This is a genomic window from Trinickia sp. EG282A (assembly GCF_040965455.1).
GTDB lineage: Bacteria > Pseudomonadota > Gammaproteobacteria > Burkholderiales > Burkholderiaceae > Trinickia > Trinickia symbiotica.
In genome coordinates this window covers 517,280-573,742 of the sequence record NZ_JBFRCC010000004.1, presented here as the reverse complement: position 1 = coordinate 573,742, position 56,463 = coordinate 517,280, and the positions used below count along the sequence as shown (strand labels likewise).

The following is a 56,463-nucleotide window of genomic DNA, read 5'->3' as shown; positions in this document are numbered from 1 at the left end:
CGCCGCCAGGTCACGGCACTCCGTTGGAGTCAGGTGCCGCCCCGTATATGGCATGCCGCCGGCGGCACACCCAGCGAGCAAAATCGCCAAAGCGGCAAGTATCGGCTGTATTCCAGACGGCCTTCTCATAATACGTGTGTCCTTCGCTTCTATCGCGCCAGCCACGGCCACTGGCGTCTCACCGCGACAGGCATCTCCGCGTCAAGCTCTGCGTCCCTTTTTGCCGAGCGTGTGCTTACGCCTCAGCACCGCTCGTCGCTTTGATCTGCCTTAGGAACAGCAAGCGTTGTTCCGGCCTCCCTGTCGCAACGGTAGGCGTCACGCTGGTTTCGGCAAGTCACCAGAGCACACAATCGGCTAGATTTCGCATCGCGCGGCATCTAACCTTTACCAAATGAAAGATGGACTCCGGCGGACTCGCTATAACGACTTAATTACTAATCCTCGAGTCAGCTAAGCGATCAAGGCGTCTTACTGTCGACGATCGCCCGGCGGATCGACCCTTGCGATCGACTGTAGATAGTACTGGTAGGGGAATGAACCATGGAGAGCTCGACCAAGGTGAATTGGCGCATGGCCGGTGAAGAAGTGGCGAGCTGCAACTGCGCATGGGGCTGTCCATGTCAGTTCAACGCGCTGCCTACCACGGGTCATTGCGAGGCGGTCATCGGTTACGAAATCCGTGCGGGCGAGTACGGCGCCACTCGCCTCGACGGCCTGCGCTTCGCTCAGATCGTGCGTTGGCCCGGCGCTATCCATGAAGGTAACGGCACCCGTCAATGGATCATTGACGAGCAGGCCTCTCCTGAGCAGCGGCAAGCGCTGGCGGCGATCCAGAGTGGTGAAGAAGGCGGAACATACTTTGAAATTATGGCGAGCGTCTGCCCACACACGCTCGAGCCGGCATTCGCCACGATCGAGCTGCAGGTCGATCGCGAACGCCGCACCGGCGCACTCCGCATTTCCGGGCTCGCCGAGTGCGATATCGAGCCGATCAAGAATCCGGTCACCGGCGAGGAACATCGCGCACGTATCGAACTGCCGAACGGCTTCGAGTACAAGAAGGCGGAAATGGCCAGCGTGGCACGCCTGGCGGTAACGGCGCCAGAGCCGCTCGCCATGCGCCACGAGAACACCTACGCTCAGCTCAATGAGTTCGACTGGAGTAACGCCTGAGGCTCCAGGGGCGACACCCCAATCCCTGAAATCGCCTGCAGGTCTGCCGCAGGCGGCGGCATGGCACGGGAACGCGTGCTGTGCCGCGTTCGATAACCTGCGAACAAAAGGAGGCATGCTATGGCCTGGCATATTGTGGGAACTTACTATGCGCCATGCAGTTGCAAGGTGGGCTGTCCTTGCGTGCTAGGTGAGTTGGAAGGCGATCAGGTCTGGTGCTCTGGCGGCCAGTGGGTCGACATTGGCAGTGGCGATGTCGACGGCGTTGACGTAAGCGGCGCCAAATTGGCGTGGGTTGCCGATTGGCCGAAAGGCTTCCTCGGCGGTGAGGGCGTTGGACGCATCTACTTCGATTCCTCGGTTTCAGCCGAGCAGCGGGCCGCGCTCGAGCCACTGTTCAAGGGCGAGCGGGGCGGCGTCTATGAAGTAGTCGGGCAACTCGTCAAGGAATGGCTGCCGACCGTCGATGCGCCGATCGATATCCAGAGCAGCGCGGATGAAACGCGAATTACAGTGGGAAAAATCGGCGTGGCGATCGCCAAACCGTTGCGCGGTGCTACTGGCGAGATCACGCGCCTGCTGCATGGCGCGGCCGCATTCCGCGATGACATTGGGCTCGCGAACGGCAAAGGCAGTTCCTGGCGTGATCCCGATATGCGGCAATGGGAAAGCCTGGGCCACGCGGAGATTACCGAGTTCGACTGGAGCGCATAACGGCAACCGAACCGAGCGACCGCGGCGCAGCGGCGTTCCTGCCGATGCAAACTGCGGACGCGTCATCATGCACGCGTCCGCAGCGGCCCAGCGCGCCGTCAGCCGCCCTGCCCGAGTCATTGCGATGGTACCGAACGTGCTTGTCTCGAAGACCCTACGATAGAAGCAGACGGAGATAGGCCATTTTGAGCGAGCGAAACCTCAGCAACGTTTACCGCCACTACATAGATTGCCTCAACAGGCGGGATTGGTCCTCCCTCGGCCAGTTCGTCGACGACGACGTCATTCACAACGGTCGACAGATCGGGCTATCGGGCTATCGAGAAATGCTGGAACGAGACGTACGCGACATACCGGACCTGCGCTTCATCATCGAGCTGCTGGTGGTCGAGCCACCTGTCGTAGCGAGCCGTCTGGCGTTCGATTGCAGTCCCACGCACCGTTTCCTCGGACTCGACATCGGCGGCAAGCGGATCTCTTTTACGGAGAACGTGTTTTACGCGTTTCGTGACGGAAAGATCGCACGGGTATGGTCGGTCATCGACAAGGCGGGAATCGAAGCGCAATTGTGACGGTCATTATTCCATTGTGCGGCTAGCGCGGGACGCAACAACGGCACAGCCTCCTTCTCGATCTCCGACAGCTCGAGGATCGGCTCAGGGACGGGCGCCGTCAGGCAGTGGGGTTGGCAATATATTTTCTTTTTTTTATGCCCAACGATTAACTAAGCTGATTCAGCTTGATGCCGACTTGGCGGACAGCAGCCCTCCCCACAGCCTGCTCCCGGTGCCCCATGAAGAGAATTCACGCCCTATTTGTCGCGGCAGTGTTGACCGCGGCGAACGCGTCCCCCTGCTTGGCGCAAACCCAATCCCAATACACGACCGACTGGGTGGCGAATACATTCGGAACCGACGCCACCCATGTCGGCAACGCAGCGCGGTCTATGTGGGTAGCACCGGAGGGCACGATATATACGGCGTCGATCTGGGACGAGCGCGAAGGTGGCATTGCGATATATCAGGGCGGAGAAAACAAAGGCTCTATCGGGCTTCACAACGAATTTCAGGGCAGTGCCATTACAGGCAATGCCACTTTTGTCTTCGCCGCGCTGCAATTTAACAGCGCGATCGGCGGTAGCGGATTCGTGGGACGCTACAACCGCAGCACGCAAACACGCGATCTCGTCATTCCGGTGAGCGCCGATACGTCCGAACAGCGGGCGGATGTCGTCACTGGACTCGCGACTTCGGGCTCGCTTCTTTACGCGAGCGATTTCCCTGGAAACCGCGTTCGCGTCTATACGCTCGATGGAGCGTCGCAGCTGGACATTCCTGTATCGAGCCCCGGCGCCCTCGCCGTCGATGGGGCAGGCAACCTCTGGGTCGCGCAGAAGGACAGAGGCATGATCAGAAAATTCAGTCCGACCGGTGCGCTCCTCGACACAATAAGGATGGCATCCACGTCCCGACCGTCAGCCCTCTACTATGACGCACCGACTCAAGATCTGTGGGTCGGCGATGAAGGGCCCGACATGAACATCAAGTACTACCACATCACGCGCAGGCCAACCCTGGCAGGCACGTTCGGCGTTCGAGGCGGCTACCTCGATACGAAGTACGGCGTCAAAGGCCAGATTGGCGACAAGCGCTTCACGCGCGTAGCCGGCATCGGCAAAGACTCGACTGGCAATCTATACGTGCTCACTAACCCATGGGGCGGAACCTGGGACCTCGCGCGCCACGGCGGCACCGACCTTCACGCGTTCGACCCATCCGGCAACCCGATATGGAAGCTTCAATCGCTTGGATTCGAAGTGAACGGTGTGCCAGGACCGAGTCCCGACCCTGTCCCGGATGCGATCACCTACGGTCAATATTTCTACTCGAGCAGCAACATCTACACCGGTACGGCCGGAGGCACATTCGTAGCGAACACGATCGATCCGATTGCTTACCCATCGGATCCCCGCCTTACCAGCAAGACAGGCGACCGCGACGAGAACTTCGCTCAGATGGCATTTATCGGCCGGCCTGGCAAACCGCTCAATCGCATTCTCGTAGCATCCGGGCAAAGCCCAGCCCACTTCTTCTTTTATCACTTCAACAAGGCGAATGGTTATATCGCCATACCCGATGGCGCACTCCCGAATAACGGACCCTTCAACACCTTCAGGACAACTGCGCTCGTCACCGGAGGGTTCTGCCTGGACTCCAACGGGGACGTTTGGGCTGGCCTGGATGGCACGAACCAGATCTGGCACTACTCGCTGACCGGCTTCAAGGCTGACGGCACGCCGATTTGGGGAGCAGGCGTTCCGACAGCCGTGCCAACGTCCGTGCAACCGTTGACCAGAATCATCTACCTGCCCGAAAGCGATACGATGATCCTCGCGCAAGGTGTGGCCGGTAGCGCGGACTGGTCGCAGATGGGAACGAGGATCGAGGTGTATCACGGCTGGCGAGCAGGCAATACGTCCGCGCCGAATCCCGTCATCAACATCACCCGTGCAACGCCCAGGTCGATCACCGCGTCGGCCAACTATCTCTTCGTCGGGTACGTGTATTCGGGGCAATCCGTGCCGAGCCGCGACGTGCTTCAAGACATCGATGCGTTCAATCTCACGACGGGCACACTCGACGCTACGCTGAACAACTCGAATCCGAATGCCGTGAGCGTCGGCGATGATGTCGATTCGATGTACAGCCTCAGGTCCTACTTCAACGAAGGAACCGGGGAGTATGTGGTCACCAGGGATAACTTCAACGACTCGAGCATCGTCGTCTATCGTTTTCACTTGTAAGGGCACGCTAACCGCGATGTATCGACGTCCCGTCAGGCTGCCCCGCCACACTGCCAATCGACGACTGTTCACGCGCTCTCAACCGGCCTCGGAACCAGAAGGTCCACAGCATCAGGCCGCCATAGATCGAGTAGCTGATGAATGGCAAAACAACGAGACAGCGCTCGACGGGCCAGTGCCATGCTAGCCAGCAGCGCAACAGCGTCTCCGCAGTGAGCCCCGCGCCCCAGACCAGCGTCATCAGGCGGATCGACGCGCGAAGGGCAGCACGTTCGTGCCAGAGTGCCTCGAAGCGTGCTGCGCCGCTTCCGTTCTCGCGAGCGACAGTGGCGCGAGCGAGATAGAAAGTGAGAGGCCGATCGCGGAGGAGCGAGAGCAGGAAGACGACGCCGATCACGCCTGAAACGAGCGATTCACGAACGAGAAGAATGCGCGGACTCCCCCCGAGCGCCATCATCGCGATAGACAGCGCAATCCCCACCAATACCAAGACGCTAAGCGCGTCGAGGCGCCTCGATCTTGCAAATCCGGCGAGGCTCCAGACGAGCGGCGGCACCGCCGATGCGTAGAGAGCGCCGGCGCGGCCGACATAAGGCAGCGCCAGGCGGTACATTAGCCAGGGCAGCAAGAGATTGACGGCAAGTTCGAGGGCTAAGCCGGCGGCCTTGATTTTCATGACGAACGGATCGTTGCACCCTTCGCAACAGGGACGAGGTCAACCGAAGTATAGAAGATCGCGCACTCGCCGGCCTTTGGTCTCTTTTGAAACCCGTCGCCATCCGAACGGCTCGCCCCCTCTCATCCGTCCGTCGAGCGCGTGAGCGCCTCCCACTTCTCGATTTCACTAGCGAGCGCCGACATCTTTTCCCGTACGAGCGCGAGAGCGTCGCTCCCGAGAAGTAGGTGCGTCGGCGGCGACTCACTGTCGATGACAGCCAGCATCGCGCGCGCGGCTTTTACCGGGTCGCCCAACTGCCTGCCGCTCTTTTCCTCGCGGGCCTTGCGGATAGGATCGAAGATCGCGTCATAGTCGGGAATGGAGCGAGGCGTGCGCGTCATCGATCGGCCCGCCCAATCGGTGCGGAATGAACCCGGCGCAACCGCGGTAACAGCGATGCCGAACGGTTCGACCTCCTTGCCGAGCGCCTCGGAAATGCCTTCGAGCGCGAACTTGCTCCCGCAATAGTAGGCGATGCCCGGCATCGTGATGAATCCACCCATGGAAGTGATGTTGAGTATGTGTCCACGCCGGCGTGCTCGCATGTAAGGCAGCACGGCCTTCATCACGGCCACCGCTCCGAACACGTTGACGTCGAACTGCCGCCGCATTTCCGCGAGCGGGGACTCCTCCATGACTCCCTCATGGCCATATCCGGCGTTATTGACGACGACATCCAGCGGACCGACCGACGCCTCGATTTCGGCGACGACACAATCGATCGCATCGAAGTCTGTCACATCGAGCAGGCGGCCCACGGCCTTGGCCGGATCGAGCGCTTCGAAGTCCTTCTTTGCGTCTTCGCTGCGGACCGTGCCGACCACACGATGTCCATCGGCGAGCGCTTCACGGGCCAGCGCTCGGCCAAAGCCGCTGCTGACGCCGGTGATGAGCAGAATTTTGGGGGATGGCATGCGAGTCACTCCAGTCGATCGAAGAACTTTGCATAGTATTCTTTGAGCCGGAGCTTTTTTACGTCAAATATTCTGCTTGTATTGCCTATTCCTATGAGACGAGCCAACATGCGATGAAAAAGAAGACTTACGACTCGAACTCCTCCTCGAGTGACCGGCGGCGCATGGTGGACTTGCTTCGGAAACTGGCACCCGACGAGGGATACAACCTCACCGCGCTGCCCGACGTGCGCATCCTCCGCTCGGACCACGCGTTGTCGCGCACGCCGGTGCTCTACGATCCCGGCATTGTGATCGTCTGTCAGGGAAGCAAACGGGGCTATTTCGGCGACCAGCTCTATCTGTACGACGAGCAGCACTATCTGGCAGTCGCTGTACCGGTGCCCTTCACAATGGAAACCGACGCGACGCCGGACCGCCCACTCCTGGCCATCTACATGCATCTGAACTTTCAGGCGGCCGCGGAGTTGATGATCGAGCTGGATCGCCATGACATCTCCGTGCGAACGGACCAGCCGCAGAGCATGATGTCGAGTCCGATGGATTCCGCACTGCGTACTTCTGTGTTGCGCTTCCTGGAAGCGATGAATCACCCTCTCGACGCCGCGATTCTCGGGCCGGCGCTCGTGCGCGAGTTATATTTCCGCGTGTTGACGGGCGCGCAAGGCCATGCGATGCGCGCGGCCTTGGCGATGCAAGGACAGTTCGGCAAGATCGGCAAGGCGCTGCGCCGCGTTCACGCCGGTTACGCAGAGCCACTTGATCTCTCACAGTTGGCCGACGAGGCGGGCATGAGCGTGCCTACATTTCACGCCCACTTCAAGGCGATTACGCGGACATCGCCGATGCAGTATGTGAAGTCCATACGACTCCACCAAGCGCGTTTGCTGATGGTGCGTCAGGACATGACTGCGGAGGCAGCCTGCCATGCAGTAGGCTATGCGAGCGCGTCGCAATTCAATCGTGAATTCAAGCGGCTTTTTGGCCTGCCGCCGGCGGCGGAGACGAAACGGATGCAGGAGAGTTTTGCGATACCTCCAGCACATGCAAACCCGGATTACATCTCGTCGCATTGAAGGCGGCCAACCCTTCGTGCGAGAGCTGCTTCCAGGAGCGCACGACCGTACCCGATCGGATACCAAATGGCTGGCGGAATATTTTCCGAGAGAGATTCGTACCCGATCGGGTACGAGCGAACTAAAGTTGACCTCCTCTCGCGAGATTCGTACCCGAGCGGCACCTTTTTGATGAGCGTCCGGCCGTCTTTGATATTATGTACCCGCTCGGATACGAAAATGAGAACGCCATCGTGGACCAATCAGATTTCCCCATTACTGACGTTGGGGCGCTTGGGAACGTCGTGCGTGCGGCACGTATCGCACAGGGGCTCACGCGCGATGACCTTGTCAATGTAACGGGGCTGTCGCCCAAATTCATATCGCAAGTCGAGGCGGGTAAACCGACAGCCCAGATCGGTAAGGTCTTTGTCCTGCTCGCCGAACTGGGCATCATCCTGCGTGCTCAGACTTCTGTTGCGATTTCAGCGAAGGTAGCAGAGCAGGCTCGTCGCACGCGCAGGAGCCCGCATGTCAAATAAGCAACTTGTGGCCTGGGCGAATGGTGAACGCATGGGAGTCGTGGAAGACCAGGACGATATCTGGTCCTTCGCCTACGACGCACGATGGCTTATTTCCAAAAACGCGTTCCCGCTGTCGCCGGCGTTCCCGCTGCGCGAAGAGCCGTTCGTGGACGGGTCGAGCAACCGTCCCGTGCAGTGGTTCTTCGACAATCTGCTTCCCGAGGAAGGCATGCGCTCGGCGCTCGCGCGCGAAGCGAGGATCGCCCGGAGCGACGCTTGGGGTCTTCTCAGTTACTACGGGCGCGAGTCAGCCGGTGCGCTCACGCTCCTGGCGCCCGACGAAAATGAGCCGCCGGGCGGATTGCGGCGGCTCTCGTTCGTGGACCTCGAGGCTCGTATTCACGCGATGCCACAACGGCCGCTGACAGCCGATGCGCCGAAGCGCATGTCAGCAGCAGGCGCACAGCCGAAGCTCCTCGTGACGATGCTCGGTGAGCCGCCCGACTGCGAACTCTTCGAACCCGAGGGCAGTGAACCATCGATGCAACTGCTCAAACCCGACTCCCGCGCGGCGGGCTATCCCCACTCGGCGATCAACGAGTTCTTCTGCATGCGACTTGCGCGCGCCGTGGCGCTGCCCGTGCCCGAGACGTATTTCGTTCGCGTTCCGACTCCGTGCTACATAGCCAACCGCTTTGACCGGGCCACGACGACGAGGCAGCCCACACGCAGACTGCACGTCATCGACGCGGCTCAGCTGCTGAACTTCTCCAAGGATTTCAAGTACGATGGCGCCAACGCACAAAGACTGCGGGAGGCCATAGAAAGCACCAATACTCGGGCCAACGCCCGGCTGGAGATTTTCAGGTGGGCCGTCTTCAATGTGCTTGTCGGTAACGGCGACGCGCACCTAAAAAACCTTTCGTTTTTCGTGACGCCCCTTGGCTACATGCTAGCGCCGTTCTATGACATCGTGAGCACGGTCGTATATCACACTAGAACGTATCAGCCCGAGCGAGGAGATCAGTGGCCGAATTGCGAACTGACGATGCCTATCGGCGATGCCACGCACTTTGCGGATATGTCTAGGCCGAACATGTTGAAGTTCGGGGACGATCTTGGGCTGCCGGCTCGTGGCGCGGAGCGCCTGCTCGACGCGATGCTCGAGTCGTTCCGCGCGCGTGTCGACGAGACGTTCAACGCAGTCGTTGGCATTGCGACACCGGATGCGGGAGAGATGCGGATACTCAACTCGATACGCTTCATGCCGATTGGTGAGATGTTGAAAGCACTCGCACGCTGAGTTGCGCGGCATCGCAATTTCAGGTCGTTGCACCGCCGCGGACGACCGCATCGTTGAGCTCGTCGCGAAAGGCGACCTCGTAATTACCGCGGAGATACCTCTTGCCGCCGCTGCCCTGGTCGTGGATACATCAATGTACAGAAAATCTACGTCGCTGCAGACGGTCAGAATCAATTCCGGCAGCGGTGGTGCGCGACTTGCCGAGACAACCCGATCGGCTGGCCTTCCGATGGCGTCTTTCTTAGCGTGGGCACTCGCCGCATTCCTGATGACAGCATGCACATCCCCGGTATTTCGCCCACCCGCGGCTTCCATCCACACCCCTGAAAACGTCTCTAACGGCGGCGATACCTCTCTCGGCGAGCATCCGCGCGATTCCACCCGCTCTCTTGCGCAACCGGAAAATGGCCCTAGGGGCATGGGTAGCCGAATCCGGTTCAACGCTGCGCCAATGGGGTGGAGCAGTTGGAACAGGTATGGCGGGGAAGTCGATCAGAACCTCATCAAGGCGATCGCCGATGCGATGTCCTCCAACGGAATGAAAGACGCCGGCTACCAGTATGTGAATATCGACGACGGCTGGATGAAAGGCCGTGATGCGCAGGGCAACATTCAGGCTGATCCGCGGAAGTTTCCGGATGGAATGAAGGCCCTCGCCGATTACATTCACGCCAAGGGCCTGAAGCTCGGCATTTACCTTGCCAACTACACGGTCACCTGTATTGGCCGTGGTGGCGGTGGCGTGTTGTACGCGGGCAGTTTGGGACATGAGGCTCAGGACGTAAGAACCGTTACGTCGTGGGGCGTCGATCTGATCAAATTTGACGACTGTGACGGCACTGCGCGAAGTTTCGACGAAATTCGTATGGCCCTCGATTCCTTCGCGCGCGTTTCCGGCAAGACGGTTTATCTCGACGTCCCGTACGTCACCCGGCTGGATCAGTTCATCCACACACCTGATAGCTGGGCCGCAATGGACATTGGCGATTCCGCGCGCATCGCGTCAGACGTGCGGGCGAACTGGGACAGCATCCGACACAACATCGATGTCGCGAGGGTCCTGTCGTCGGCATACGTCGAGCCCGGTTTTGTCATCGATATGGATTCGCTCGAAATCGGCAACGGCTCTCTCACGCCCGCCGAGGCACGGACTCATATGTCGATCTGGGCCATGATGTCGGCGCCGCTCATCGCTGGCAATGACCTGACGCTCGATAACGGAGCGCTCGGACTACTCACCAATCGAGAGGTGATTGCAATCGATCAGGACTCTTTGCATTTCGCCGCATCCGAAATTGCGTTGAGGCCTGGACCCCAGGGCGACATACACGTACTGGCGAAACCGCTAAGCCGCGCCGGCTCTCGTGCTGTCGCGCTGCTGAACGAGGGCAACGTCGAGGCCCGAATCAAAGTGAAATTCGCCGATCTAGGCCTCGCGAAAAGTCCCGCCTCCGTCCGGGATGTCTGGGCACACAAAGACCTCGGCGTCTTCTCATCTTCCTATGAGGCGACGGTTGCGCCGCATGGAACGACTCTACTGGTGATCCAAGGAAAAGAGCCGGCGCTGTCTGGCTCGGTACCACTTGATGCGCTCCATTGGGCGTATGCCGCATTCAACCGGATCGATACGTCGCCGTACACGTCGAACATCGCGGTAGATGCTGCACCACCGCCCTCACGCGCGACCGTCTATTCGCCCCCCGTATCCACGGATGCTGTCATCGCAGCCGATCTTCTCGCGCCACCGGTATCGGGTCCACTAAAAATCGCCGGAACTACTTACGAGAAAGGCTTCGGTATTCTCGGCGCTCCCGCGCAGATTGCCTACCGCCTCGATAAGCATTGCTCGAAATTCACCGCACAAGTCGGCGTCGATGACAGCAGCGCCGTGCCTGGCGCCGTCACGTTTCAGGTATGGGGAGACAGCGAGCTACTGTTTGACAGCGGCATCATGCAGCAGGGCTTGCCAGCAAGAAGCGTTTCGGTCGATGTAGGCAATGTGGGAATGCTGCGCCTGATCGCCCTCGGCCGCACGGGCGGACAGATTCAGAACCAGACCGGTCGTTCGGGAGGGCAAAGTGCCTTTGATACGGCGGACTGGGCATCACCGCGGCTGCTCTGTCGGTGAATTCGGCCAGTGCTCTCCTGTTGGCGTGCGTGGCTTCGTGCGCTGCGCTCATGATCAATGTCGCGCTTGTTCGCAGGTCCTATTTCAAGCCTGAATATCAAAGGTCTCTGCGGCGCCGGTCGCTGATTGAGCTTGCATACCGGCATGGGCGGAAATGAACCACGTTTATGTCGGAAACGTTCACGTAAAGCCAGGTTCGCACGGGTTATAGTGCGTCCGTCCCACACTCCCCAGGATTCGTGCCTATGTTCTCCGCGGCAATCTTCGACATGGACGGGTTACTGATCGATTCAGAACGAACGATCATGAACACCTGGATAGCCGCCGGACGCGAACTCGGACTTCATATCCTCCCCGTCGACTATGTTCAGATCATTGGGAGATCGTTACCTGAGTGCCACGCGATGCTGGCCACGATGTTTGGCGCGGAGGCGGCGTTTCAGGAAGCGCTGAAGTTCGTTCGGCAGCGGTTGCAGTCTCCGACGAATCCTCCGGTGTTTCCGCTCAAGTCGGGAGCGCATGGCCTGCTGACTGCGTTGGTCAATGCCGGCGTGCCATGTGCCGTTGCTTCGTCTTCGAGCGCACAGGAGATCAAGTCTCGGCTTGGACGAGTCGGGGTGCTCGATTTGTTCGACGCGATCGCCGGGGGCGATGAAGTCGCCCGTGGGAAGCCGGATCCGGCCGTCTACGAGCTCGCGGCTTCCCGGCTAAAGAAATCGCCGAGCGAGTGCCTTGCATTCGAAGACAGCGAGAACGGCGTGCGCGCCGCGCATCGCGCCGGGATTCAGGTCGTGACCGTGCCGGATTTGAAAGCGCCGTCGGAGGACGTCATCGGCGTTAGCCTGACGGTGCTCGAGACACTCGATCGCGCATTGGAGCACGTTGCCGGGTGGTTCGGAGTCGAGACGCTTCCTGCGTGAACCGACCGGGGGACCCTTACCGGCATCGGCCGCCTCACCGCATATTCCCTGTATGCCCGAGCGAATACCGCCCGGGCTGCGGCCACACCGTGAGCCCATGCGGCTCCATGCCAACGCGAATCGACTTCATCGTGCCCGTCGCCGTATCGATCGCATAGACGACATCGTCGAAACGCCCGGACAGCCAAAGCGTCTTGCCATCGACGCTGACGTTACCCATATCCGGGCTTCCACCGCCCGGTACAGTCCAGTTTGCCACGACCTTGCGCGCCGCGAAATCGATGACGGAAACGCTACCGGGCCCGTGCCGGGGCCCATGCACGAGATTCGAGCCGCGATTGGCCACATAGAGTTTCGTGCCGTCGCGGCTCGGATAAAGACCATGCGTACCGACGCCCGTCTTGATGAAGCCGATCGCCTTGAAGCTGTCGCCGTCCACCACGTGCACGCCATCGGCCATCATGTCCGCGACATAAAACACCTTACCGTCGGGCGATACGCGCACGTCCTGCGGCATGCTCTTTTTGCCGAAGGTCAGATAGCCCACGACGCGGCGTGCCGTCATGTCGATCTTCGCCAGCCCGCCGCCAAACTCGCAGGTAAAGATCGCGTATTTGCCGTCGATCGAAAAGTCAGCGTGATTGATGCCCTTGCACTGCGGTACGTCGAGACTCGAGCGCAAAGCCATCGTATGCGGATCGCGGAAATCGAGCCGCGCATGCGCTTCGGCCACGACGATCGCCTCCTTGCCGTCGGGCGTGAAATACATGTTGTACGGATCGTCGACGAGCACCTCCTTGCCCGGCCTACCCGTCTTCGGATCGATCGGCGTGAGCGAGCCGTCGGTCCGCCCCTCGGCATTGTTCGTGACCCACAGCGTTTGCAGGTCCCATGAAGGCACGATGTGCTGCGGACTGCGGCCGACCTTGAATTTGTCGACCACCTTGAAGCTCGCCGGGTCGATCACGTAGACATCGTCGGAACGCAGGTTCGGCACATAGACGCGCGGCAACGCGCCCGCGACAGCGCGAGAGAGATGCGTGGCGCCCGCCTCGCTATAGAGGTTCGAAGAATCGATGACGGCCGGCATGCCTGCAACCGTTGCAATGCTTGACGCGGCAGCGGCGGGCGAGCAGGCAATCAACAACGCGGCAATGCCAAGGAAAACCGTGAAGACGACGCGCAGCGCATTTCGATTGATTGGACGCATAACGGAATCCGTTGTCGAATGTGGAAACGAAAGACCGCAAACGAAAGCCCGAAGCAAAAACCCGCGAGCCGGCAATGCAAGGCTAGACAGCATCGATCCGGTTCATTGTGACTTGCCGCCTGTATCCCTCCTGATCGCCTCGATCGTCCTGGCAACGATCGCATCGGTCCCGAGTCGTCCGATGTCAGCGGTGGCGCGCCGCGGATCGCCGCCATAGACGCCCTCCGCCGGACCGGGCTTCGGCGCGTCGTGCAACTGATTCAACCGCACCATCTGCGGCGCGACGGCAAGCAACAAAGCCGTATCGGCGAGCCCGGCGTGCGTTCCGATCTCGTCATCGCGGTAGCCATGCTGCCGCAGAATCTGCGCATAGCCGTCGGAGCTTGTTCCATAGTATTCGGGCGGCACCAGCGCATGCGCCTGGCCGGCCCACGTGCGGTTCAATTGCACGACCGCATGCTTGATGTCGTTCTGATAGCCGCCGTGATCGCCGAGAAACACGACGTATTTGAACCCGTGCACCTTGAAGCTGTTGGCCGCCGATTCGAGCGTTTTCTCGAAGACCTCGTCAGGAATCGTGATCGTGCCGGGAAAGCGCATATGCGAAGTCGGCGGCGCGACGCTCCCTTCGGGAACGTATGCGATCACCGGAGCAACGAGCGCATTCCCGAGCCCTTGCGCAATCCGCGCGGCGAGCACCTTCACACGTGCGTTGTGCTTCCCGAGTGCCACATAGGGGCCGCTTTGCTCCGTGCCGCCGATCGGAATGATGATCGTCGTCTTGCCCGCCTTCACGGCGTCGCGCAACTCGGTCCACGTGAAGTCTTCGAGCTGCACGCTGTCGGGTGACTGCGCCGAGACGATCCGGCATGCAAGCAGCGATACCAGCACGATGAAAGCGTTTCGTAGGGAGATGCGCATGGCGGTGACGAAGCCTCCTCGCAGAAAGACACCCGGGCACAACGGCGATTATCGCCAATTACGTAACGGTGATTTCTTCGAATAGGAGTTAACCCTTAATGCTTGCCTCGATAGACTGCTCGTATGGGTTGCAGGCCAGAAAGAAAGGCTGATGCAACCGATCCGCTGAAAAGACTTCGGAGGTAAGAAACATGAAATCGCTCGTCAAAGCCGCGGTGATCGCGTCGGTGCTCGCCGTTCCCGCCCTCTCGTTCGCGCAAGCGGATGCTCCGTTGACACGTGCGCAGGTGCAGGCAGACCTCGTGCAGTTCAAGCAGAGCGCGCCTCGCAGCGCATTCGGCCGCGATCCGTACTACCCCATTTCCACGCGAGCCGCCGAAACGCGTACCGCGGCGGCGAACGGCAGCTCGGTCGCGATCGGCGGGGAATCGAATGGCACTTCGGCATCGGGCAGTCGGTCGACGGCTTCGCCTGGCGCGAAGTCGCTTTACTTCGGCGAATAAGGCCCAAGCCATCGAGAGAGCATCGAGAGAACACCTACCGCGCTCCGACGACGCACTCATCGAATCATCGCCGAAATGTCGTCGGGGAACTGAGGGTCGGCACGCTGAACGAAGCTGGCTGGTCGTTGCCGAAAGCGGCGACCAGCCTGTGTCGCGTCGGTACCTCCGCCGCCGGAAAAAACCGGCGGTTTTCGCCTAGCCGCGAACGAACGGCTAGGCGCTTTTTCGTTGGGTACGTCAATGCCCCGGTACGGGATTGCAGCGAAGCGGCGCAACTAGCGGCATAATTCGCGGGTGCGGCCACGTTCCGCCTCGCCTTGCCAGGAAACAGCCGATGCTTCACGATCTCGTCGCGCGTTACGGTGCCGCGCTAGTATTCGCCAACGCACTCGCCGCGTCGCTGGGTTTGCCCGTGCCCGCCATGCCGACGCTCATCGTCTTCGGCGCGTTCGCCGCGCTTCATCCGCTTGCGATCGGCAGCCAGCTCGCCACGGTGCTGATCCTGACAGTCTGCGCCACGCTCATCGGCGACTCGGTATGGTTCTTTGCCGGTCGCATCTATGGCGGCGCCACGCTGAAACAGCTATGCAGGCTGTCCCTTTCTCGCGACTCGTGCGTCAAGAAGACCGAGCGGTTCTTCGGACGTTGGGGGGTGCGCGTGCTCACCGTGGCGAAACTGGTGCCCGGTCTTTCCATTGTCTCTGTGCCGATGGCGGGTGCAATGGGCACCCGCTATCGCACGTTCCTCGCACACGACGGGATCGGCGCGGCGATATGGGCGGCCCTGGGTCTCGTGATCGGCGTACTGCTCGCGCCAGAAATCGACGTTCTGCTGGAGGGAGCCAGCCGTCTCGGCCGTTTTACGGCGCTCATCGTCGCCGTGCTGGCCGTGCTTTACGCCGGATTTCGCTGGATGCGCCGCCGCGCCCTGCTGCGTCAGCTCGCGGCGGCCCGCATCGACGTGGACGAGCTCTATCGTCTAATCGACGGCGAGGAGCCCCCTGTCATTTTCGACATCCGCTCGGACGAAAAGCGCCAACTCGATCCGTACGTCATCCCGGGAGCGCGCTTTGCCGATGAGCGCGACCTCGACAGCATTCTCGCTGCGTATCGCCGCAATCAGAAGGTCGTGATTTATTGCTCCTGCCCTAACGAGGTTTCGGCGGCATGGATGGCTAAGCAATTGATGAATAGCGGCTTCAGCGACGTGGTGCCGCTGCGCGGAGGCATCGACGCGTGGCGCGACGCGGGGTATACGGTCGCTTCGCTTCCTATCGAGCCGGGCCCCGCCGCCAACGATTCGACGGTGAGCCCCGACCCGAAAATCGTCTGAGCGCCGACGCTCAACGATTGGCCGACTGCAGCAGTTGCGTGCGTCTGGCTTCGCCCTGACGCGCCAGCATCCAGCCCGGATATTCCGGCGGCAGCGCGCTGACCTTGTCGAGCGCCGCGAGCTCATCCGCCGTGAGGCGCACCGAAGTGGCCGCGAGATTGTCCTCGAGCTGTTCGACGCGCTTTGCACCGACGATGACCGTCGTCACGACCTTCTGGTGCAGCAGCCATGCGAGGGCGATCTGCGCGACCGATACGCCCTTCGCTTCGGCGATGCCGCGCATCGCGTCGATACAGTCGTAGCCGCGCTCGAGATCGACGGGCGGGAAGTCGAACGTCGTGCGCCGGCTCCCTTCTTCGGCTTTCACGTTGCGTCCGTATTTCCCCGAGAGCAGTCCACCCGCGAGCGGGCTCCAGACCATGAGCCCCACGCCTTCGCTCTGCAGCAACGGGACGATCTCACGCTCGAGATCGCGGCCTGCGATCGTGTAGTACGCCTGCAACGATTCGAAGCGCGCAAGGCCGAGCCGCTCCGAAATGCCGAGTGCCTTCATGATCTGCCATGCCGCCCAGTTCGATACGCCGATATAGCGGACATGGCCCTGCTGAACGAGCGCGTCGAGCGCGCGCAGTGTCTCTTCGATCGGCGTCGCAGGGTCGAAGCCGTGCACCTGATACAGATCGACGTAATCGAGCTGCAAACGCCGCAGGCTTGCCTTGACGGACTCCATGATGTGAAAGCGCGAGAGGCCGCGCGAGTTGACCGCTTTGGTGCCGGTTTCGCCGAAGACCTTCGTGGCGACGACCACGTTTTCCCGTGGCACCTTGAGGTTTTTCAGTGCGGTGCCGGTGATCGTTTCGGAGAGGCCTCCGGAATAGACGTTCGCCGTGTCGATGAAATTGATGCCGCCATCGATGGCGCGGCCGATCAATGTGTCGGCCTCCGTCTGCTGCAACTTGCCGATATGCTCCCAAACCGCGCCTTCTCCGCCGAACGTCATCGTGCCGAGACACAGCTCTGAGACAAAAAGCCCTGTGGAACCGAATTTTGCATAACGCATGACTCAACTCCCTCCATTGCGCATTCGTGCCAGATTTCGCCGTCGCCGCGCGCCGATCTCGCGGACGGAACCCGATGCCTGCTTGCCCGTTCGCCAATAGCGAATACCGGACGTTGGAGCAGCACTAAGCGGTCGACGCACGGTCGACCGGAGCGCAAAGTATGGACCCACCGTTGCCTCGATCCGATACCCAATCGTCTGTTATTCATGCCTGTTCCTCTGCGCCCGGTCGGAATCGGTGCGGCCCGTCCCGCGGGAATAAACCGCGGCGACAGGTGTTTATCATCGCGGAGGGCGCCGAGGGCGCCCGGCACCTGTCGAATCGCCTATTGCGCACTGGTATGACCAATGGACTCCCGCGATGAGTTGATGGACCACATTCCGCGCCTGCGCCGGTACGCGAGAGCGCTCATTCATAATCGCGAGCTCGCCGACGATCTCGTGCAAGACACGCTCGAGCGCGCGCTCGCGCGCCTCGATCGATTCGAAGCGGGTACTGACCTGCGCGCCTGGCTTTTCACGATCATGCACAACGTCTTCGTCAACCAACTACGCAGAGCGGCGGCACGCGCCCCGCATCTATCATTCGACGACGACGGCATCGCGGAAGTGGAGTTTGCCCAGCCTGCCGGGCAGATGCGCTCCCTCGAAATGCGCGACCTCGACTTCGCCTTGCAGCGGCTGCCCGCGGAACAGCGTGAAGTGGTGCTGCTCATTGGTCTCGAGGAGATGAGCTATGCGGATGTCGCGCTCGCGCTCGACATTCCGATCGGAACGGTCATGTCGCGACTCTCGCGCGGCCGCGAGCGATTGAGAAACCTGATGGCGGGCGTGCAGCCCGTCCAAAGGCTCAGGGTGGTGCGATGACGGATAAATCGATCATCAGCGAAGATGATATTCACGCCTACGTCGACGGAACGCTGCCAGCCGACGCGCGCGAGCGAGTCGAGCGCGCGATGGCGCGCGATCCGGCGCTCGCCGCAAAAATCAACGACTATTTTTCGCTCAACGCCGCTTTGCATGAGCGTTACGATCGAACGCTGGCCGAACCGATCCCGAAACGGCTTCGGCCCGATGTAATCGGCCGGCGGCGCACCGCCGTGAACCGGCCACATTGGCCGCGTTACGCCGGGCTCGCTGCCGCGCTCCTGGTCGGTATCGGCATCGGCATGGGTGCCGGCATGCAGATTGGCCGCACGCAATTCGGTCAGCCCGGGAGCGGCTCAGGTACGCGCACGGTCAGCGTCGATACGGCGGACGCCTTCGCGCGCAATGCGGCAATCGCCCACGTCGTCTACATGCCCGCGGTCGATAGGCCCACCGAACTCGGTGCGAAGCACGAGCAGGATTTCGTACAGTGGCTGTCGAACAAGCTCGGCACCGACATCCATCCGCCGGTGCTCTCGCATAGCGGCTATGAGCTGACGGGCGGACGCCTGCTCCACGACGCTCACGGAACGATGGCGCTCTTCATGTACCGCGACGCGCAAGGCAAACGGGTGACGCTATGTATTTCGCGCAGAACGCTCAGCCCGAACACGACCGCCTTCAAGCTCTATCGCGATGGCCCGGTGAACGTCTTCTATTGGGTGGACGGCGCTTTCGGCTATGCGGTATCGAGCGGTATCGATCGTGACGCCCTGCTCGCTCTCGCACACGATGTCCAGCAGCAGTTGACGGGCGCGGCGCCGGGCTGACGATAGACGCTCACGCACTCAACGCTTGCTTCAGGTCGTCCACGCTGAACGGCTTGCGAATCGCACGCCATTCGAACGGCAACGAGGCGCCATCGATCGACATCGGCTCGCCTGACGTGAACACGATGCGCATGCCATTCGCCGCGTTCGCGGCGCTTCTCGCGAGATCGATCCCCGACATATCGGGCAAACGGATGTCCGCAAGCAAAGCATCGAAATGCATCGTGGCGATCGCATCGAGCGCCTCGCGCGCGCTGGCGGCCTTATGCGGGTCATGCCCGAGCAGGCGCAAGATCTCGGCAACGGCATCGAGGGAGCCGGGCTCGTCGTCCACGACGAGCACGCGCAGCGAATCGGCCGCGGGACGGCTCAGCGATGTCGACGCCGCAGCCGAGGCGATCGGTTCCAAGGCGGCCGCAAGATCGGGGGTGCCACGCCGGCCGAGCACTTGGCGAATCTTGTGAGAAAGCTCCTCGCGGCCATACGGCTTCGACAGCAACTCGACGCCGCGATCCAGCCGCCCGCCGTGAACGACCGAGTTATGGGTGTAGCCCGACGTGAACAGCACCTTCATGGTGGGTCGCAGCAGCTCCGCCTGACGGACCATTTCGATACTCGTCATCGGGCCTGGCATCACGACGTCCGTAAACAACAAGTCGACGTATACACCGCTACGAATGATCGTCAACGCGGCCTCCGGACTATTGGCCTGGAGCACCTTGTAGCCGAGCCCGGCCAGCATTTCGATGGTGGTCGCCCGCACCTTGTCATCGTCCTCCACGACGAGCACCGTCTCATTGCCGAGCATCACCGGGACCATTTGGCTCGTCTGCTGCGTCACCTCCTCTGCGTCAGTCGAGCGCGGCAGATAGAGTTTGACGGTCGTACCATGGCCCACTTCACTATAGATCTTGATATGCCCGCCGCTTTGCTTGACGAATCCATACGCCATGCTCAGACCGAGGCCGCTGCCGCTGCCTTCAGGCTTAGTCGTGAAAAACGGATCGAACGCGCGCTCGGCGACATCGGCCGGCATGCCGGTGCCCGTATCGGTCACGGCGACCATGACATACTGCCCCGCCGGCACGTCCGAAGTCGACGCGACATATCGATCGTCGAGCACCGCGTTGAGAAGCTCGATCGTGAGGTGGCCCCCCTCCGGCATTGCATCGCGCGCATTGATGACGAGATTGAGGATCACGTTCTCGAGCTGATGTGTATCGACGAACGTATTCCACAGCCCACCGGAAACGACGGTCTCCAGTTTGACACGCTCGCCGAGCGCGTGACGCAGCATGTCGTCCATCCCGGCCATGACGCGCGACAAGTTGACTACCGTCGGCTGCAACGGTTGCCGGCGACCGAACGCGAGCAGTTGCGACGCCAGCTTCGCGCCGCGCTCGAGCGCTTCGAGCGCGTTGTCGATGCGCTGAGCAGTCGACACGTCGCGCGCAGCCTGAGCGCGCAATAGCTCGAGGTTGCCTCGAATCACCTGCAGCACGTTGTTGAAGTCATGCGCAACGCCGCCGGTCAGCTTGCCGATGGCCTCCATCTTTTGCGATTGAAACAGCTGGGCCCGAGTCTGCTCGAGCTGCTCGGCCGCTTTGCGCCGCTCCGTGATGTCGCGCGTCACCTTAGCGAACCCGAGCAGCGTCCCGTCCTCGTTTCGAATCGCGTCGATGACGACGTGCGCAAAGAAACGGCTGCCGTCGCGCCGCACGCGCCACCCTTCGGCTTCGAAACGCCCCTCACGCGCGGCGGTTGCGAGTCCTCGCTGCGGCACGCCGGCTGCCCGGTCCTCGGGTGTATAGAAGCGTGAGAAGTGCGAGCCGATGATTTCCTCGGCGGCGTAGCCTTTGATGCGGCGAGCGCCCGGGTTCCAGTTCGTGATATACCCTTCGGGCGACAGCATGAAGATCGCGTAGTCGGTCACGCCTTGCACGAGCAGGCGGAAGCGCCTTTCGCTCTCGACGACGGCTTCGTGCGCGGCGCGCTTGTCGCTCACGTCGCGTACCACCTTGGCGAAGCCGATCGTTTTGCCGTCGCGATCGTCGAGTCGCGTCATGACGACATTCGCCCAGAATGACGAACCGTCCTTGCGCAATCGCCAGCCTTCGAGCTCGTGGCGGCCCGTCGCAAGCGCCGATGCGAGCACCGCTTGCGGCACGCCGGCGGCGCGATCATCGTGCGTATAGAACACGGAAAAATGACGGCCGATGATTTCGTCCGGACGGTAGCGATGAATGTGCTCACCGCCCGCGTTCCACGTCAGCACGATGCCCGTGGGGCTCAGCAAGGCGACGCAATAGTCGATCGTGGCCTTTTCCCAAATCGAAAGCCACTCGCTTGCAGCCGGAATGCCAAGAGGCGAATGCGACACGTGACCTCCAAACTAGTCCTGTTCGGCGGCTGGCTCGCGTGTGCCCGCGCGGCCCAGCCGTTCAGCGGTCGCCCGTTCCCGACCACTCGCCACCAACGATGCGTTCGCGAATAGGTCAGGCGAAATGCGCGACCGCACGATGGGGCTGAGATCAATAGGAGTGCTAATCTTACCTCGACATCGGGGCAGGTCCCCGAATTCGACGTCCGAAAAGCAACGTTCGAGGACGCGGACGCTGTGTAAACATACAGCATCCCGGATCACCCGGGGCGTCGATATAGCTACGCCGCGTTTCCAAAGCCAGGCCGCTCTGTCCTTTCAGCGAGCCGCCTCTTGAAACGCGGCACCTGCCGATACCTTCGACACCAGGCTGACGGCCGCGGACGGACCGCCATGCAGCGAGATCCATCGGCTCGTCGAGCACGCGGCTTTCGCATACAGCCGGTTATCGTTGAGCGCGCGTCGATTCCACTCGAACACGCCGACGGGCAGCGGCTCCGCGGCCGGAACGAGGCAGCGATCGCCCGCCCCGGGCGGCGCAAGATAACGCAGGTCGTCGGACGCGTACATCGCGATGCCTTCGTTGAACCAGATCGGCACGGTACCGCGCAGCACGCCCAGCGCCCCGATGCGATGATTGAGCTCGTTCATCGAGAGCTCATGCGCGGCAATGACGGCATCGCTGCCGAGCGGCGAGAGGATCGCCACGCGATCGAATACCGACATTCCCCGGCGACGGCCGCCTCCGATACGTCGAAAGCAATTCTCGGTCGTGCAGACCAGCACTTTCGGAGCCGCGCCGAGCGTGCCCCAGAAGCTTTGTACGCGCTGCCGGCCTTCCGCCACGACGGCTGCCAGCCGCGCCCGCTCCTCGGGACTCGCTCCGCTCTCGACGAACGTGCGCTCGGCCACATATTCGAAGCCATAGCAGGAAGGACACACCGCTGCCGCGGCCGCGGGCAACGCAAATGCCAGCGCGACGCCGCAAGCCGCAGCCAAAACGATCAAGCTGGCGACGCCTATGCGGGTCACCTTCATGAACCGGGATTTCATTTCAAGGCCCTCTTCTTATTGAACGCCGTGGAACCGTGCTGCCAATGATAGGGCAGTCGCCATACTCAAGCTTTACAACTTGATTACAACGTGGCTCGATTTTCGTCGTTTATGCTGCTGCATGCAGCCGGGCGATCGCCAGGAGAAGTCGATCGACTGGCTCACGATTTTCGCAATCCCGCTCGGAAGCCGCCATGCTGTTCGTGGCGCTGACGAGGTCCGCCATTCAACGAATCCGGAAGAAAAATGAGCGATGAGGTGACGATTAGGCGTGTTCAGGCGAACGAGGCATCGGACTACGTTGAAGCGCTGGCCGATGTGCTGATCGACTGCGTCGAGGGTGGCGCCTCGGTCAGCTTCATGCTGCCTATTACACGGGAGACGGCACTGGCGTTCTGGCGCAATGTTGCCGAAGGCGTCGTGCGCGGCGAGCGCGCGTTGCTGATCGCGGAAGACGAACACAGAAATGTCGTCGGTACCGTCCAACTCGTTCTGGCTCAGCCCCAGAACCAGCCGCACCGGGCCGATGTCGCGAAAATGCTCGTGCATCGAAGGGCGCGCAGGCGGGCAATCGCGCAGCGCCTTATGCACGCGCTCGAAGACGTGGCGCGTGAGGAAGGCAAGTCGGTACTGGTGCTCGATACCGTAACCGACGGCGACGCCGAACGCCTGTATCAACGTGCCGGATGGCAGCGCGTTGGCGTCGTGCCGAAGTACGCACTGATGCCGGACGGCGCGTTCTGCGCAACAACGTTCTATTACAAGCACGTCTGATTAGCGCACCGCGGCTCCCGCGCGGTGCGATGGTGCAAAGAGCCGCAGTCCGCTGGCGATACTGGCCGCGCCCGAGAACACCGCACCGGTCGCCAGCGCGAGCGTCGGTCCATGGCGGCCCGCGATACCAAAGCAAAGCGCCACCAGCGCGGCGCCCGTGGTTTGCCCAAGCAGCCGGCCGGTGCCGATCATGCCGCTCGCGCCTCCCCTTCGCTCAGGCGGCGCGCTCGACATGATCGCTTTCAGGTTCGGCGATTGGAAAAAGCCGAATCCGGCACCGCATAGGGCCATCCGCCATGCAATCGCGTGAACGGAGGGATAGGCGGGCAGCAGCGCGAGCGACGCCATGCCGACGCCGAGAATGGCGAGCCCGATCGCACCGAGTAAGCCGGGCGGGTAGCGATCGGAAAGGCGTCCGGCGATCGGTGCGGCGAGCGCGACGACGACGGGCCAAGGCGTCATCAGGAAACCCGTCTCGACCTGGCTGCGATGGAGGATGTCCTCGAAGAAGAACGGCAGCGAGACGAACGCGAGGCCCTGCGCGGCAAACGAGCAGATCGCCGTCACGATGGAAAGCGCGAAGACGGGGCGCTTGAAGAGGTCGACCGGAAGCATCGGCGCCGGGTGACCGGCCTCCCGGCGCACGAGCAGCACACCGAAAATCACGGCGATCGCGGCGGCGATCAGCACGCGCGACGTGGGCTCACGATGCGCCGCTTCGCCGAGGGCGAATATCAACGATGAAAATGCCACGACGTTGAACACGGCGGCCACCGCATCGAACGCATGCTTGCCGCGCTTCGTCCGCGGCAACGCGGGCAGCGCCAAGGCGAGCGCGGCGATACCGAGCGGCACGTTGACCGCGAACAACCACGGCCATGAGGCCACCGATAGAATCATCGACGCGACCGTCGGGCCGACCGCGAACGACACGCCGACCGTGAACGCGTTCATGCCCATCCCTCGGCCCAGACGGCTCGGCGGGTAGAGACAGCCAATCAGCGCGGCGTTGACGCTCATGATCGCGCTGGCGCCCAGACCTTGCACGATCCGGGCGGCCGTCAGCATCGGCAGCGTGGAGACCAGGGCGCAGGCGAGCGACGCGGCGGTGAATACGACGATGCCGCTGAGGTAGACGCGGCGATGCCCGATGATTTCGCCGAGCGCGGCGAGGGGGAGCATCGTCGCGACGAGTGCGAGTTGATAGGCGTTGATGATCCACACCGAGGCTGCCGGCGTGGCATGAAGATCGGAGGCGATCGCGGGCAAGGCTGTGTTCGCGATTGCCGTGTCGATCGTTGCAAGCGCAACGGTCAACTGGATCGCTGCCATACCCCAGCGGCTTTTGTCCGATATCGGTGCATCGATTTCGGACGTGGCAGCGTCGGTGGTCGGTGTGTCGGACAAGGCTAGCTCGCGGACGGTTTGCCGCGACGAGGGCGCGTTTGACAACGAGCCTCGTCAGGGCGAAGCGACGGGTGCATTTCGGAAAGCTTTCGATGGGCAAGTGGATAGATGTCATCCCAGCGAAGCTACGAGATTGTTGCAGAACTTGCGCGTCAACGCAGCGAACCCGGCAATCCTATGGCTGGACCGATCGATGCCGGCGATAGCGGTTTCATGCAAAGCCGGCCGCCTTCTCCAACCGAAACACCCCCACTGCACGCTTGAGCAACGCAGCCTGATCGTCGAGCGACGCAGCCGCCGCAGCGGCCTCCTCGACGAGCGCCGCATTTTGCTGCGAGACCTGATCCATTTGCGACACGGCGATGCCGACCTGCTCGATGCCGTCGCTTTGCTGACCCGATGCGCTCGCAATCTCGTCCATGATCGCCGCCACCTTCGCGATCGCCTCCTTGATTTGCTGCATCGTGTGCCCGGCCGTATCGACGAGCTTGGCCCCCGCATCCACGCGCGCCACGGAATCGCCGATCAGTTCCTTGATCTCCTTCGCGGCGGCACCGGCCCGCTGAGCAAGCGAGCGAACCTCCCCGGCCACGACGGCGAAACCCCGGCCTTGCTCGCCGGCCCTCGCCGCTTCGACTGCCGCGTTCAACGCCAGAATGTTCGTCTGAAACGCGATGCCCTCGATCACGCCCGTGATGTCGGCGATCTTCTTCGATGCCGCGTCAATTCCGTTCATGGTCTCCACGACGCTTTCGACCACCGCGGCCCCGCGCACCACGACATCATTTGCGCCGCCTGACAACGTTTGCGCGGTTATCGCATTGTCGGTGTTGTGCTTGACTGTCGCCGTGAGCTCTTCCATGCTGGCCGCCGTTTGCTGCAGCGATGCCGCCTGCTCTTCGGTACGCTGAGACAGGTCGCTGTTGCCGGCGGCAATCTCCCTCGTTGCCGCGGCGATCGACTCGGCACTGCGCGTCACTTGCCGGACCGTCTCGGTCAACGATGCCTGCATCGCCATCAGGCCTTGGACAAGTTGCCCCATTTCATCATCGGATCGCACTTCCAATCGCTCGCTCAGGTCGCCTGCGGCGATTCGCTGCATGTGCGCGCGGACATTCGCGAGCGGCCGTGCGATCGAGCGGTTGAGGGCCACGGCGCAGATCGCGCAGACGATGAGGCCCGCCGCGAGGAGCACGCCGCCGATCCCCTGAACCGCCCCTGAACGCACCTTTGCCGCCGTGAATGCTTCATTGCCGTGCTGGTTTTGCCAGGCAGCGAGCGCGTCGGAGCTTTTGGTCAATGCGACCGACAGCGGCGGCACGTCCTTCATCGCGATGTCGTCCGCGCTCGCGTGGTCTCCTTTCCTCATCGCATCGATCATCGGCAGGATCGCCTTGTCGATCAGCGCCGAACGGGCGGTGCCGACCGTATCGGCCAGCGCCTGCTCGTCGGCGCTATGCGGTTGCGAAGCGTACTCGTTCCACGCGCGATTCGAGATCGAAAGATAGTTGAGAGCCTTGTCAATCAGACTGGCCGTATCGGGCGCATCGGGATGAAGCAAGACGCGATCGAGCGTGGTTCGCACGATCGTCAGGTTCAGGTTGGCCTTGCCGATCGCGATCGCCGCGCTGAGCTGATTCGAGTAAGCGTAATTGAGGTCTTGGTCGGAGCGTCTCGTGCCGTATACGCCGAGCACTCCGATCGCTATGAGCATCGCGCCGAGCAGGGCCATCGTCAGCCACAGACGCGCGGAAATGGAGAGACGTCTAAACATTTGAAAAGGTGCCGATAGGTATGTGAAAAACTCTCGCCTTGGCCAATGTCGATGGACAGAGGCCACCAATACCGTTAACGGCATCCTCCCGTTGGACTTGAGCCGTGAGAGCGAGCGCTTTTTGTTTTTCGGCGCCGATCGCGATTCAGACCGAGCGCCCCGCACCGATCACGCGCCCGTTCGCGTCCTCGTCAGCCCGCTCGATTTCCGCCATATCGAGCGTTCCCCGCTCGAGCATCGTTCGCGCCTGCTCCATATCGATGGCCTTTTCCCATCGGGCCACGACGATCGTCGCGACACCGTTGCCGATCAGGTTCGTCACGGCGCGCGCCTCGTTCAGGAAGCGATCGACACCGAGCAACAGCACCAGGCCCGACACGGGAATCTTCTGCATGGATGCGAGCGTGGCCGCCAATGCGACGAAGCCCGCGCCCGCCACGCCGGCGGACCCCTTCGAGGTGAACAGCAGCACGCCGAGCACGAGTAGTTGATCCCATACGCTCAGATGAATATTCATCGCCTGAGCGATGAAGATGGCGGCCATCGTCAGATAGATTGCGGTGCCGTCCGCGTTGAACGTGTAGCCGGTCGGCAAGACCATGCCGACAACGGGGCGCGAGCACCCCAGCTTCTCGAGCTTGATGAGCATCTGCGGCAAAACAGCCTCGGTTGAAGCCGTCCCGAACGTGACGAAGATTTCGTCCTTGATGTACCGCAGGAATTTCCACAGCGACAATCCGCTCAGACGCATGACGCCGCCCAGCACGACGACGATGAACGCGATCGTCGTCAGATAGAGGCTCAACATCAGCTCGCCGAATGAAGCCAGCGTGCCGATGCCATATTTGGCGACGGTAAATGCCATCCCCCCGAACGCGCCGATCGGCGCGACGTACATGACGATCCGCACCACGCCGAACATCGCCTGCAGAAACATGTCGAGCATGTCGACGAAAGGCGCCGTGCGTGGGCCGAGCTTCGCGAGCGCAATGGCGAACAGCACCGAGAAGAAGATCACCTGCAGCATTTCACCGTTGGCGAATGCGCCGACGACGCTGTTCGGCACGATATTCATGAAGAAATCGAGCGTCGTATGCTGGTGCGCGGAATGCGTATAGGCGCTGATCGCCGCCGTGTCGATATGGGCGGGATCGACGTTCATTCCACTGCCCGGATGCACGAGGTTGACGACGACGAGCCCAATTGCAAGCGCGATCGTCGAGGCGAACTCGAAGTAGAGAATCGCTTTGACACCCACTCGCCCGGCCGAATGGATGTCGTTCATCCGCGCGATGCCGACGACCACCGACGCGAAAATAATCGGCGCGAGCAGCATCCGGATGAGCTTGATGAAGAGATCGCCAAGCGGTTTGGCTTGGGCGCCCACATCGGGAAAGCAATGCCCGACGACGACGCCGGCGATGATGCCGATCAAGACCTGAATGTAGAGTCTCGACAGGTACTTCCTTATCGTTGAAACCCGCATGGCTGTCTCCATTCCGTGGCGTATTCGTTCTGTTCGCGCAGGCCGCGTGCGCTGCGATCGTTCTATGCCGAGAGCTTTCGCATTTCGGCGTAGAGGTCCGCCTTGCCTTCGAAGCCGATGCCGGGCAGGTCCGGCATCGTGATGTAGCCGTTGTCGACCGTCACGCCATCGGGAAAGCCGCCGTAAGGCTGGAACAAGTCGGGGTACGACTCGTTGCCGCCGAGGCCGAGACCCGCGGCAATGTTCAGCGACATTTGATGGCCGCCGTGCGGAATGCAACGGCTCGGCGACCAGCCGTGCTGGCGCAGCATCTCGAGCGTCCGCAGATATTCGACGAGGCCGTAGCTGAGCGCGCAGTCGAACTGGAGCCAATCGCGGTCCGACCGCATGCCGCCGTAGCGGATGAGATTGCGAGCGTCCTGCATCGAGAACAGGTCTTCCCCCGTCGCCATCGGATTCGCGTAGTAGTTGCGCAGCGTCGCCTGAAGTTCGTAATCGAGCGGATCGCCCGGCTCTTCGTACCAGAAGAGGTCGTATTGCGAGAGGGCCTTGGCGTACTGGATCGCCGTGTCGAGATCGAAGCGGCCGTTCGCGTCGACCGCGAGCTTTTGCCCATCGCCAAGCACGCTCAGGATCGAATCGATGCGGCGCAGGTCCTCGTCGAGCGACGCCCCGCCAATCTTCTTCTTGACGACCGTATACCCACGGTCGATGTAGCTGCGCATTTCGTCTTTGAGCTTCCCGTGATCCTGGTCCGGGTAGTAGTAGCCACCGGCCGCGTAGACGAAAACCTTACGGTTCGGCTGGCCGTTGCCGTAACGATCGGCCAGCAACTGAAAGAGCGGCTTGCCTTCGATCTTCGCGACGGCGTCCCAGATGGCCATGTCGATCGTGCCGATCGCGACCGAACGCTCGCCGTGGCCACCGGGCTTCTCGTTCTTGAACATCGTCGCCCAGATCTCGTGCGGATCGAGGTTGTCGCCCTTGTCATCGACGAGCGAAGCGGGATCCGCCTCCATCAGGCGCGGAATGAACCGCTCGCGCATGAGAGTTCCTTGTCCGTAGCGACCGTTCGAGTTGAAGCCGTAACCGATCACCGGCTGGCCGTCGCGGATCACGTCGGTGACCACGGCGACAAGACTCAGCGTCATCTTGCTGAAATCGATGTAGGCATTGCGAATGGACGAGCTGATCGGAACGGTCTTCTCGCGGATTTCGACGATTCTCATGGGGTCTCCGTTGCATCGCGCGTCACCGCCGCGAAGCGGCATTCAGCGCCAAGAGCCGCTAGATTATTCGCCGATAGCGGCGTTATGATTCACCGAAACTCACTTCTTTATTAACTTTCAGTGAAGACGGAAGTCGCTTCTCAACTCGAGTTCTTCGTGCTGCTTGCGCGCCATGGCAGCCTTGCGGCGGCGGCCCGGGCGCTCGATCTGACACCGCCTGCCGCCACGAAACGGCTGTCGCAATTGGAAGCGAGGCTCGGCGTGCGGCTCGTGAACCGCACCACGCGCCACATCAGCCTGACGTCGGAGGGCGAGACTTACCTGCATCACGCCACGCGGATCCTCGCCGAGATTCGGGAGATGGAAGACGCGGTATCGTCGAGCCACTCGGTGCCGAAGGGCCTGCTGCGCGTCAACGCCACGCTCGGCTTCGGGCGTACGACGATCGCGCCGATCGTCTCGTCGTTTGCGAAGCGATACCCGCATGTGGAGGTGCAGCTCGACGTGACCGATCGCCCGGTCGATCTCGTCGAAAGCGGCATCGACCTCGCCATCCGCTTCGGCGAGCTTCCTGACAAGAGACTCAACGCGCGACGGGTCATGTCGAATCGCAGGTTTCTTTGCGCCTCGCCTCGCTACCTCGAAAAACATGGGACGCCCACGAGCCTTGCCGATCTCGCCCGGCATACGTGCATCCTTCATCGGCAGAACGACGACGCTTACGGCGTCTGGCGTCTCGCGCACAACGGGCGAACCGAATCGGTAAAGGTGCACGGCATGCTTTCCAGCAACGATGGCGACATCGTGCTCGGCTGGGCGCTCGATGGCCACGGCATCCTCGTGCGCTCGGAATGGGATCTCGCGAAATATCTGGAAAGTGGGAGGCTGCGCGTGGTATTGCCGGAATTCGCGCAGCCCTCGGCCGATCTCTTCGTCTACTACCCGAACAAACGCAATCAGTCGGCACGCGCGAGGGCGTTCATCGATTTTCTGATCGACCACTTCAAGGACGGCGGGCCGGCGGACGCGTCGTAGACCTGGGTTCGGCAGCGCCGCGCGTCACTACAAGCCCGGGTTCCAGCGATAAACGATCACACTCGAATCGTTGTAGTTGTCCTTCGTCACGACGTACTCCCCTGTCGTTCGCCGATAGGCTCGCAGCCCATACATCGAATCGACGTCGTTGCCGGCGCTCACTTGGCTCGTATTGGTGTTGATCAACGTCGCATCGAGGCTGCCGGTGACGAGATCGAACGCATCGATGTTGGGCACCGTGTGGGAGTAGCCGACGAAGAGATAATTGCCGGCTGCCGCAATCGACTTAGGATTGGCACCCGTGATGTTGATGACGGGATAAGGCAACGTGGTGTTACCTGCGCGCCATCCGTGGTACACCTCGATTCTCGTTCCCATCTGCGACCAGTCCGCGCTGCCGGCCACGCCTTGCGCAAGGATCATCGTGTCGTTTTCGGGCAGATAGACGATTCGCGTGAGCGGCTGCACCGTCGCTGGAACGGCCGTCGCGATCGCCTGCCCCCATATCGGCTCGCCCGCGGCATCGAAGCCGATGAGCGGATAGTGCCAAATCTCATTCGTCCCTTCTGGGCCGGCCCAGACATCCCCGCTGCTGTCCAGACAGAACCCCGAAGTGACGAGCGCCGTCGTGCCGAACAGCGCGCCCGGGAGCGAGCCATCGGGTATGGCGATGTAGCCGTTGGCGGCATTGAAATGAAAGAAATAGAAGTGCGCCGGATTCTGGCCCGCCGCGACGAGAATGCGATTCGCACCGATCGACGCGACTTGAGCGAAGTGCTCGTCGCGATCGCCGCCGTCGTTGACGATGCGCGGGTCCGACGGGTAGCCGATGGGGTCGATCGTGTTGGCCACGAACGTCCCGCCCGCCGTGCCGGTGTAGATGTTGCTGCCGCTATAGAAATAGGCGCCATCGGTACCTTGATCCGGTGCGCCGTTTCCTTCGAAGTTCAGCGACTGAAGGTTCCAGAGCGGGTTGCCGGAGCTGTCGAAGGCGTGAATGTCGGTGCCGCCGTCGCGGCCGAGATCCCAGGTGCCGCCCCATGGGTTGTCGAGGACGTAGAGATTGCCCGCGGCGTCTTTACCGATGCCGACTACGCGCGTGAATCGCTTGTCGCCGACTTGGCCTTTGATGCCGTACGCCGTATCCAGATAGCCGCCTGTGACGCCGAAGGTACCGACCAGAATCGGCGCGTGGGTAATCAGATACCGCTTGATATTCATATCGGGCCCTTCGTCGCCGACCATCAGCTGGCGCGTGGGCGAGTCGTAGTAAAGGGCGGACGGCCGCGAGGCGGCAGGCATCGCAATCGTGTTCAAAGGCACGCCGGCCGGGCTGAACTCCGCAACCGCGCCCTGCTCTTTCTGCGCAACCCAGAGGTCCCCGGCGCCGTCGATCGCCAGTGCGCCGGGGCCCGAGACGCTGATATCGCGTTGCCATACGCCATCGGTGGTAAAGACTCTGACGCGGTTTCCGGGAAAGTCGCTTGCGTAAAGCAGGGAGCCCGATGTCGCGAGCCCGGTGACGACATCGGCCCGCGTTTCGGAGGTATCCGCGCTGACCGGGATCAGAAGGTCGCGCTCGCCGGTAGTGCGGTCATATCGACCGACCATGCCGCTGCCATACGCGGCGTTGTACTGCAAAGCGGCGAAGATGGCGGTAGCGTTGCCTGTGATGGCGCTGCCTTGAAATTCGTTGTGGATCCCGATCGAACCGGCGCTCTGCCCGTTCCGGTAAATGGCCACCCCGCCTTCGTCCTCGTCCCACATGGTGGCGGTATAGATCGTCCCTTCCGGCGCGACCCACATCGAGCGTGCCGTGTTGCCCACGTGGGCCGCATCGGTTCCGAACGTGTTCGCCAACCAGTCGGTGGTGTACTGCGCCTGACACTGCGGTGCGATCGCCGCCGCCGCGCCTAGCCAGGCGGCAGTGAGCAAAGCACGGATTCGTTTCATGGCTACGGGCGAATAAACTACCGGCACCTCGCTGCCGCTTTGCGATCGCACGATCGGCGTGTAGCGGCGGCGCATTGCCTTATGCATTTCGAATCTACTTCACTCGCCGACGAACAAAAATGAATCTTTAAAGCGAAAAAAAGCGAAAAAAATCGGGCGCGGCTCGTCGCGAGATCGCCGGCGGCGGCCTGCCCCGAGCACGGCGTAAGGGCTGGGAATTCGGCGACAGCAGGGAGACGAAGTCTAAAAAGCGCCGCCTGAAAGGGCATGCAGCCAGTGCGCAAGATGTCCAACGCGCGTCGCCCAAAACGGCCGCGCGATCCAGCATGCGGCCGCCCACGCGAGGGCGACGACGAGCAGGTCGCAACGTCCGCTCTTCCACCAGTTCAGGGAGTGGCGTTTCCAAATCCACGGCACGCCGAGCGGGTTCGGCCAGTCCGCCAGCAGATGCATGAATCCGCCACAGGCAAAACCGAAGAGGGGCGCCGCCAGGGGTTGCGCGCGGCCGAGCAAGTGATAGGAAAAAGCGAGCACGACCGCCCAGCCGAGCCCCCAATGCGTTGCCGTGCGATGCGTGATCCAGAGCCGTCGCGAGCGGCTCCACCAGGCGATTTCGAGCCAATCGGGCGCGGTACCGCCGGCGATGCCGGCCACGAACGCAGCCACGATTCCGAGGTGCCATGGGCCCGCCGCGCCCGCTTGCGCGACGAGCACGGCCGCAATCGTGCCAGCGGCCCAGCCGGTCGCATGATGTGCCGCGTGGGATGCCATACGGATGATGTGCCTTACGAAACTAAGCAGTCGTCGAGCTCGCTACCGCTCCGATTCGGCATACACGCGGCTCTCGACGCGCCGAACCGCGGCCGCGGCGCTTCTCCGCTGAATGTAGAGCGAAAGCGCCCAGATGCCGATCCCGCCAAGCGCGAGCAATGCGCCAACCCACCCGGGCGATGTCCATCCGAATCCACCTGCGATCGCTAGACCGCCGAGAAACGGACCGAGTGCATTGGCCGTATTGAACGCCGAATGATTGAGCGCCGCGGCCAGCCCCTGTGCGTCTTCGGCGACATCCATCAGTCGCGTCTGCAGCACCGTGCCGAGTGCCCCGCCGATGCCGATCAGGAATACGACGATCGTGATCGTCCACACGTTATGGGCGGCAAGCGGAAAGAGCAGCAGCATGACGGCGCTCCACAGAAGCAGCAAGCCGGCGGTGCGCATCAGCGCGCGATCCGCGAAGACCGGAATGACGACGTTGCCGATCGTCATGCCCACGCCGAATAGGCTCAATATGAGGCCGGTGGCGGCGACAGACACATGCGTGACCGATGCGAGGATGTCGGCGAGATAGGTGTAGACGGCGAAAAGACCGCCGAAGCCGATCGCGCCGATGCCGAGCGTCAGCCATACTTGCGGGCGCCGCAACGCGCCCAATTCGCGCAGCGGGCTCGCCTCGGCCGAGGCGGGCACCGAAGGTGCCCACAGCCGCACGCACGTCATCGTCAGGACTCCTAACGAAGCGGCGAAGCCGAAACTCCAGCGCCAGCCGATCGCATGGCCGAGCCAATTCGAGAGCGGCACACCGATGATGGTTGCGAACGTCAGGCCGAGAAACATGCGGCCGACGGCAACGGTGCGGCGATCCTCAGGCACGAGAGAAGTCGCAACGAGCGCGGCGATGCCGAAATAGGCGCCGTGCGGTAACCCGGTCAAGAAGCGGAAGACGAGCAGCCATGTGTAGCTTGGCGCGAGGCCGCTCAATGTGTTGCCGATGGCGAACATGGCCATGAGCGCAATCAGCAACGTCCGCCGATCGAGCCGGGCACCGATCACCGCGAGCGCCGGTGCTCCCACCACGACGCCGAGCGCATAGGCGCTGATCGCGTGGCCGGCCGTCGGCGCGTCGATGCCCAGGCCCTGCGCGAACAACGGCAGCAGGCTCATCGTCGCGAACTCCGTCGTACCGATCGCGAACCCGCCCACCGCCAGCGCAAAAAGCACCAGCCCCGTTTTTCTTCCCGTCCCTACCTGGCACATCAGTTCGCTCGCCGATTCGTCGATGGATTCGTCTTTTCGAAACGGCGATTCTACTGGCATTAGGGAAACCACGTATTCGGGCCCTACATATTCTCCTCGGGCGCCCGCGGGACGGACGTCCACCGCTAGGCAATGGCTCGCAAGCTTTGCCTCATTCGTCTCCCCGCACAGTACTGACCTCGCATATACCGACGTATGCGCATGCTCGCCCACGGCATGGCTTGGACATCCGTAGGCCGTATGGTGCTTCGTTTGCCGGCTAAATATCCTCTCGTTGCGGTATCCGATTCATTGCTGGCTCGGCTCTCGGCAGGCGAGTCCCCTACCAGCCGACCAGCAGACAATCGCCCCGCCCAAGCAAGCTCCTCTGTTCGACGCAACGAACTCAAAAGGTAAAAAAGATGAACGTCAAATCAGCACTACTCGTCGGCGCAATGGCTATCGGTGCCTCTTCTTTCGCCAGCGCTCAAACGACCGCAACGACGGCAGCGGCAGAAGACAGTTGCATCATGCTCAACACGATGACCGGGCAAGCAAGCTCGGCGAAGAAGGCGGAACGCGCGGCCAATCGTGCGCTGGCGTGGCGAATTCGTCAGCAACTTAGCAAGACGCAGGGCCTGCAAAATTCGAACATCGTCGTCTTCGCAATGGCTCAAACCGGTCAAGTGATTCTCGCCGGAATCATCCAAGACGAATCGCAGGATCAAATCGCCGCGGATGCCACAAAGAAGGTGCAGGGTGTGAGTTCGGTCAGCAGCAAATTGACCATCCGCGAAGAAGGGAGCTAAGCCGCGCGAGTGACGGGCGCACGCTCGGACGTCGGCTCGACGCCCGTCAGCGGGTCGCACGATGGCGGCGCCCGTCCGCCCCCTTCCCCGGGCTCCATGCCGGAAGCCGCCGTATCGCTCGGCGCGATGTTCCTCTATCGCCCAGGGCAGGCAAAGACAGGCCTTCAGATCGCGCCTCATCGCACGCACAACGCGTGCAAGACGTCAAAGCGATTTGCCTTTGGTCTCGGGCAACAGGAGGACCGTCAACAACACTACGCCGTATGCAGCCCCGGAGAAGATCGCGATGGCCATCGCCAGAGTAGTGGAGTGGCTCAGCATCCCGACCAGGCTCGGAAACAACGCTCCAATGCCGCGACCGAAGTTATAGGTAAAGCTCTGCCCGTTTGCGCGTAATTCCGACGGATACAGCTCCGTCAGATATGCGCCAACGCCACTGAAGATGCCGCACGAAGAAAAACCGAGTGGAAATCCAAGCCAAAGCATCTGCGCGTTCGAGAGGGGAAGCGTGAGGTACAGATACACCGAGACGAGCGATAGCATCGAAAACAGCGCGAAGTTCCGCCTGCGCCCCCAGTAGTCCGACAGGTAGGCGCCTACGACATATCCGCAGAACGACCCCACGATGATCACGAACAGATAAGCACCCGTGTTGAGCACGGACAGATGTCGCTCGATCTTGAGGAATGCCGGCAGCCAGGTGGACATCGCATAGAAGCCACCCTGAATGCCCGTGCAAAGCAGCGCGGCCAGCAGCGTTCTTCGCAGCAGCGAGCGTGAGAAGATGGCCCACACGGAAGACCGTTTGGTGCCTCCTTTCCTGGCCGCGTCCGCCTGCGTGAACACCTCCGGCTCCGGCACGTGCCTACGTATGTACAGCACGAGCAACGCCGGCAAAATGCCGACCCAGAAGAGACTGCGCCAGGCCAGCGATTCAGGCAGAACGGAATAAGCGATGCTGTAGAGAATCGCCGCGGCGCCCCACCCGACGGCCCACCCGCTCTGCACCAGTCCGACCGCCTTGCCGCGATGCCTCGGGGCGATGATCTCGCCGATCAGCACCGCGCCCACGGCCCATTCGCCGCCGAAACCAAGCCCTTGCAGCGCACGGAGGACAAGAATCTGCTCGAAGTTCTGCGCGAAGCCGATTGCAAGCGTACAGCACGAGAACCACAGGATCGTCCATTGCAATACCTTGACCCGTCCGCATCGATCCGCCAGCATGCCGGCGATCCATCCGCCGATCGACGAGAAAATGAGCGTCACCGTGCCGAGCAGGCCTGCCTTGCCCCGATCCAGCCCCCAGAGGTCGATCAGCGACGCAAGAACGAAGCTGAACACCATAAAATCGAACGCATCGGTTACCCACCCCGCGAATGACGCCTTGAAGGCTCGTTTTCCCGCGGGGCCGAGCTCCGCATACCAGGACGGGCGGCGTGCAGTCGGCAGCGCGACTTGCTCGGCATTTCTTAATGGCGTCATCGTTCGAATCCGTCGGTATAAGCTGTTTCGTCAAAGCGCGGCACGCCCGCTCCGAGCCGCCAGCGCACGACGGACGACATCCGGCGACGCCGGTGCTTCACGGATTCGCACGCCGATCGCATCATGAATCGCGTTCAGGATGGCTGCCGCCGTCGGAACCAGCGCGGGCTCTCCAATACCTTTCGCTCCGTAGGGGCCAATGGCCGTCGGCGCCTCGATGAAAATAGACCGCACCTGCGGTACGTCATGCACCGTCGGAATCAAGTAGTCGTGCAGATTGTTATGGCGCCCGGGGTGGTACTTCTCAATCAGCGCCATGCCGACACCCTGTGCCACCGCGCCTTCGATCTGTCCTTCGAGCAGCGTCGGATTGACCATTTTCCCCACATCGTGCGCCGCCACAACCTTCAGCACTCGAACGCGTCCGCTTTCGCAGTCCACCACGACTTCCGCCATCTGCGCGCCAAACGCGTAGGTTGCATACGGCTTGCCCTGCCCCGATGCATCGAGCGACGTCGTGGGCGGATCGAAACTTTCTTCCGCCGCCAGGGCGTAGCCGTACTGATCGACCGGCAGCGCGCGAAGATTCACTGCATGGCCATCGATGGCGATACCGTCCGCATCGACCGAAATCCGTGCATCGGTCGCCGCGCCCATGAGCGCGAGCAGACGACGCCGCAGCGCCGTTCCGGCAAGGAATGCCGCTCGACCGGTGATAAAAGTTTGGCGCGAAGCCGAAGTGCGACCGCAATCAGGCGTCAGCGAGGTGTCCGGGCCTATGATGCACAGGCGATCGACCGGTACGCCGAGCGCATCGGCTGCGATTTGCGGAATGACCGTGTTCGCACCCTGGCCCGCATCCACCGCGCCTTGATGCAAAACGATCGTGCCGTCAGATCGAATGCCAAAGCGGACAGTGGAGGGATTCGGCAACGCGGTATTGCCGCAACCATAGAAAAATGCGGCTAAACCCACGCCATGGCGAACAGGCTCGGGCGACGACCCATTCAACGCGGCGATGCGGGCGCGCGCTTCGTACCAAGCTGGCCGCAGCGCATCGAGGCACGCGACGAGGCCAACGCTATCGTCCAGCACTTGCCCCGTCGGCAGCGTGTCCCCGGGCCGCAGCGCGTTCATCGCACGGAACTCGAGCGGATCGATGCCTGCCTTGAGCGCCAGCTCATCGATGAGTTGTTCCTGCGACATCATCGTTTGCGGTACCCCAAAGCCTCGGAACGCGCCAGCCGGTGTGACGTGCGTGTGAATAGCCCGTGCGCGCGCATGGTAGTGAGGAATGACGTACGGACCACCGGCATGCACCGGTACTCGATTGGCCACGGCGGTGCCCCACGAAGCGAACGCGCCGGTATTGAAGTCCCCGTCGAACGTTACCGCACGCAATCGGCCATCGGCATCGGCGGCCATGCTCGATACCATTCGACCGGGATGACGCTTGGTCGACGTGGCCATCGATTCCTCGCGCGACAACACCATGGCAACGGGCCTGTCGAGATGCCACGCCGCGATGGCGAGGAACGGCTGAACCGTCATGTCGAGCTTGCCGCCGAAGCCACCGCCGACCGCGGTCGCTACCACGCGCACCTGCTCCGGCGCGACCGCAAGAATGCGTGCGAGATCGCTGCGATGCGGGTGCGGCGCCTGCGTGGACGAATAGATCTCGACGGTATCGCCGACGCGGCGCGCCCAGCCGGCTTCGGGCTCGAGATACGCATGCTCGACGAAGCTGGAGTCGAAGGTTGCGCTCACCACGTAATGGGCGTCCCGCATCGCTGCTGCCGCGTCGCCGCGGCATACCCGTCCCTCGATCAATACATTGCCGGGACGATCGCCATGCAACCGCGGGCTGTCGTGCTTCACGGCATCGGCGACGGTCATGACCGGCGCCTGCGGTACCCATGCTACGGGAAAGCGGTTCATGTCCAGTGCGGCGACCGCCTCGCGTTCGCCGATCACGAGCGCGACCGCCTCGAGGTAGTGGCGTGTCTCCACCTCGGGCAGCACCGGCTGGTCCGCGTAAGGTGTCGCCACACCGTGCAGATTCAAGCCCGGCACGTCGGCATGGGTGAGAACGCGATGCACGCCCGGATGAGTCTCGACGAATCCTTCAAGATCGCCGAAGGAGAAACGAGCGCGATGATGCGGACAACGGACGGCGCGTATGAACAGGCTATCGGCCGGGTAGTCGTCAGCGCCGAAGCGCTGGCTGCCATCGACTTTTTCGCGTCCGTCGAGGCGCGTCAACGGTACGCCGACAGACGGTCCTTCGCGTGGAGCAGCCGTACAGTGCCGCGCGGCGGCACCACACCCGACCTCGGTCACCGCGTCGACGATCTTCTGGTAGCCCGTGCAACGGCAAAGCACACCATCGATGGCGGCGCTGGCGCTAGCGCGGTCGGTCACCCGGCCGGCGTCGATCGCCGCCGCCGACGCCATGAGCATGCCCGGCGTGCAAAAGCCGCATTGCACCGCCTGATGCGCAAGAAAGGCCTGCTGGAGACGGCTGCCACACCGGGTCCCTTGGGCCAACCCTTCGATGGTTACGACGCGGCGTCCAGCGACCTGCCCCAACGGAATTAAGCACGCATAACGGGTCTCGCCATCGACGAGCACGGTGCAGGTTCCGCAGTCGCCCTGGCGGCAACCCTCCTTGGTCCCGAACTGGCGTAGCTCCGCGCGCAAATAGTCGATGAGCCGCTGTGACTGGTCCGCAGGGAGCGCCAACCGCGCGCCGTTGATCTCGATCCAGTCGCGTCCCGGCGAGATCGAAGCGACTGTAGTTGCCATCGCACCCGAAACAGCGACGAGTTCATCAAGCAGCTGATGCGCCATTGGCGGACTCCTCGATGCAGCACCTGAATGCGCGCAGCACGGCCAGCCGCGCGAGATGAATGCGATGGGACGCCGTGGCCCGGCAGTCGTCGATCGGGGACAACTCGGCGAGTGACGCGGCCTGAATCGCGCCGGCCATATCCATGCGCGGCCGACCTGATAGCGACGCCTCGAGCGTCCGCATCCGAAGCGCAACCGCGGATGCGCCACCGACGGCGACGGCCGCCGCCTCCAAGGTATCGTCCGCGGCCACGCGCAGACGCACGGCGGTGGAAACAACGGCGATCGCCGCGCCGTCACGATTCGTGCATTTGACGAATGCCGTTCGATCCTCGGCGCTCGGTAGCGCGAATGAGACGGCAACGAGCAGCTCGTCCGGACTCAGTGCAGTCCGATGACTGCCCCGCAGGAAGTCGACCAACGACAATCGGCGTACACCCCGCATGCTCGCCAGTTCGACGTGCGCGTCGAGCGCCAGCAGCGGAGGCGCACCGTCGGCTACCGGCGAGGCATGACAGAGGTTTCCTCCGAGGGTGCCCTGGACGCGAATCTGCCGCGACCCGACGGAAACCGCCGCTTCCGTGAGCGCAACGGGCAGCCATGCTGTCCGCGCGATGGCCTCCCAGGTACTTGCTGCACCGATACGAGCGACCCCGTCGCGCCGCTCGATGCCGCGCAATGCGTCGATGCGGCTGATGTCCAGCCATTCCGACTTGGCCGGAATGAGACCGGCATCCGCAAACGCGTCGGTCGCCCCACAGACGAGGCGCGGCCGCGGATGCCGCGCAAGTCGGTCAAGCACTTCCTCGATCGTCTGGGCACGAAAATAGTTCATCGTGTCGGTGCATGCACGCTGAGGGTGACGATGATCGACATTGCCATTGGCACGAGCTTAGTCGGCGGACGGTGCATCCGCGCGGACGACTCGCAGCACGCTATCTATCACGAATGCTTCCCAATGACGCACGGCTTCCGGCGCATCCAGTTCTTCTCCCAGGAACACGGACAACGTGTAGCGGTTCGACGTATAGAAATAGGCAACTGACGCAATCAGGAGGAAAACGTCGCGCGCATTCAAGTCCGCGCGAAACAAGCCTTGTTCGACGCCGCTCGCAAGAATCTTCGCAATGATCTGCACGGCATGCGACGAATATTCGCCCCTGCGCTCGAGCTTGGACACGTGCCTGCCCTTGTGCAGGTTTTCCGTGTTGAGCAGCGTCATGAAATCGGGATTGCGCCAATAGTAATCCAGCTTGAACCGAATGACCGTTTTAAGCGCTTCCTCAGGAGCCGAAGGATCGGGCGCAATCTTCACTTCCGCCTCGTCCATCCGTCGATAGATGCCTTCCAGCACGGCAACGAAAAGGCCCTCTTTGCTCCCGTAGTAGTAATAGATCATCCGGTCATAGGACTTCGCCAGCCTGGAGATCTTTTCCACGCTGCCGCCTTCGTAGCCGTAGCGCGCGAAGACCTTGGTGGCCGCGCGAAGAATCTTGTCGCGGGTTTCCTGCGCCGCAGCCTCCCGGACCCCGGTTCCGCGCACCGCCTTCGTTTTTGCTGCTTGCGCCATACCACTCCCATGGCAGCCCACAACCTCACTCAGCTGCCCGAAAAACTTTACAAAGCGCCCCCATAACCTCTCTTTCATACAGGGAACACTACATGAACGTACAGGATCATACATGACACTCGCCCGATGCACAACGACGCAATAATTCGGCTAGTAATCAAGCACTTAACGTTGCACCGACTACGATACTGCGGTCTGGCCAAGCCACGCCATCGAGCGCGACCGTTTTGACTTCCGCAAAGACTGTGCTACCGTTCGTTTGTGGAGTACTCACTACATGAAACGATTTGAAATGGTGTCCACCACTGCCGAGCAGGAGATAGCCAATTGAACAATGAACTCGACTATTACCGAAGCGCTCCGGCCGCGCGCAGCCTCTGGAAGTCGCCCTCAGCTGCGAGCGATCCTGCAATCGTCCCAACCCTCGAGCGATTCGCCTCGCCATCGCTGCCCGCTCTCGACGTGCATAGGCTGCGTCGCGTTTCCCGCGCGATGGCGAACGAAGTTGCACCCGCCAGGCGCTTGGCAAAGTTGCTCGAAGCCGCGATCGAGAGCACGAAGGCAACGTCGGGCGTGATCGCGGTCACACGCGAAGGCGGCTGGGAAGAGGCAGTCGGTGTTGGCGCCAAGCGGATACCGCTCGACCGACTTCCGGTTTCGATCCTGACTGCCGCCGTCAGCTTGCGCGACGGTATCGCCCTGCGCGATGCCTGCTCCGCCGATCGGTGGCGGACGGACGACTACGTGCGCCGTTGCAAGCCGCGCTCGGTGCTATGCGTGCCGATCCGGTGCAATGGCGCATTGATGGGCGCCCTCTATCTGGAACATGCGCAAACGGCAGGTGTTTTCGCACCGACGAAGATCGCCATGGCCGAAATCATTGCCCTGCAAGCCGGATTCGCCCTGGAGAACGCTCGTCTTCAGGACGAGCTTTCCGCCCAGCACACGCGCCTGAGTAACACCGAGGCAAAGATGCGCGATTCCCTTTCCCAGCTCGATGGAGCCAGCCGCCTGAAAGCGTTTGGGGAGTCGGCGGCTTCGATCGTGCATGAAGTCGCGCAACCCGTGGCCGCGCTCGAGACATCGGCACGCGCCGGGCTGAGGTGGCTCGACCGAAACGCCCCAAATATCGATGCCGCCCGCGAAACACTCGCCCACATCTGCGCCTGTGCCATGCGTGCTCGAACCATCATCAGCGCACTGCGAGCCAAGGCACGGCAGACAGAGCCGACCTTCATCGTGTTCGATCTCGCCGATGCACTTCGCGAGGCCGCGGAAATCGTGAGATGCACGCTCGACGCCATGAAGGTGAGCTTATGCGTTGATGGGCTCTCGTCCCCCTCGCCGGTGCGCGGCGAACGGCTTCAGTTGCAGCAGGCCATCATCAACCTGTTGATGAATGGCGCGGAATCCATGCAGGGCGTCCCGGAAAGCGAACGAGTACTCGTACTGGCATGCGAATCCGCTCAGAACCTCTTGCGCATCCGCATTGACGATTGCGGCGAAGGGTTCGATCCGCGGTTGGCGCTGCGCATCTTCGAGCCGCTGTTCACTACGAAGCCACATGGCATGGGCATGGGCCTTTCGATCTGCAAGTCCATCGTGGACGCGCACCACGGCCAACTGGAACTGACGCCGCGCCTCGAACGTGGCACTCGGGCAACCGTGACGCTGCCATGTTTTTCCAATTGAAGAGAGCCGTTTCCGTTTGACTCGCTTTTCCGAGGAAAGCCGTCATGTTCAAAACTGACATCGCCCGGCGGCCTGCAGCGACCGCCGCCAATACTGTCTCTGGAGTCGTCTACGTCGTCGACGATGACGATCTGATTCGCGGCGCGCTCGCGAGTTTGCTTCGCTCGATCGACCTCGAAGTCGCAGCATTCGGTTCGGCGGAACAATTCCTCGCGGCACCCAAGGTCCCGGGGCCGGCTTGCCTCGTGCTGGACGTACGATTGCGCGGCCAAAGTGGACTGGCGCTGCAAAAGTCATTGCTCGAAAAGGGATCTGGTGCAATGCCTATCGTGTTCATGTCGGGACATGGCGATGTTGCCATGACCGTGGAGGCGATGAAAGCGGGCGCGATGGACTTCCTGACCAAACCGTTTCGCGATCAGGATATGATCGACGCCGTTGTTGCCGCGTTGGAGCGCGACGCGCAGCGCTTGGCCATTGATAGCTCCCTCGGCGATCTGCGGGAGCGCTGGGCTTCGCTGACTCCGCGCGAGCGCGAAGTGCTCGTCAACGTTGCCGCCGGGCTCATGAACAAGCAAATCGCCTCGAAGATGGGTATCGCCGAAGTCACAGTCAAGATTCACCGGGGGCAGGCAATGCGCAAAATGAACGTGCGCGCCGTTGCCGATCTCGTGCGCAAGACCGACGCGCTCGGCGTGAGACCCGCCCATGCTAACTAACCAGTCAGGCGACAGCGAGCGGCAAGGTCAACCTCGCCTCGAGTCCTCCGCTGCTTCGATTTTTCAGCTGCAATTCCCCTTGCATCGCCTGCGTCAGTCTGCGCGCGATCGCGAGCCCGAGCCCCGAGCCCGTTGCACGCGAGGAAGTTTGCGGCGCACGGTACCAAGGATTGAACACGGCCTCCATCTCGGCCGGCGCGATGCCGGGACCTGAATCCACCACGGCAAGTGTCACTCGCCTGCCGTCGACTCGTACGCACAGCCGGACGTCACGGCCATAGCGCAATGCGTTGTCGATCAGATTGGCAAGCACTCGGCGCAGCGCATGGGGATGAGTGACGAGCGGATGGCCGATTCGCCCCTCCAGTTCGACCGTCTCGCCTGCGTCGCGATAGTTGTCGATCAGAATGTCGAGCAGCCCGTCCGCGTCGATTCGACGGGGCCGCTCTGCTACGTTGCATTGGAGGCGCGCGCACGCGAGGCTTGCTTCTATGAGATCCCCCATCTCTGCCAGATCGCGCTCCATCGCGTCGCGCAACTCGCGATCTTCCAGCATCGCGCAACGCAACGTCAGCCGGGTCAGCGGTGTGCGCAAGTCATGCGCATACGCGGCAAGTGCGTCAAGAAGTTCCCTCACACGCTCCGAATGTCGGAACGGTAGCGACGCGTGCTCGCCGATGGACTTGCGGCGCGTCACGCGCGAGCCCAGCAGGGCTCCGCGCAATGAGATAGCAAGGTTGGTCATCTTCGTTCTCCTGTCGCCGCGGTAACGAACGGCATGGAAAGATGAAACCATGGACACGGGATCTCGCACCATCAGACAAGCGGCCATCCACCCCCTACGAAGGGCATAGCTTTTCCGCTCCGGGAATATTTGTATCCGACTACGTCTCCACGCTGCGGCGTGACATAACGTTGCGCCGATGCGCATTGGAGACACAAGCCAGATACTTCCGCGGAATACGATGATTCGATTTTGACAACGTTAAAGCGGAGGGCAAATGCGAAAAATCTGGACAGCACCTATCGCGCTGCACGCGGCGCTTCTGCTTGGCACGGCGATGAATCACGCCGTGGCTGAACCCGTCAAATCGGCGCCTTCGCCAATCTACGGAGTCACGATTCCGGAGGGTTATCGGAAGTGGCAAATGATCGCGCCGGCCGAGGAAGCCGCGCCGCTCGACGAGCTGCGTGTCGTGCTCGGTAACCCGATCGCGATCAAGGCCATCGAAAACTCGACACAGCCATACGCCGACGGCACGATCCTCGTCAAACTCGCGTACAAGCGCAAGCAGTCGCCGGAGTTTCCATCCGCGACCATTCCCGGCGCGCCGACGACGGTGCAGGTGATGGTGAAGGATTCACGCCGCTACGCATCGACGGGCGGCTGGGGCTTCGGCCGGTTCATCAACGGGCAACCGGCCGACGCGGCACAACATCGGACTTGCTTCGCATGTCATGCCGCGAGGGTCAAGGATCGCGACTACGTCTTCACGCGCTTCGCACCATGAAGGATGTCTGACGCTGGAGATGTGCCCCGAAGGAAGTCACCTCGGGGCACATCTCTGGTAGTGGGATTTCTCTGTCGTTAGGCGGAAGAAGGCGTCAACTCCGCCGTTGCGGTTCGGAGTTTGCAAAGCAAGGCATCAACATGCAGCACATCAGTACTGAGTCGAACCGACAGCCACCGGGTCGATCGGTGCAGGCGGCACGCCCCGCGCTTCGATGTCCGCGCCGGCCTGCAGGCAGAGATCCTCACGAAAGTGAGTCGCGACAATCTGGACGCCCACCGGAACGTTCCCCACGAGATCTGTCGTCACGGTCAGCGCCGGCAAGCCGATGGTCGGCAAAGCCCGCATCGTGAGTTGCGACTCCCAAACGCGTTCGAATCCCTCGCTGCCCTGCAAGTCGAGGTCGTCGGGAAAGGGGAGTTCAGCCGAGACTGGCAGCAGTAAAACGGAATATTGATCGAAGAACACACGCCATTGGCGCATCAGCGTCGTACGCTTCACCAGTGCGTTCTTCAGGGCGTCAGCCGGCAACCGCGCGACGCGCGCTCGCGACGCCGCGATGACGGCCGCCGCGCCCCGGTCGCCGTCATTGGCCACTGCATCCGCCAATGCCTCGAACCCATCACCCAGCCATAGCGCCTCCTGCACTTCGGCAGCGGCTCGCATCGGCGGTGTATCGTCAATTTCCTCGACCGTCCAACCCGCGTCGATCATTCTTCGCGCGGCCTCCCTCAACGCGGCCTCGACTTCCGGTGCAATCCGCCAACCGTCCGGACGCAGGCAAAGCGCCGCACGTCGTGGCGCAGTGCGCCCTTCCAGCGGCATGGCAACGTACCACGGATCGCGAGAGTCCGGCGCGGACAACGCCGCGAGGCCAAGCCGCAGGTCCGCGATCGTGCGGCCCATCGGTCCGGCCACGGACATCAATTGCGCGCCGATTGTCCGCTCCGGCCAACTGGCGTTATAGGCAGGCACGCGACCGAAGCTGGGACGCAGGCCATGCACGCCGCAGGCGTACGCGGGATAACGGATCGAGCCGCCGATGTCCGTGCCCACCGCAAGCTGTCCGATGCCCGCCGTCACCGCCGCGGCACCGCCGCCCGAGGATCCGCCTGGCGTCAATGCCCGGTTGCGAGGATTGAACGTCTTGCCGTGCACCAGGTTCGACGTGAACCAGCGCAAGGCAAACGTCGGGGAGTTAGTGCGTCCGAGCAATACGGCGTCGGCTTTGACGAGATTGTCGACCAACGGGCTGCTGGAGCGCGCAATAGCGTGGGCGCTCGCGCGTGCACCGTTCGTCGTGGCAAAGTCCTTCTGATCGATGTTGATTTTCACGGTCACGGGAACGCCCGCGAGCGGTCCAACGGCTTCGCCTCGCGCGATCGCGCGGTCCACTTCGTCGGCTTGCCGGAGCACGAATTCGGGCCGGTGTTCGACGACTGCATTGATGACCGGGTTTACCGCGTCCAGACGTTGCAGCGCCGCTTGTGCGGCCTCCTTCGCCGAGACCTCGCGATTCCGGATCAGCGCGGCAAGCTCACTTGCCGACAATTGCCAAAGTTGAGTCATATCGCGTCCGCCTTGAATTGCAATCGCTATTGTTGCACCGGTCGCCGGATGCGCTCAGCGGCGAGCACAATCGCATTGGCGACAGCTTGCGGATGGCTGACGAGAGAGACGTGGCTGCCGTGAACACGCGTGACCGTCGCACCAATGGCCTTGGCCATACGCTCCTGCAGAGCGGGATCGATCATTTGGTCCTCCGTGCTGACGACGAAGTACGAAGCGCGGTCACGCCAAGCCGGATGGGTGACCTTTTCGTCGATGCAGCCTGAGTACCACGGCCCTTGCGTAGCCGCCACGATCCGCTGCTCCGCCGGCGCGAGGTCCGGCGCGAAGTACTGATGAATAGCCTTATCCGAGAGCGTCAGGTAGCCCGCGGAATCCTTGCGCAATTCTCCGACCCAGGGAGCAGCGGGCAGACCTTTGGTCAGATCCGCAATCGACTGATTCGCGTCGGGTGCGAAGGCCGACACATAGACGAGAGCCTTGACTTTGTCGTCGTTGCCCGCCTCGCTGATGACTACGCCGGCCCACGAATGCCCCACGAGAACGACCGGACCCGTCTGCTGCTCGACGACACGCTTCGTTGCCGCAACATCATCGCTCAGAGAACTGAGCGGGTTTTGCACCGCCACCACATGCAGGTGCTTCGCTTCCAGAAGCGGGATCACGCGACTCCAGCTGGACCCGTCGGCAAAAGCGCCGTGTGTCAGGACGACCGTAATATCGCCGAGATCCTTCGTCCCTTCGGCGTATGCGAACTGCGCGGGTACTGCTGCGCCAATCAAAAGAATGGCGGTCAGCAAGCGGTTGAAAAACTTATACATCGTCGTTGCTCCTATTCTTGGCTTAGAAAAACTTCAGACCTGAGCTCCGTAACGAGCGCTCTATTTCTGATCCACCAGACCGCCGCATGGGTTGTCGATCCATGCAGCCAGGATCATCGCGTCCCGGTTGCGAGGGGCATTGGCTGTCCGGAACTGCGGCCGGAAGATACCGTCTCCCCTCCTGATCGGTTGGCCGGACAACACACATATCCCTGATTTTCTGGCTACGGCGTATCTCCAAAGCTGGCCCCGGTAGCTGCAGCGAGTGGGGTCGTTCCAGGACAGCGTGATTCGCCTGTTCTCCAATCGCTCGTCGATGGTCACCGTACAGCTCGACGAGGTGCCGGCGCCTGCGAACCTCCGGTCTCCGCCGGCGCGGGCCGACGGAGGCCACGACGGCACGGTGATGCCGGAGAACGGATACGAAAGCAGACCGAGAACTACATGGTTCCATGGGTTAGCCGGGCAACTCGTCTTGCCAGGATCGGCAAGATGGCTCCGACGAAGCGCATCGCACTGGACCGCAGTGTCGATGTCGTCGGATCGCATGCGACGTGTCAGTTCGGTGTTGCGAGAAAAGCTTTCGACGTTGTTGCGTTCACTTGCCGGCAACACGTTGTGCGAATCGAAATTCATCACGGGAAACTCTCCATATTTCAGGCAAACATCACTGCCATGCCTGACTCACCGGTTGAAGCGGCCCCGCCGGGCCGCGTGCCAAAAATGCATCGCTGGCAATGCTTGCAGCTTATGGAGAAGTCGTGATGCAGGGTATTCGTCGAGCGGATAAACATCTTCCGCCTTGTTATGCGGCCTTAATACGTTGGTATAAGAAATCGGCTCGGCGCTGCGATGGCGGGTCCGTCACCTCATGAGTGCCGTGTCGCGCGCCCATCAATCCATGCAAGCGTCTCTTCGAGCACCTCGTCCGCAAGCTTCGGATCATCCGCTAGTCTCGCGAGAATCAGTCCGCCCACCATCGCTGACCAGCTTCCGATCGCCTCCCTACGCGCCATCGCAGGATCGACATGCGCCATGCTTGCGGCGACCCGCTCGATCCGCTCGCGCAGCGCCCGAGTCGCTACGGCACGCGCCTGTGGCGTCTGCCGTACCGTTTCGCCGCCGAGCGCGGCAACAGGGCAACCGCAGGCAAGATCATCCCGATGCGCCGGCGACAGGTACTTCGCCGCGTATCGGACTATTTCCGTATCGCTGGCCGCAGCCCGCTCGAAGACGTGCGCGAGCGCCTGCGCGATCAGGTCTTCCTTCGACTTGAAATAACCATAGAAGCCGCCGTGCGTGAGCCCAGCGGCCTTCATGACATCGGCGACCGTGACGGCCTCAAAGCCCTTGGCGCGAAAGAGCTCACTTGCGGCGTCCAGAATTTTCCGCCGGTTCTCGGCAACTTGCTCTCGGCTCACCTTCATGTTTCCTCCCTGCAGTGACGCTTGACATTATACATGACGATCATCATCATTAGCGCATACATGATGATCGTCATGTAAATAATCTTTCTTCTGGAGAACCTAATGTCCACGAAACCTGCCGTCCTCGTCACGGGCGCCTCGACCGGGATCGGCGCCATCTATGCCGACCGTTTCGCCAAGCGCGGCCACGACCTCGTGCTCGTCGCACGCAACGTCGAGCGTATGGAAGAACTTGCCGTGCGATTGCGAGCGGAGAACCGTATCGCGATCGACATCGTGAAAGCGGATCTGGCCGAAGCCGCCGACGTGGCGAAAGTGGAAACGCGGTTGCGCGCAGACACGCGCATCGGCGTGCTGATCAACAACGCGGGCACGACGTTGCCGGGCACGTTTCTCGATCAAGCACCCGAGGAGGTTGCACGGCTCATCGCCCTCAATACGACCGCGCCCGCGCGCCTCGCCGCTGCAGTCGCACCGCGTTTCGCCGAGGCGGGCTCGGGCGCGATCGTCAATATCGCTTCGGTCGTCGGCTTGATTCCGGAGTTCGGCTCGACCGTGTATGGCGCGACGAAAGCCTTCATCACTTTTCTCTCACAAGGCTTGCAACTCGAGCTCGGCGCGAAGGGCGTCTATGTGCAGGCGGTGTTGCCCGCCGCGACGAGGACCGAAATCTGGTCGCACGGCGGCAAGGATGTGGATACGATCCCCGGCGTCATGGAAGTCGAAGAGCTCGTCGATGCCGCGCTCGTCGGCTTCGATCGCCGCGAGGCCATTACGATTCCGCCGCTGCATGACGTTGGGCAATGGGAGGCATATCAGGCCGCGCGGCTGGCGATGATGCCGAACTTCGGGCAGTCGCATGCGGCTGAGCGGTATCGGACTGCTGGATAAACGCAACGCCTCCGCGGTCGGCGAGACCATATTGAACATACCCATAGGCAGCTTTCGCGCTGCCATCCTGCCCCCGCCAGCATTGACGGGCGGCGGGGAAGACTGCAGCCCTTCTCGTTTCAACTTCTTGCCGCCGTCGGTGATACGTTATATCATCACGCCCACAGACTGATACGTTATATCATTTCCCTTGGTTCGAGCGGCTTGCGGATCGTAGAGAACCCTCGATGCAACGGGCTCCCCATTCAAAGCAGAACGAGAAGACGAAGATGGAACGCTCACATATAGCCCGAGCCTGCGCGGTGGCGGCAGCGTCGATTCTTGGGTCATATGGGCTGATGGCTCATGCTCAGGACGCTGCTGCCGATGCAGCCAGCGGCACGCCAAGTCAGGCAACGCCTTCGAATCCCAATGCACGACAACGCGATGCAGCGAGCCTCGACGTCACGGTCAGTGCCAAGCGCCTGGATCGCGCCCGCAACGGACTGCTGCCCGAAACGGGGAGCAGCGTCTACCGGATCACTCAATCCGATATCGACAACATGCCGCAGGGCGCGAACACGCCGCTCAACCTGGTCTTGCTGCAGGCGCCCGGCGTGGCGAACGATTCGTTCGGCCAACTGCATGTGCGCGGCGAGCATGCGAATTTGCAGTATCGGATCGACGGCATCATGATTCCCGAGCCGATCAGCGGCTTCGGTCAATCGTTCGATTCGCGGATCGTCGATCAAGTCAACCTCGTGACAGGTGCGTTGCCCGCGCAATACGGCGACCGGACCGCGGGGATCGTCGACATTCGCACGAAGCAAGGCAACGCGGGCAACGGCGGCACGATCGACGTCTACGGCGGCAGCCATCAAACGATTCAGACGAGCGCTGAGCTGTTCGGCTCGAGCGGCCCGTTTAGCTATTACTTCACCGGCACGCTAGGCGAGAATAATCTCGGCATCGAAGCGCCCACGTCCGCCGCCAATCCCCTGCACGATCACACGCGCCAGGGCAACGGCTTCGGGTACCTGTCGTACATGATCGATCCGCTCACGCGCGTGAGCGTCATGTTCGGCGCCGCGGCCAATCATTTTCAGATTCCCAATACGCCGGGGTTGACGCCGGTCTTCACGCTGAACGGGACGCCTGCATTCAATTCGGCGAACCTCGACGAAACGCAGTCGGAGCTCAATAACTTCGCCGTCGTTGCGCTGCAGGGTACCAATGGAGCCGCGCTCGACTATCAGATCGCGCTCTACACACGCTATACGCGCACCCAGTTCAACCCCGATCCTGTCGGCGATCTGATCTTCGATGGCGTTGCGTCCCGCGACTTTCACAGCAATCAGGCCAATGGGCTGCAAGCCGATACGACGTACCGGCTCGGCGAAAAGCACACCGTGCGCGCGGGGATCATGCTGGAGCAGGAGCACGCGAGCTTCAACGATAGCGTCGCCGTGTTCTCCGTCGATGCAAACGGCAATCAGCTTTCGGATCGGCCGTTCACGATCAACGATTCGAACAGCAAGACGGGCTACCTATACGGGCTTTATCTGCAGGACGAATGGAAACTCACGAGCAAGCTGACACTGAACTACGGCGTACGCTATGACCGTGTGGATGAATTCGTTCAAGCGGGGCAGCTGAGCCCGCGCATCGGGCTCGTTTATCAGCCAACCAACGCCACGACGCTCCACGCAGGCTATGCCCGCTATTTCACGCCGCCGCCCATGGAGCTCGTCTCCGATTCGACCATCGGACTCTTCAACGGCACGACAAATCAAGCGGCAGGCTCGCAAAACGACCCGGTAAAGCCCGAGCGCAGCCACTACTTCGACATTGGTGTCTCGCAGCGCGTCACGTCCGACCTCACGCTGGGCCTCGACGCGTACTACAAGATCGCGCGTGACCTGATCGACGAAGGGCAGTTCGGCAATGCGCTCATCTTCACTGCGTTCAATTACGAGCAGGGCCGCGTCTATGGTCTCGAGTTCACGGCGAATTACAAGCACGAAAACATCTCGGCGTACGCGAACGTCGCTTGGAGCCGCGCACAGGGAAAGAACATCGAGTCGGCACAGTTCAACTTCGGCGCCGACGAGCTCGCATTCGCGGCCGGCAACTGGATCTATCTGGATCACGACCAGCGCGTCACGGCTTCGTTCGGCGGCGCCTACACACTGGGCCGAACGACGTTCACGCTCGACGGCATCGTCGGCAGCGGCTTGCGCAGCGGCTTCGACAATACCGACAGACTGCCGTGGTATTGGCAACTCAATCTCGGCGTAATCGAACATTTCAACGCGCCACTCATCGGCAAGATCGATGGCCGGATCGTGCTCATCAATGCGTTCAACAGCATCTATGAGTTGCGCGACGGCTCCGGCATCGGCGTGCAGGCGCCGCAGTTCGGCCCGCAACGCGCGATTTACGCGGGCATCACAAAACACTTTTAAGCATTTTCGGAGCAAAGCGTTATGAACGACTGGACTGGTATCGCCCACGCCGTAAGCGCGGGCGGCTGGGTGGTCTACCCGCTCAGCCTGCTCGCCGTCGCGGCGTTGACGATCATGATCGACCGTGCGTACGTCTTCTGGCGTTATGCGCGTATTCCGGGAGACGTATCGCTGCGGAGCAAACATCGGACTGGTGAAATCAGCGGCAACGAAATGGCGCATCCGCGCGCGAGTACATTGCCGGCAAGACATGCCTGGAGCCGTATCGACGCCATTCTCTCCGATCATGAAGAGACGCCGCTTTGGCGAACTGAAGCGCGAATCGAAACGGCAGCGGCGAATATCGAGCGCGACATGAGCCGCGGCCTCTGGCTTCTCGAAACGATCGTGACGGCCGCCCCGCTGCTCGGGCTGCTGGGGACGATCGTCGGCATGATGCGCTCGTTCCGATTGATTGGCGGAGACGGTCTCGTGAGCCCCGCCGGTGTGTCAGGCGGTGTCGCGCAGGCACTCGTCGCCACGGCGATAGGCCTTGTCATTGCGCTCGTCGCTCTTTTCGCGTTCAACTACTTTTCGCGGCGCATCGACCGCTTGATGGACGAGATCGAATCGCTTGCAAACGAACGGCTAGGCGACATTCGCCTTTCTCGCGAGACGGGCAACGCAGGAGCGCGGCCATGAAACTGCGCCGCTCTCGCGTGTCGAAGCGCGGGCGCATCGAAATCATTCCGATGATCGATGTCATGTTCTTTCTGCTCGCGACGTTCATGTTGACGTCGCTTGCAATGCAGCGCCTCGACTCCGTCCGCATCGATTTGCCGCGTGGGCAGTCGCAGCAGATGCCGGCGGATCGGCCGGTGACGCTGTCGGTCAATCGCGAGAATCGGATTTATATCAATCAGCAACCGGTTTCGCTCGATCAGATCGTCGGCAGCGTGAAGCGCCTCATCGGGCCCGATGGCGATCTCGTGGTGGCCGCCGATGACGGCGCATCTCATGGCATCGTCGTGCAAGCCATGCTCGAGGCGCGAAAGGCCGGCGCGAAGCACTTTCTCGTTGCCTTGCACCGTGAATAAGCGATGGGTCTCGTCTGACGCAGAACGAAGCAGCGCTTGGCGGCTCGTCGTTGCAGCGTTGCTGGCCTCGGCTGCGTGGGGTTTGTTTCTCTCGAACTCGAGGTGGCTTTTCTCCGGCAGCGAACCTTTGAGAAGCAGGGATGAACCGATCGACATGCGGCTGGTTGAATGGCCCGTCACGCCGCAAGATGCCGGGCACAACAGTGCAATTGCAAGGCCGCCGGATGCGGCAGCGCACGCGTTTCCTCGTCCCGCCGAGCAACCCACGCATCCCGTGGCCCGCCGGCATGAGGTAGCGCGAATTCCGTTGCTCAAAGCCGAGAACCCGCCACCTGTCCCGTCACCTGTCCCGCCGCCGACCACCGAAACGGTGCGGCGAACCGCAACGCCGGTGACGCCAAGCGTGTCGTCAACTCCAACGGAAAGCGCCGCCCCGCAGTCGAATGCAAGCGCAGCATCGCCGCTTGACGCTCAGCAATCGACAGAAGGCCATTCGGACGCACAGGCAAGCGGCCCTGCGCGCGTCGTCGCCCAACCCCTGCCCGACTTGCCGGACGATCTTCGTGAAGACGGTTACCAGTTCGTCGCGGTCGCGCGCTTCTTCATTCACGCGAACGGGACCTTCGATGTCGAACTGATCAAGCCGACACCGAATCCCCGCCTCAATCAGATACTCATCGCGACACTGCATAGATGGCGCTTCCTCCCAGCGACAGCGGCCGGGCATCCCGTCGAGAGTCGTCAGGATGTGCGGGTTCACTTCAACGTGGATTGAACGCAAGGAGGTGCGGGCGCCCGTTGGCTTCTAGAGTCGCGGTCGCGGAGATACCGAAATCCGCCAGGACCGCACCGATTCGCTTTTGAGATGGCTACGATCAGCGACAGTAAGCGAGCGTGCGGCGAGCCGATATTAGGATCTCGGCCGAGCGGCGGTCCAACGTTGCGTTGTGGCGGCATTGTAGCTACAATACAAGCGCCTCTCTGACAGGGGCTAATCCGCGGACTCACGCAACGAGACTTGAAGGTTCCCAAATGCTCGCTCTTGGCATTAAGACTACCGATGTGCGCGCGCGCATCGAACCCGAACTCAAGAAGGAAGCGGCGGACGTTCTCGCTCAGAACGGACTAACCATTTCCGAGGCGTTTCGGCTCTTTCTCAGGCAGGTAGTGATGACGAGAGGATTGCCGTTTGAGGTCCGCATCCCGAATGAGACCACCTTACGGGCGCTTCGAGAATCGGAGGAGATGAGGGGTCGCGCGCACTATCGGTCCTCCGAGGACCTGTTTGATGATCTCGACAAAAAGGACTAGCTTTCCGCGCGCGTTTGACAAGACTAAGGAGTTCCAAAAGGACTGGAAGCGGCTCACGCATTCCGGCGTCTTCAATATAAGGCGGTTGAAGGAGGCGATGTTACTCCTCATCGCAAACGAAGGGCCGCTGCCTCCGGAGTACCTCGATCACCCGCTTGCCGGCCCCTGGATACATCACCGCGAATGTCACATCGGCGGGGACTTCTTGCTCATCTACCGGTTAGAGGATGACGAAGTCGTATTTGTCCGCGCCGGCACACACGCTGATCTGTTCGAGTAGCGCGAAACCGGCCGCCCGAACGACCGGTTCGCGCTCACCTTCCCATGCCTCACCCCACCGACGTCTCACCCTCTCCGGGTTGTTTGCCCGGCTTATCGGCAGGTGACTGTTTGCGCTGCTTGTCCTCGCGTTCCGGCATACGACTCCGCTCGTCGTCGTTATGTTCAGCGGGCTTGGGATGCGCGAGATCGGGTTGTTGCGGCTTGTCATTCGTCGAACTCATATTGCCTCCTGCGAATTCGCTTTCACCGACCAGAGCAAAGCGAGCAACGAACGCGCCAGCCACGATAAGTCCGCCCCGACCCTACCGCAACCGCAAGCTCCATAGCGCATCCAGCACGTGCTGAGTCGGGCGATCGATGTCCTCGGCACTATGCGCGATGCCCAGTTCGCGCCAAAGGGCCGGCCGCAAGGGCCGCATCGCAATGCGAGGATCCTGGACCGGCGCAACTGCCTCCTGAGGAAGCAGCGCCGCACCGTAACCGGCCGCCACAAGGCTCCTGATGGCGTCGGTGAAATTAAGCTGGATTCGCGGCACCGGATGCTGGCCGCCGGACGCAAACCACTCGGCAGTCAGGCGCGAAAACCGAGTGCTCGAGTCGTTCAGTATCAGCGGCCGTGCCGCGAGCCATTGCGGCGTGACGCGAGCCGGGCACGTCCATCCCGCGGGCATGAACGCCATAACGGGGTCGCGCCGCCAAGGCTTGATCGTGAGTCCGTCCGTGGCCTGCTGAGGCAGCGCGACGAGGCCAACGTCCAGCGCACCTGACTTAAGTCGCGCCAGCGTTTCTTGCGAAGTCAGTACCGCAATCTGCACGTCGATGCCCGGATGATGGAGAGCAAGCAACTCCAACGCCCGCGGCAACAGATTCGCGATCGCACCCGTGGATGCGCCGAGCCGTACCCGCCCACCCTTTCCTTCGACCTGACGCTTTACATCCTGCAATGCCTGCTCGGCCTCGGCAAGCAGCCGTCGCGCGTATTTGACGAGCGTCTCCCCGACGGCCGACGGCCGCACCTGCCCTCGCTTGCGCGACAAAAGCGGTGCGCCGACTCGCTCCTCGAGATCGGAGATGTGAAGACTGATCGTCGGAGGAGCAAGGTGCAACGCCCGCGCCGCGTCGGCAAATGATCCGCAATCGGCGATGGCCACGAGCGTACGCAATCGATCGAGGCTGATCTCACGCATGTCGACGGAGTCCTCTTGGACTTAGTTCAGGATTACTGAATCGATCAATCAGCAAATTCAACTTTTCGCAATGTTACCTTCAATGGAAGATGGTTGCCTCAGAAGTCCTCACATCCATGAGGTCCCCCATCATGAACCAAAGAACGGGTATGAACGACGGCAGGCGGTGGGTCATCGCAATCCTGACCGCATTCGCTTTCGTGGCAGTTGTTTTGTCGATCACCGTCATCCGCACCGATGCGCCGTCGCGCGTTACCCACGTCGACGGCAGCAAACCGTGCGTCAGCACCGCCGCCGATGACGCACACGCGAGTCTTGAAGCGTTCTTTCAAAATCCCTCCGGCAACGACGTGCTGAAACAGGCGTCGCTCTCATGCTCGAAGTGATTGCCCGCATGCCGCCCGCCTGAACGGCGTTGCTTATAATGGCGATTCCACAGGGGAGAACCACGTCAATGAACGTGCGCGAGCTTTGCGAAGCCGACTTCGACCTCATTTGCCGCCATCGCGAAGAAATGTTTCGTGAAGCGGGGCGCAGCGAAGAGGTCTTACGGACAATGACGGAACACTTCCGGAATTGGCTCGCACCAAGGCTCAGAGACGGCCGCTATTTTGGCTTCATGCTCATGGAAGACGGGAAGGCCGTCGCCGGTATCGGTCTGATGGAACTCGACTGGCCACCGCATCCTTTGCATCCAGAGACGGACAAGCGCGGGTACGTCCTCAACGTCTACGTC

53 protein-coding genes and 2 pseudogenes (2 of these 55 only partly in view) are annotated in these 56,463 nt (G+C 61.8%); 29 read left to right on the top strand and 26 right to left on the bottom strand.

Annotated elements, in window-relative coordinates; translation table 11 throughout:
* Positions 1–129, bottom strand: partial view of a DUF4148 domain-containing protein gene (locus AB4Y31_RS21805; RefSeq protein WP_368675739.1) — the beginning only. Its footprint begins 183 nt before the window's first position; the window shows 129 of its 312 coding nt (coding positions 1–129); it begins with the start codon at positions 127–129; its stop codon lies beyond the left edge, outside the window.
* 414 nt (positions 130–543) lie between these two features.
* Between AB4Y31_RS21805 and AB4Y31_RS21800 the strand changes: the two genes are divergently transcribed.
* The 4 genes from AB4Y31_RS21800 (at position 544) to AB4Y31_RS21785 (ending at position 4,693) form a co-directional block, all read left to right on the top strand.
* Complete coding sequence (locus tag AB4Y31_RS21800) at positions 544–1,176, top strand: DUF1326 domain-containing protein (RefSeq protein ID WP_018443891.1); 633 nt, start codon at positions 544–546, stop codon at positions 1,174–1,176.
* A 120-nt stretch (positions 1,177–1,296) separates the two neighbouring features.
* Positions 1,297–1,890 carry a DUF1326 domain-containing protein gene (locus AB4Y31_RS21795; RefSeq protein ID WP_018443890.1) on the top strand — a complete coding sequence of 198 codons (594 nt, stop codon included), beginning with the start codon at positions 1,297–1,299 and terminating at the stop codon, positions 1,888–1,890.
* 185 nt (positions 1,891–2,075) lie between these two features.
* Positions 2,076–2,462, top strand: a complete 387-nt coding sequence (locus AB4Y31_RS21790) for an ester cyclase (RefSeq protein WP_368675738.1) — start codon at positions 2,076–2,078, stop codon at positions 2,460–2,462.
* Between the two features lie 221 nt (positions 2,463–2,683).
* On the top strand, positions 2,684–4,693 hold the full coding sequence (locus AB4Y31_RS21785) for an SMP-30/gluconolactonase/LRE family protein (protein WP_368675737.1): 2,010 nt from the start codon (positions 2,684–2,686) through the stop codon (positions 4,691–4,693).
* 7 nt (positions 4,694–4,700) lie between these two features.
* Here the strand turns inward: AB4Y31_RS21785 and AB4Y31_RS21780 are convergent, their stop codons facing one another.
* The gene (locus AB4Y31_RS21780) at positions 4,701–5,369 is read right to left on the bottom strand and encodes a VC0807 family protein (protein WP_368675736.1); all 669 of its coding nucleotides are present in this window, start codon (positions 5,367–5,369) and stop codon (positions 4,701–4,703) included.
* A 122-nt stretch (positions 5,370–5,491) separates the two neighbouring features.
* On the bottom strand, positions 5,492–6,325 hold the full coding sequence (locus AB4Y31_RS21775) for an oxidoreductase (protein ID WP_368675735.1): 834 nt from the start codon (positions 6,323–6,325) through the stop codon (positions 5,492–5,494).
* Positions 6,326–6,489: 164 nt separating this feature from the next.
* Here AB4Y31_RS21775 and AB4Y31_RS21770 point away from each other — a divergent pair, with 164 nt between their 5' ends.
* From AB4Y31_RS21770 to AB4Y31_RS21745, 6 genes and pseudogenes are all read left to right on the top strand, one after another.
* Complete coding sequence (locus tag AB4Y31_RS21770) at positions 6,490–7,401, top strand: AraC family transcriptional regulator N-terminal domain-containing protein (protein ID WP_368675947.1); 912 nt, start codon at positions 6,490–6,492, stop codon at positions 7,399–7,401.
* A gap of 233 nt (positions 7,402–7,634) precedes the next feature.
* Positions 7,635–7,922, top strand: coding sequence for a transcriptional regulator (locus AB4Y31_RS21765; RefSeq protein ID WP_368675734.1), 288 nt, complete (start codon positions 7,635–7,637; stop codon positions 7,920–7,922).
* Positions 7,912–9,207 carry a HipA domain-containing protein gene (locus AB4Y31_RS21760; RefSeq protein WP_368675733.1) on the top strand — a complete coding sequence of 432 codons (1,296 nt, stop codon included), beginning with the start codon at positions 7,912–7,914 and terminating at the stop codon, positions 9,205–9,207. Before AB4Y31_RS21765 ends, AB4Y31_RS21760 begins: the two co-directional genes overlap by 11 nt.
* Position 9,208: 1 nt before the next feature.
* Positions 9,209–9,325 (top strand): annotated as a pseudogene (locus AB4Y31_RS21755) (DUF188 domain-containing protein); the annotation flags it as partial.
* Between the two features lie 15 nt (positions 9,326–9,340).
* Complete coding sequence (locus AB4Y31_RS21750) at positions 9,341–11,335, top strand: NPCBM/NEW2 domain-containing protein (protein ID WP_368675946.1); 1,995 nt, start codon at positions 9,341–9,343, stop codon at positions 11,333–11,335.
* A 245-nt stretch (positions 11,336–11,580) separates the two neighbouring features.
* Complete coding sequence (locus AB4Y31_RS21745; protein ID WP_368675732.1) at positions 11,581–12,255, top strand: HAD family hydrolase; 675 nt, start codon at positions 11,581–11,583, stop codon at positions 12,253–12,255.
* Positions 12,256–12,289: 34 nt separating this feature from the next.
* Here AB4Y31_RS21745 and AB4Y31_RS21740 read toward each other — a convergent pair whose 3' ends face one another.
* Positions 12,290–13,465, bottom strand: coding sequence for a hypothetical protein (locus tag AB4Y31_RS21740; protein WP_368675731.1), 1,176 nt, complete (start codon positions 13,463–13,465; stop codon positions 12,290–12,292).
* 102 nt (positions 13,466–13,567) lie between these two features.
* Positions 13,568–14,386 carry a creatininase family protein gene (locus AB4Y31_RS21735; RefSeq protein ID WP_368675730.1) on the bottom strand — a complete coding sequence of 273 codons (819 nt, stop codon included), beginning with the start codon at positions 14,384–14,386 and terminating at the stop codon, positions 13,568–13,570.
* A gap of 191 nt (positions 14,387–14,577) precedes the next feature.
* Between AB4Y31_RS21735 and AB4Y31_RS21730 the strand changes: the two genes are divergently transcribed.
* The gene (locus AB4Y31_RS21730; protein ID WP_368675729.1) at positions 14,578–14,889 is read left to right on the top strand and encodes a DUF4148 domain-containing protein; all 312 of its coding nucleotides are present in this window, start codon (positions 14,578–14,580) and stop codon (positions 14,887–14,889) included.
* Positions 14,890–15,223: 334 nt separating this feature from the next.
* Entirely contained in the window at positions 15,224–16,222 is a 999-nt protein-coding gene (locus AB4Y31_RS21725) for a DedA family protein/thiosulfate sulfurtransferase GlpE (protein ID WP_368675728.1), read from the top strand.
* Positions 16,223–16,232: 10 nt separating this feature from the next.
* Here the strand turns inward: AB4Y31_RS21725 and AB4Y31_RS21720 are convergent, their stop codons facing one another.
* Positions 16,233–17,282 (bottom strand): aldo/keto reductase, encoded by a 1,050-nt coding sequence (locus AB4Y31_RS21720; RefSeq protein ID WP_368675727.1) that lies wholly within the window; start codon positions 17,280–17,282, stop codon positions 16,233–16,235.
* A 348-nt stretch (positions 17,283–17,630) separates the two neighbouring features.
* Here AB4Y31_RS21720 and AB4Y31_RS21715 point away from each other — a divergent pair, with 348 nt between their 5' ends.
* Together AB4Y31_RS21715 and AB4Y31_RS21710 are read left to right on the top strand one after the other, a co-directional pair.
* Complete coding sequence (locus AB4Y31_RS21715) at positions 17,631–18,149, top strand: RNA polymerase sigma factor (RefSeq protein WP_368675726.1); 519 nt, start codon at positions 17,631–17,633, stop codon at positions 18,147–18,149.
* Complete coding sequence (locus tag AB4Y31_RS21710) at positions 18,146–18,979, top strand: anti-sigma factor (protein ID WP_368675725.1); 834 nt, start codon at positions 18,146–18,148, stop codon at positions 18,977–18,979. The genes AB4Y31_RS21715 and AB4Y31_RS21710 overlap by 4 nt, the downstream gene beginning before the upstream one ends.
* 10 nt (positions 18,980–18,989) lie before the next feature.
* On the opposite strand, the gene AB4Y31_RS21705 is transcribed toward AB4Y31_RS21710, so the two are convergent.
* Both AB4Y31_RS21705 and AB4Y31_RS21700 read right to left on the bottom strand, forming a co-directional pair.
* Positions 18,990–21,359, bottom strand: coding sequence for a PAS domain S-box protein (locus tag AB4Y31_RS21705; protein ID WP_368675724.1), 2,370 nt, complete (start codon positions 21,357–21,359; stop codon positions 18,990–18,992).
* A 318-nt stretch (positions 21,360–21,677) separates the two neighbouring features.
* On the bottom strand, positions 21,678–22,412 hold the full coding sequence (locus tag AB4Y31_RS21700; protein WP_368675723.1) for a hypothetical protein: 735 nt from the start codon (positions 22,410–22,412) through the stop codon (positions 21,678–21,680).
* A 246-nt stretch (positions 22,413–22,658) separates the two neighbouring features.
* Between AB4Y31_RS21700 and AB4Y31_RS21695 the strand changes: the two genes are divergently transcribed.
* Positions 22,659–23,186: an N-acetyltransferase family protein gene (locus AB4Y31_RS21695; protein ID WP_368675722.1), complete on the top strand. Its 528-nt coding sequence runs from the start codon at positions 22,659–22,661 to the stop codon at positions 23,184–23,186.
* Here AB4Y31_RS21695 and AB4Y31_RS21690 read toward each other — a convergent pair whose 3' ends face one another.
* The 4 genes from AB4Y31_RS21690 to AB4Y31_RS21675 all read right to left on the bottom strand — a co-directional run bounded on the left by AB4Y31_RS21690 (position 23,187) and on the right by AB4Y31_RS21675 (position 29,082).
* On the bottom strand, positions 23,187–24,518 hold the full coding sequence (locus tag AB4Y31_RS21690) for an MFS transporter (protein WP_368675945.1): 1,332 nt from the start codon (positions 24,516–24,518) through the stop codon (positions 23,187–23,189). It abuts the gene before it with no gap.
* A 286-nt stretch (positions 24,519–24,804) separates the two neighbouring features.
* On the bottom strand, positions 24,805–26,367 hold the full coding sequence (locus AB4Y31_RS21685) for a methyl-accepting chemotaxis protein (protein WP_368675721.1): 1,563 nt from the start codon (positions 26,365–26,367) through the stop codon (positions 24,805–24,807).
* 145 nt (positions 26,368–26,512) lie between these two features.
* Entirely contained in the window at positions 26,513–27,853 is a 1,341-nt protein-coding gene (gene dctA, locus AB4Y31_RS21680) for a C4-dicarboxylate transporter DctA (RefSeq protein WP_368675720.1), read from the bottom strand.
* Positions 27,854–27,915: 62 nt separating this feature from the next.
* On the bottom strand, positions 27,916–29,082 hold the full coding sequence (locus AB4Y31_RS21675) for a mandelate racemase/muconate lactonizing enzyme family protein (protein WP_368675719.1): 1,167 nt from the start codon (positions 29,080–29,082) through the stop codon (positions 27,916–27,918).
* Between the two features lie 120 nt (positions 29,083–29,202).
* Here AB4Y31_RS21675 and AB4Y31_RS21670 point away from each other — a divergent pair, with 120 nt between their 5' ends.
* Complete coding sequence (locus AB4Y31_RS21670) at positions 29,203–30,117, top strand: LysR substrate-binding domain-containing protein (RefSeq protein WP_018443865.1); 915 nt, start codon at positions 29,203–29,205, stop codon at positions 30,115–30,117.
* 27 nt (positions 30,118–30,144) lie between these two features.
* Here AB4Y31_RS21670 and AB4Y31_RS21665 read toward each other — a convergent pair whose 3' ends face one another.
* The 3 genes from AB4Y31_RS21665 to AB4Y31_RS21655 all read right to left on the bottom strand — a co-directional run bounded on the left by AB4Y31_RS21665 (position 30,145) and on the right by AB4Y31_RS21655 (position 34,107).
* Positions 30,145–32,070: an SMP-30/gluconolactonase/LRE family protein gene (locus AB4Y31_RS21665; RefSeq protein ID WP_368675944.1), complete on the bottom strand. Its 1,926-nt coding sequence runs from the start codon at positions 32,068–32,070 to the stop codon at positions 30,145–30,147.
* A 243-nt stretch (positions 32,071–32,313) separates the two neighbouring features.
* Entirely contained in the window at positions 32,314–32,841 is a 528-nt protein-coding gene (locus AB4Y31_RS21660; protein WP_368675718.1) for a metal-dependent hydrolase, read from the bottom strand.
* Between the two features lie 42 nt (positions 32,842–32,883).
* On the bottom strand, positions 32,884–34,107 hold the full coding sequence (locus AB4Y31_RS21655; protein ID WP_368675943.1) for an MFS transporter: 1,224 nt from the start codon (positions 34,105–34,107) through the stop codon (positions 32,884–32,886).
* A 401-nt stretch (positions 34,108–34,508) separates the two neighbouring features.
* On the opposite strand from AB4Y31_RS21655, the gene AB4Y31_RS21650 reads away from it, so the two are divergent.
* A complete protein-coding gene (locus AB4Y31_RS21650) occupies positions 34,509–34,895 on the top strand; it encodes a BON domain-containing protein (RefSeq protein ID WP_368675717.1) in 387 nt (128 codons plus the stop codon).
* A gap of 204 nt (positions 34,896–35,099) precedes the next feature.
* Here AB4Y31_RS21650 and AB4Y31_RS21645 read toward each other — a convergent pair whose 3' ends face one another.
* From AB4Y31_RS21645 to AB4Y31_RS21630, 4 genes are read right to left on the bottom strand one after another with little or no spacing between them, the layout of a single operon-like run.
* Entirely contained in the window at positions 35,100–36,377 is a 1,278-nt protein-coding gene (locus AB4Y31_RS21645; RefSeq protein ID WP_368675716.1) for an MFS transporter, read from the bottom strand.
* A gap of 30 nt (positions 36,378–36,407) precedes the next feature.
* On the bottom strand, positions 36,408–39,227 hold the full coding sequence (locus tag AB4Y31_RS21640) for a molybdopterin-dependent oxidoreductase (RefSeq protein WP_368675715.1): 2,820 nt from the start codon (positions 39,225–39,227) through the stop codon (positions 36,408–36,410).
* Positions 39,208–40,062, bottom strand: a complete 855-nt coding sequence (locus tag AB4Y31_RS21635) for a xanthine dehydrogenase family protein subunit M (RefSeq protein WP_368675714.1) — start codon at positions 40,060–40,062, stop codon at positions 39,208–39,210. The genes AB4Y31_RS21640 and AB4Y31_RS21635 overlap by 20 nt, the downstream gene beginning before the upstream one ends.
* A 57-nt stretch (positions 40,063–40,119) precedes the next feature.
* Positions 40,120–40,797 carry a TetR family transcriptional regulator gene (locus AB4Y31_RS21630; RefSeq protein WP_368675713.1) on the bottom strand — a complete coding sequence of 226 codons (678 nt, stop codon included), beginning with the start codon at positions 40,795–40,797 and terminating at the stop codon, positions 40,120–40,122.
* Between the two features lie 492 nt (positions 40,798–41,289).
* On the opposite strand from AB4Y31_RS21630, the gene AB4Y31_RS21625 reads away from it, so the two are divergent.
* Both AB4Y31_RS21625 and AB4Y31_RS21620 read left to right on the top strand, forming a co-directional pair.
* Positions 41,290–42,489 carry an ATP-binding protein gene (locus AB4Y31_RS21625; RefSeq protein WP_368675942.1) on the top strand — a complete coding sequence of 400 codons (1,200 nt, stop codon included), beginning with the start codon at positions 41,290–41,292 and terminating at the stop codon, positions 42,487–42,489.
* 44 nt (positions 42,490–42,533) lie between these two features.
* Entirely contained in the window at positions 42,534–43,208 is a 675-nt protein-coding gene (locus tag AB4Y31_RS21620; protein ID WP_368675712.1) for a response regulator transcription factor, read from the top strand.
* A gap of 4 nt (positions 43,209–43,212) precedes the next feature.
* Here AB4Y31_RS21620 and AB4Y31_RS21615 read toward each other — a convergent pair.
* Positions 43,213–43,860: pseudogene (locus tag AB4Y31_RS21615) on the bottom strand (sensor histidine kinase); the annotation flags it as partial.
* A 349-nt stretch (positions 43,861–44,209) separates the two neighbouring features.
* On the opposite strand from AB4Y31_RS21615, the gene AB4Y31_RS21610 reads away from it, so the two are divergent.
* Positions 44,210–44,719, top strand: coding sequence for a cytochrome P460 family protein (locus tag AB4Y31_RS21610; protein WP_368675711.1), 510 nt, complete (start codon positions 44,210–44,212; stop codon positions 44,717–44,719).
* 150 nt (positions 44,720–44,869) lie between these two features.
* Here the strand turns inward: AB4Y31_RS21610 and AB4Y31_RS21605 are convergent, their stop codons facing one another.
* The 4 genes from AB4Y31_RS21605 to AB4Y31_RS21590 all read right to left on the bottom strand — a co-directional run bounded on the left by AB4Y31_RS21605 (position 44,870) and on the right by AB4Y31_RS21590 (position 48,536).
* On the bottom strand, positions 44,870–46,288 hold the full coding sequence (locus AB4Y31_RS21605; RefSeq protein ID WP_368675710.1) for an amidase family protein: 1,419 nt from the start codon (positions 46,286–46,288) through the stop codon (positions 44,870–44,872).
* A gap of 26 nt (positions 46,289–46,314) precedes the next feature.
* Positions 46,315–47,109, bottom strand: coding sequence for an alpha/beta fold hydrolase (locus tag AB4Y31_RS21600; protein ID WP_368675709.1), 795 nt, complete (start codon positions 47,107–47,109; stop codon positions 46,315–46,317).
* A 60-nt stretch (positions 47,110–47,169) separates the two neighbouring features.
* Complete coding sequence (locus tag AB4Y31_RS21595; protein ID WP_368675941.1) at positions 47,170–47,745, bottom strand: DUF3331 domain-containing protein; 576 nt, start codon at positions 47,743–47,745, stop codon at positions 47,170–47,172.
* 233 nt (positions 47,746–47,978) lie between these two features.
* Positions 47,979–48,536: a TetR/AcrR family transcriptional regulator gene (locus tag AB4Y31_RS21590; protein WP_368675708.1), complete on the bottom strand. Its 558-nt coding sequence runs from the start codon at positions 48,534–48,536 to the stop codon at positions 47,979–47,981.
* Positions 48,537–48,638: 102 nt separating this feature from the next.
* Here AB4Y31_RS21590 and AB4Y31_RS21585 point away from each other — a divergent pair, with 102 nt between their 5' ends.
* The 7 genes from AB4Y31_RS21585 (at position 48,639) to AB4Y31_RS21555 (ending at position 54,538) form a co-directional block, all read left to right on the top strand.
* Positions 48,639–49,427: an SDR family NAD(P)-dependent oxidoreductase gene (locus tag AB4Y31_RS21585; RefSeq protein ID WP_368675707.1), complete on the top strand. Its 789-nt coding sequence runs from the start codon at positions 48,639–48,641 to the stop codon at positions 49,425–49,427.
* 338 nt (positions 49,428–49,765) lie between these two features.
* Positions 49,766–51,871 carry a TonB-dependent receptor gene (locus tag AB4Y31_RS21580; RefSeq protein WP_368675940.1) on the top strand — a complete coding sequence of 702 codons (2,106 nt, stop codon included), beginning with the start codon at positions 49,766–49,768 and terminating at the stop codon, positions 51,869–51,871.
* A 21-nt stretch (positions 51,872–51,892) separates the two neighbouring features.
* Entirely contained in the window at positions 51,893–52,552 is a 660-nt protein-coding gene (locus tag AB4Y31_RS21575; protein ID WP_368675706.1) for a MotA/TolQ/ExbB proton channel family protein, read from the top strand.
* Positions 52,549–52,947: an ExbD/TolR family protein gene (locus AB4Y31_RS21570; protein ID WP_368675705.1), complete on the top strand. Its 399-nt coding sequence runs from the start codon at positions 52,549–52,551 to the stop codon at positions 52,945–52,947. Before AB4Y31_RS21575 ends, AB4Y31_RS21570 begins: the two co-directional genes overlap by 4 nt.
* Positions 52,948–53,350: 403 nt before the next feature.
* Positions 53,351–53,722 (top strand): energy transducer TonB, encoded by a 372-nt coding sequence (locus AB4Y31_RS21565; RefSeq protein ID WP_368675704.1) that lies wholly within the window; start codon positions 53,351–53,353, stop codon positions 53,720–53,722.
* A 257-nt stretch (positions 53,723–53,979) separates the two neighbouring features.
* Positions 53,980–54,258: a type II toxin-antitoxin system RelB/DinJ family antitoxin gene (locus AB4Y31_RS21560; protein ID WP_368675703.1), complete on the top strand. Its 279-nt coding sequence runs from the start codon at positions 53,980–53,982 to the stop codon at positions 54,256–54,258.
* A complete protein-coding gene (locus AB4Y31_RS21555) occupies positions 54,236–54,538 on the top strand; it encodes a type II toxin-antitoxin system YafQ family toxin (RefSeq protein WP_368675702.1) in 303 nt (100 codons plus the stop codon). The genes AB4Y31_RS21560 and AB4Y31_RS21555 overlap by 23 nt, the downstream gene beginning before the upstream one ends.
* 49 nt (positions 54,539–54,587) lie before the next feature.
* Here the strand turns inward: AB4Y31_RS21555 and AB4Y31_RS21550 are convergent, their stop codons facing one another.
* Both AB4Y31_RS21550 and AB4Y31_RS21545 read right to left on the bottom strand, forming a co-directional pair.
* Complete coding sequence (locus tag AB4Y31_RS21550; protein ID WP_368675701.1) at positions 54,588–54,761, bottom strand: hypothetical protein; 174 nt, start codon at positions 54,759–54,761, stop codon at positions 54,588–54,590.
* A gap of 81 nt (positions 54,762–54,842) precedes the next feature.
* Positions 54,843–55,727: a LysR family transcriptional regulator gene (locus tag AB4Y31_RS21545; RefSeq protein WP_368675700.1), complete on the bottom strand. Its 885-nt coding sequence runs from the start codon at positions 55,725–55,727 to the stop codon at positions 54,843–54,845.
* Between the two features lie 131 nt (positions 55,728–55,858).
* Here AB4Y31_RS21545 and AB4Y31_RS21540 point away from each other — a divergent pair, with 131 nt between their 5' ends.
* Both AB4Y31_RS21540 and AB4Y31_RS21535 read left to right on the top strand, forming a co-directional pair.
* The gene (locus tag AB4Y31_RS21540; RefSeq protein ID WP_368675699.1) at positions 55,859–56,113 is read left to right on the top strand and encodes a hypothetical protein; all 255 of its coding nucleotides are present in this window, start codon (positions 55,859–55,861) and stop codon (positions 56,111–56,113) included.
* 68 nt (positions 56,114–56,181) lie between these two features.
* Positions 56,182–56,463: the 5' portion of a GNAT family N-acetyltransferase gene (locus AB4Y31_RS21535; protein ID WP_368675698.1), read on the top strand. It continues 195 nt past the right edge of the window; 282 of the gene's 477 nt are visible here — the first part of the coding sequence; the start codon lies at positions 56,182–56,184; the stop codon falls past the right edge of the window.

Excerpts from the sequence above, each read along its gene's own strand:
- AB4Y31_RS21610 (WP_368675711.1), top strand. The coding sequence starts at position 44,210 with ATGCGAAAAATCTGGACAGCACCTATCGCGCTGCACGCGGCGCTTCTG.
- AB4Y31_RS21665 (WP_368675944.1), bottom strand. The coding sequence starts at position 32,070 with ATGAAACGAATCCGTGCTTTGCTCACTGCCGCCTGGCTAGGCGCGGCG.
- AB4Y31_RS21620 (WP_368675712.1), top strand. The coding sequence starts at position 42,534 with ATGTTCAAAACTGACATCGCCCGGCGGCCTGCAGCGACCGCCGCCAAT.
- AB4Y31_RS21545 (WP_368675700.1), bottom strand. The coding sequence starts at position 55,727 with ATGCGTGAGATCAGCCTCGATCGATTGCGTACGCTCGTGGCCATCGCC.
- AB4Y31_RS21750 (WP_368675946.1), top strand. The coding sequence starts at position 9,341 with ATGTACAGAAAATCTACGTCGCTGCAGACGGTCAGAATCAATTCCGGC.
- AB4Y31_RS21650 (WP_368675717.1), top strand. The coding sequence starts at position 34,509 with ATGAACGTCAAATCAGCACTACTCGTCGGCGCAATGGCTATCGGTGCC.
- AB4Y31_RS21560 (WP_368675703.1), top strand. The coding sequence starts at position 53,980 with ATGCTCGCTCTTGGCATTAAGACTACCGATGTGCGCGCGCGCATCGAA.
- AB4Y31_RS21685 (WP_368675721.1), bottom strand. The coding sequence starts at position 26,367 with ATGTTTAGACGTCTCTCCATTTCCGCGCGTCTGTGGCTGACGATGGCC.
- dctA (WP_368675720.1), bottom strand. The coding sequence starts at position 27,853 with ATGCGGGTTTCAACGATAAGGAAGTACCTGTCGAGACTCTACATTCAG.
- AB4Y31_RS21675 (WP_368675719.1), bottom strand. The coding sequence starts at position 29,082 with ATGAGAATCGTCGAAATCCGCGAGAAGACCGTTCCGATCAGCTCGTCC.
- AB4Y31_RS21725 (WP_368675728.1), top strand. The coding sequence starts at position 15,224 with ATGCTTCACGATCTCGTCGCGCGTTACGGTGCCGCGCTAGTATTCGCC.
- AB4Y31_RS21760 (WP_368675733.1), top strand. The coding sequence starts at position 7,912 with ATGTCAAATAAGCAACTTGTGGCCTGGGCGAATGGTGAACGCATGGGA.
- AB4Y31_RS21630 (WP_368675713.1), bottom strand. The coding sequence starts at position 40,797 with ATGGCGCAAGCAGCAAAAACGAAGGCGGTGCGCGGAACCGGGGTCCGG.
- AB4Y31_RS21795 (WP_018443890.1), top strand. The coding sequence starts at position 1,297 with ATGGCCTGGCATATTGTGGGAACTTACTATGCGCCATGCAGTTGCAAG.
- AB4Y31_RS21570 (WP_368675705.1), top strand. The coding sequence starts at position 52,549 with ATGAAACTGCGCCGCTCTCGCGTGTCGAAGCGCGGGCGCATCGAAATC.
- AB4Y31_RS21590 (WP_368675708.1), bottom strand. The coding sequence starts at position 48,536 with ATGAAGGTGAGCCGAGAGCAAGTTGCCGAGAACCGGCGGAAAATTCTG.
- AB4Y31_RS21580 (WP_368675940.1), top strand. The coding sequence starts at position 49,766 with ATGGCTCATGCTCAGGACGCTGCTGCCGATGCAGCCAGCGGCACGCCA.
- AB4Y31_RS21730 (WP_368675729.1), top strand. The coding sequence starts at position 14,578 with ATGAAATCGCTCGTCAAAGCCGCGGTGATCGCGTCGGTGCTCGCCGTT.
- AB4Y31_RS21550 (WP_368675701.1), bottom strand. The coding sequence starts at position 54,761 with ATGAGTTCGACGAATGACAAGCCGCAACAACCCGATCTCGCGCATCCC.
- AB4Y31_RS21595 (WP_368675941.1), bottom strand. The coding sequence starts at position 47,745 with ATGAATTTCGATTCGCACAACGTGTTGCCGGCAAGTGAACGCAACAAC.
- AB4Y31_RS21660 (WP_368675718.1), bottom strand. The coding sequence starts at position 32,841 with ATGGCATCCCACGCGGCACATCATGCGACCGGCTGGGCCGCTGGCACG.
- AB4Y31_RS21710 (WP_368675725.1), top strand. The coding sequence starts at position 18,146 with ATGACGGATAAATCGATCATCAGCGAAGATGATATTCACGCCTACGTC.
- AB4Y31_RS21800 (WP_018443891.1), top strand. The coding sequence starts at position 544 with ATGGAGAGCTCGACCAAGGTGAATTGGCGCATGGCCGGTGAAGAAGTG.
- AB4Y31_RS21645 (WP_368675716.1), bottom strand. The coding sequence starts at position 36,377 with ATGACGCCATTAAGAAATGCCGAGCAAGTCGCGCTGCCGACTGCACGC.
- AB4Y31_RS21605 (WP_368675710.1), bottom strand. The coding sequence starts at position 46,288 with ATGACTCAACTTTGGCAATTGTCGGCAAGTGAGCTTGCCGCGCTGATC.
- AB4Y31_RS21715 (WP_368675726.1), top strand. The coding sequence starts at position 17,631 with ATGGACTCCCGCGATGAGTTGATGGACCACATTCCGCGCCTGCGCCGG.
- AB4Y31_RS21575 (WP_368675706.1), top strand. The coding sequence starts at position 51,893 with ATGAACGACTGGACTGGTATCGCCCACGCCGTAAGCGCGGGCGGCTGG.
- AB4Y31_RS21720 (WP_368675727.1), bottom strand. The coding sequence starts at position 17,282 with ATGCGTTATGCAAAATTCGGTTCCACAGGGCTTTTTGTCTCAGAGCTG.
- AB4Y31_RS21785 (WP_368675737.1), top strand. The coding sequence starts at position 2,684 with ATGAAGAGAATTCACGCCCTATTTGTCGCGGCAGTGTTGACCGCGGCG.
- AB4Y31_RS21655 (WP_368675943.1), bottom strand. The coding sequence starts at position 34,107 with ATGTGCCAGGTAGGGACGGGAAGAAAAACGGGGCTGGTGCTTTTTGCG.
- AB4Y31_RS21635 (WP_368675714.1), bottom strand. The coding sequence starts at position 40,062 with ATGAACTATTTTCGTGCCCAGACGATCGAGGAAGTGCTTGACCGACTT.
- AB4Y31_RS21700 (WP_368675723.1), bottom strand. The coding sequence starts at position 22,412 with ATGAAATCCCGGTTCATGAAGGTGACCCGCATAGGCGTCGCCAGCTTG.
- AB4Y31_RS21625 (WP_368675942.1), top strand. The coding sequence starts at position 41,290 with ATGGCGAACGAAGTTGCACCCGCCAGGCGCTTGGCAAAGTTGCTCGAA.
- AB4Y31_RS21775 (WP_368675735.1), bottom strand. The coding sequence starts at position 6,325 with ATGCCATCCCCCAAAATTCTGCTCATCACCGGCGTCAGCAGCGGCTTT.
- AB4Y31_RS21555 (WP_368675702.1), top strand. The coding sequence starts at position 54,236 with ATGATCTCGACAAAAAGGACTAGCTTTCCGCGCGCGTTTGACAAGACT.
- AB4Y31_RS21770 (WP_368675947.1), top strand. The coding sequence starts at position 6,490 with ATGGTGGACTTGCTTCGGAAACTGGCACCCGACGAGGGATACAACCTC.
- AB4Y31_RS21780 (WP_368675736.1), bottom strand. The coding sequence starts at position 5,369 with ATGAAAATCAAGGCCGCCGGCTTAGCCCTCGAACTTGCCGTCAATCTC.
- AB4Y31_RS21745 (WP_368675732.1), top strand. The coding sequence starts at position 11,581 with ATGTTCTCCGCGGCAATCTTCGACATGGACGGGTTACTGATCGATTCA.
- AB4Y31_RS21690 (WP_368675945.1), bottom strand. The coding sequence starts at position 24,518 with ATGGCAGCGATCCAGTTGACCGTTGCGCTTGCAACGATCGACACGGCA.
- AB4Y31_RS21600 (WP_368675709.1), bottom strand. The coding sequence starts at position 47,109 with ATGTATAAGTTTTTCAACCGCTTGCTGACCGCCATTCTTTTGATTGGC.
- AB4Y31_RS21740 (WP_368675731.1), bottom strand. The coding sequence starts at position 13,465 with ATGCGTCCAATCAATCGAAATGCGCTGCGCGTCGTCTTCACGGTTTTC.
- AB4Y31_RS21585 (WP_368675707.1), top strand. The coding sequence starts at position 48,639 with ATGTCCACGAAACCTGCCGTCCTCGTCACGGGCGCCTCGACCGGGATC.
- AB4Y31_RS21735 (WP_368675730.1), bottom strand. The coding sequence starts at position 14,386 with ATGCGCATCTCCCTACGAAACGCTTTCATCGTGCTGGTATCGCTGCTT.
- AB4Y31_RS21640 (WP_368675715.1), bottom strand. The coding sequence starts at position 39,227 with ATGGCGCATCAGCTGCTTGATGAACTCGTCGCTGTTTCGGGTGCGATG.
- AB4Y31_RS21540 (WP_368675699.1), top strand. The coding sequence starts at position 55,859 with ATGAACCAAAGAACGGGTATGAACGACGGCAGGCGGTGGGTCATCGCA.
- AB4Y31_RS21695 (WP_368675722.1), top strand. The coding sequence starts at position 22,659 with ATGAGCGATGAGGTGACGATTAGGCGTGTTCAGGCGAACGAGGCATCG.